Origin of the sequence: Pantoea sp. Pa-EAmG (genome assembly GCF_030024295.1) — a bacterium.
In the GTDB taxonomy this organism is placed as follows: Bacteria; Pseudomonadota; Gammaproteobacteria; order Enterobacterales; family Enterobacteriaceae; genus Pantoea; species Pantoea dispersa.
Genome location: NZ_JASEWO010000001.1, coordinates 1 through 57,671, shown reverse-complemented (window position 1 = coordinate 57,671; position 57,671 = coordinate 1). Strand labels below are relative to the sequence as shown.

The following is a 57,671-nucleotide window of genomic DNA, read 5'->3' as shown; positions in this document are numbered from 1 at the left end:
TCTGGCGTATCAGCGCCGCACAGTAGGGTCATCGCAGGCAATAAAAAAGGATTTGGCCAGGTCGCCAAATCCTTTTTTTATGTTCGTCACCCGGCTGGTAACCGCGCTCGGAACGGGGTGCTCAGCACTCCTCACAAAAGGAATGATAAAATGTGCAGCGAAAGATTTCAAGTTTCGCTAAAATACTGTATGGTTATACAGGTGTTGAGCGCGGCGGATGCTTATTGTTTTCTGATGACTCCAGGGGCGCGGATAGTCAAACCCCGGCAGGTTTCAGGTGGTGCTGGCCTGTGGCTTTCACAATGAGTGCCGCTCAGCGCTCCTCACAGATGTGCTTAGGCGGTCGGCGGGTAGAGTCAGGGCCCCGAAAGCTGAACAGCGCGCTCCTGTCAGAGGAGAAGGAAAGTGATGGAACTTGTTCGATTACTCCTGGACCTGGTCCGGGTGATCCTGCAAATCATCGTTGCCCTTTTGCAACTGACCGGTCAGGCGCACTGACCGGAACTTGAAACAAGGCGGAGCTCACCCCTCCGCCTTTTTTCGTACGCCCGCGTCACGCGCCGGGCCGGCTTTGCTGTTGCATCGCCTGTCTGAGCGCCGCAACAAACACGCTGACGCGCGCCGGCAGGTGGCGCGTGGTGGGAAACAGCGCCCACACGCCCAGCATCTGCGGCTGCGCGTCCTCCAGTTCCAGCGCCACCAGTTCGCCGGATGCCAGCTCTTCCCGCACATCCCACTCAGAAAGCTGCGCGATGCCGCTGCCGGCCACGCACAGCGCACGCACCCCTTCGACATTGCTGCCGCTGAAGCGTCCGTCAACGCTCAGGCTGGAGAGATGACCGTCCACCATAAAACTCCACTGCACCACATTCGACAGGCGCAGACAGTGGTGTTGATGCAGATCCGCCAGATGACGCGGCGTGCCGAAGCGTTGCAGATAGCCCGGAGCCGCACACAGCCGGCGCGGGTTGTCGGCCAGACGGTGTGCCACCAGGCGGGAATCGCGCAGCGGGGCAATGCGAATCGCGACATCAAAGCCCAGCCCGACAATGTCCGTGACATCGTCGCTGAGCTGAAACTCAACGCGCAGCCCGGGGTTTTGCTCCATCAGTGACGGCAGCAGTGGAATGATGGTGCGGCGGCCAAACCCCGTAGGCGCGGTGATGCGTAGCTGGCCGGTGGCCCCCTGTTTATCGGGCGCGAACAGGTTGCGTGCGCTCTGTTCGGTCTCGGCCAGCGTTCTGGCATAGGGAAGAAACTCTTCGCCTTCATCGGTAAGGGCAATGGCGCGCGTGGTGCGATGCAGCAGCCGTACGCCGAGATCCTCCTCCAGTGAGGCCAGCCGGCGCGACACGGTCATAGTAGTGGTGCCGAGCCGCCGCGCCGCCTGCGTCAGGCTGCGGGTTTGCGACACCATCAGAAAAACATCAATATCCCGGGAGTTCATTGTAACGGTTTCCGTTAAGCAGACGTATCATAATCGGTCATTTTTGCCACAATGGCGACTCACTATAATGGCTCCTGATGATAATTTATTTCAGAGCGCCAAATGTCCGACAAACACCTGTTTCAGAGCAGTACGCTTAACCACCTCGATTTAACCAATCGCCTGATGGTGGCACCGATGACGCGCATCTCCGCCAGTGTGGATGGAGTCCCGGGCGAGCGTATGCAGCAGTACTACACGCGTTTCGCCCGCGGTGGCTTTGGCGCAGTAATCACCGAAGGTCTCTACATCGATGAAGCCTGGTCACAGACTTACGCTTTTCAGGCCGGGCTGGTCAATCGCCAGCAGATCGCCGGCTGGCGGGCCATCACCAACAGCGTGCACCAGCACGGCAGCAAAATCATTGCACAGCTGATGCACGCCGGTGCGATATCGCAGGGCAATATTTACCGGCGCGATACGCTGGCGCCTTCGGCGATCCCGCCACGTGGCGAACAACTGCGGTTTTATCATGGTCACGGCGCTTATCCGTTGCCGCGCGCCATGAGTGATGCGCAAATTGAGCAGGTGATTGACGCCTTTGCTGACAGCGCGGCGCGCGCCATTGAGGCAGCCGGTTTTGACGGCATTGAAATTCACGCGGCCAACGGTTATCTGCTCGATCAGTTCTTTACCGATTACACCAACCAGCGCAGCGACCGCTGGGGCGGCGATATTATCGCAAGACTGACGCTGACGCGGGAGGTGATTGCCGCGGTGCGACAGCGCATCGGTGCCAACGTCACGCTGGGCGTGCGGATTTCTCAGGGGAAAGTGAATGATTTTACGCATAAATGGCAGGAGGGCGCTGCCGGAGCGCGCCAGGTGTTTGCGCTGCTGGCTGACTCAGGTATCGATTATCTGCACCTGACCGAGCACGATGCGTTGCAGCCGGCGTTTGCGGACGCGACGGAGTCGCTGCTACAGCTGGCGCGCCAGGCTGCGCCACAGTTGCCGGTGGTGATCAACGGATCGCTGTCAGATGCCGAACGCGCCGGCATGGCGTTGTATCAGGGCGCAGATTATGTGGCGCTGGGCAAAAGCGCGCTGGCCAATCCGGACTGGCCACAGCGCGTTCGCCACGGCCAGCCGCTGCGCGCCTTCGATCAAAACCTGCTGGCACCGTCCGCGGATGTTAAAAACAGCGAGCTGGTATAACCGCCGTTTTCGGTTGCCATCCATAGCGACCCTGCCACAACGGTGAAAAACGCATGCCCGCGCACCAGCAACAATGGTGTGGGGTTTTGTCGGGTGGGTATTGCTGCGCATCAGCAGCAATAGTGTGTAATTTTGTAGGGTGCGCATTGATGCGCACCTGGATAAACCCAACACTACCCAGCCCGCTTAACGTTTAAACGCCCAGCTCAGCTTACCGTTATCGGCGCTTAACTTGTTCAGCGCCTTCTGGTTCACCGCGTCTCTGGCACCGAGCGCCTGCGCCGTCAGCGGACCGCTATCACTCTGCGCAATCACCGTATCCTTCGGCACGCTCACCATCTTCTCCGCCACCTTTTTCACCGCTGCGGCGTAGCCGTCGCGGTCACGCAGGTTGAACGCTTTCAGCGGCAGTTCCCGGCTCAGCCACTGTCCCCAGAAGAATTCCAGGAACGGCGGCGGGTTGTCTGGCTTATCGAAGCCGATATCGCGCACAAAGTAGATCAGCGAACGATACTCATCATCCTGCATATGCTGGCGACCCAGCTCCTGCGGCAGCGCTTCAGGGGCGATTTTACCGTTTGGCGTCTCCAGCCACACCAGATGTGCCGCCGCCATTTTCTGCCAGAAAGCAGCCTGGCTTTTCAGCGGGCGGAAATCATCGGTAATGCGCACCTGCACCGGCGTTGACAGGCCGGCCATGTCAGCAAAGTTGCTGAACGTGTGGTGGCCATCAGTCAGGTACAGTTGATTATCCGGGCCGATCACCGCGGTTTTCATCGGGCCGGGTTCGCTGCCGACCGGCGCCTTACAGCTGAAACTGGCCGGATCGCGCAGGGTGGAGCGCGGCGTGAAACTTTTCACCCCTTTTTGTCCCATGCTTTCGCAATAGTCATCGAACAGCTTTTCCGGATCGGCCTGATAACGATGCTGCTTGTAATCCAGCTGGCGATAACCAATGGCGGCCTGAGTGGGATGCAGCTGCGCCAGTTCGACCTGCACAATTTCTCCGGCTTTGATGTCGGGCGGCAGGGCGGCAAAGGCGGGGGCGGTACTGAATAGCAAGGCTAATAACGGCAGGGACGCTTTCATTCCATTTTCTCCTGAAGATCTCCCGGTGGAGCAACACGATAGCATTCCTGTCATCTTCCCGCTCTAGTGTTGTGGCTCGCGGTTGCGTTGAGGCAACCACTTATCCAGACATCTGACCACAACGGAGCACCTGCTTTATGATTTCTGCCACACAGCATCCCGCTAAACTGCAACACACCGCGATCGATCCCAGCGTCCGTCTGCGCGACACGCAGATTGGCCAGCAGTGTGAAATTCTGGCGCACAGTTATCTGGAATACAGCGAACTGGGTAATTTTTCCTACCTTGGGGAACACTGCTGCGTGGCGGATGCGCAGATTGGCCGCTTCACGGCCATCGCCAATCAGGTGCGTATCGGGGCACCGAATCATCCGATGGATCGCGCCTCACAGCATCGCTTCACCTACTGCCCGGAGTATTACGACAGCCGCGCGCAGCGCGATGCCGGTTTCTTCACCGGACGCCGCGCCGATCGGGTGATCATTGGTCACGATGTGTGGATCGGTCACGGCGTGATTGTCCTGCCTGGCGTGACGGTCGGTAACGGCGCCGTGCTGGCGGCCGGGGCGGTGGTGAGTAAAGATGTGCCGCCTTACACCATCGTCGGAGGTGTGCCGGCGAAACCGATTCGCGCCCGTTTCAGTGCCGACATCGCGGCGCAGCTGCAGGCGATTGCCTGGTGGAACTGGCCGCTGGAGAAGCTGATGGCACACCTGGCGGATTTTCAGTCGCCGGATATCGCCGCCTTCTGCCAGCGGCACGGGCGATAACGCTTACACAGCCTGCTGCGCGGCGGCTGGCGGCGCATCGGGTTGCAGGCGTTTCTCCGGCTGCAGCAGCGTCATGGCCAGCATGCTGCCAAAGGCGATACAGGCGGTGACGGTAAACATGGCGTTATAACCGTAGTACTGCGCCAGCCAGCCGCACAGCATCGGTGAAATGATCGACGCGAGGTTGGCGATGGCCAGCGTCATGCCGCTGAAGGTACCAACCGATGCCTTTGGCGTCACGTCAATCACGACCGACCAGTAGACGTTATTCACCAGCGCATTGAGCGCGTTGCCAAGCGTCATCAGCGCGATAATGCCGGCAGCAGATCCGACCCAGGGAAAAGCCATAAAGCAGCAGGCGGTGGCGCACAGCGTCACGGCGGCAAACAGGTTGCGCGCCAGCCGCAGATTGTTAAAGCGTGCCAGCAGGCGATCGGCGATGCGTCCGCCCAGCAGCACCGTCAGGCAGGCACCGCTCCACGGGATCATCGCCACATACCACAGCGAGTGCAGGTCATAGTGGAAATTATCCTGCAGATATTTCGGCAGCCAGGTCACCAGGGTAAAGGTGATGTAGAGGAAACTGAAATAGCCCAGCGCGTTGCACACCAGCGTGCGGCTGGTGAAGAAGCGCCACCACGGCAGCGCGCCTTCGTCCTGCGGCTGCTGGCGTTGCCCGGCAATGATCAGCTGACGCTCGACGGCATTGGCACGCGGATGCTGCTGTGGCGTATCAGTAAAGTGGCGGGCAAACAGCAGCATCGCCAGCAGTGAAAACGCGCCGAGCAGCATAAACATCATGCGCCAGTCGTTGGTGAGCAGCAGCAGTCCGACGGCAATCGGTGCGGTCAGCAGCGAGCCCACCTGGGTGCTCAGCAGGCCAATTCCCAGCGCGAAACCGCGTTCGTTATCCGGCGCCCAGTGGGCGATGGTTTTGTTCATCAACGCGTAGGCCGGCCCTTCGCTGAAGCCAAACAGCACGCGCAGTGCAGCAAACCCCATGATCGCCGAGCCGCCAAACAGCGCCATACCCAGCTCTCCGGCCCAGGCGGTGGCGATCTCCAGCAGCGACCACAGAATGCCAGCCATCAGCCAGACCTTTTTGGTGCCCAGCCGATCGGCAAGGAAGCCGCCGCACAGCGACCCGAACAGATAGCCAAAGCCAAAGTAGCCCAGCACGGCACCGAGCTGCACTTTACTGAAGTGAAATTCCTGCGAGATGGCGTTGGCGGCGAACGACAGCGCACCGCGGTCGATGTAGTTAATCAGTGCGATGAGAAACAGCAGCGAGAAAATGGTGTAGCGGGTTGAGGACGCTTTCATCATGCGACTCCTGAAAATGAACACAGGAATCATTAAGCAAAGGTAATGCCAGATTGCTAAGGCTGCTAACTAATTAGTGTCCGCTATGCCATAGTGCCCGCGCCGCCGCAGTGGGAACCATCGCGCTGGCTAATAAATAGTCGCTATCTGAGTGTGCTGCACCAAACCGATCGCCGGCACGATCGGTTACGGTGCGCTGCATCACACTGTCGGCTGCGTGACCACCGCGGCACTGCGCAGTGGCTCCTGACCTAAACCGACGTGCAGCAGAATCTGGCTGCGGTAATGCGCATCCGCTTCCTGCTGTTCGTCACTCTGTAATAAACCGACCTCATTCACATTTTTCCCCGCGACCTGCACCTTAGTGCGTGCCGCGCTGCGCATCCACTCATACTCAATATCGATATGGCCGGTATCAATGCAGCGAATGCCGTGCTGACTGAGGTCGTAAGCCAGCACGGTTGCCGTCGGGCCAAGGGAGATCAATACCATGTCGAACTCGCGCGCGTGCGCCAGCACATTACTGTATAGCTCGTTATAAACCGAAAACGCGTTACGGTTGAGGGTGGTAATGCGCCGGATCTGCCGTGCGCCATCCAGCAGATCGTTACCGAGACCAAGGCGCGTGCCGCTACCCTCAACAATCAGAATTTTTTTATCATGAAACAGCTGTTTAAATTTGGCAAAAATACGTGCCGCCGGCTGTTTATCTTTATAATCATGATAAGGTCGCGTTACCGACGTATTACCATAGCGATAGCCTTTCTTTAATAAATGCTCATAGTGGCGAAAGAAAAACGCTTTATGAAAAAACCAGAAAAGCGCTGAGCCAAAACGCATATTCCCGGTGCCGCGAAAGGCATCAGGCATACACAACAGACAGCGATTATCGCTCTGCGTGCCACGGCGCATGATCTCTTTCAGGCGAATGGAGAGGCGTTCATCAAAAGACTGAAAGCCAATATTCTTAAATAGCGTCATTTCCAGTTCCCCATCCCCATAGCGGCACACAGAGAGCCGGTCATTGCTGAGCAGCAGGTCGATGGTCTGTTCTGCTGACAGGACCTGATATTGCCGGGCGTGCGCATTGGCCACGGGAAATTTAATGGCAGCATGTGTGAGTTTAAATGGAAAACGTAATTTGCGATAAAAAGCGTCTGCGCTGATCATAATAACCTTCTTTTTATAAGCGGCTTTGCCGCAGAGCAGTCAGATAATATATATCACCGATTAATTTGGCAGACAGGCTAAGGAAACTCTCAAAATAATAAATACGCTATTTCATTTATCAATGTCACCGCGCCGGAAAGACGCTATTTTTAGGGCAAAGCGCAGCGTTGCCTGCTTTTTTACCATCAGGTTCTGACATGACCAGGACAAATCGCATTTGTACGCCACTAATCAATTAAATAATTTCACCAGAAATACATGCGCCGACAAATTGCAGGCTGCCCGGCAGCACGCCTGTCGCGCCTTTAGTCATATCGCCCGCTGCGTTATCAAAAAATGCGGATTTTCCTGATGATTGATTAATTTCCTCCAACAAAATTGAAACGTGATTTCACTCACACTACGAGCGAAGCGGGGCGCAGCATGAAGGAGCAGAGCTACATTGATAAGCGGCACTAACGACACGCCGCCAGGCAGATTTTTAACTAACGGTTACGTAAGTTAAGATTTTGTTGAGTTTATGTGTCTTTAGTTTGGGGTGGTTAATAATGATGAGCGTTGAGGGATTCGCATGATAAACAAACTGACCAGTCTCGTGCTGGCGATTCTGGGTGTTGCGCTGCTCTATATGGGCGGCAAGCTGCTGATGATGGGCGGCAGCGCATTTTACGCATTGATGGCGGTGGGATTACTGATCACCGCCATTTTACTGTTCCGCAATCAGCGCAGCGCGCTGAGCCTGTATGCGGTGCTGATGTGGATCACGCTGGCATGGATGATCTGGGAAGTCGGCTTCGACAAGTGGCAGTGGATCCCGCGCGGCGATCTGTTTGGCGTAATCGGCCTGTGGCTGGCGATGCCGTGGGTGGTCAAACCGCTGTATCAGGGACAGCGTCGCTTCCACGGCCTGCTCGGCAGCACGGTGGCCATCATGATTGTACTGGTGATTGGATTGTGCTTTTACGATCCGCTGCCGCAGGCCGGCACCATCACCAATGCGCGTGAACAAAACAGCGAGCAGGGCGCGAGCGCTGACTGGACCGCCTACGGCGGCACCGCCGACGGCCTGCGTTTCTCCGCCCTGAATCAGATCACCAAAGAGAACGTGCGCAATCTCGAAGTGGCCTGGACCTATCACACCGGCGATCTGCGTCAGGATAACGATGCCACGGAATACACCTTCGAAGCCACGCCGCTGAAAGCCAACGGCATGCTCTATTTCTGTACGCCGCACAATGAGGTCCACGCGCTCGATCCGCAGAGTGGTGCGGTGAAGTGGAAATACACGCCGGCGAAAGATCGTTCTTATCTGCAGCAGCATCAGACCTGCCGTGGCGTCAGCTATTACGCGGGCGCACCGGCTGCCGCACAGGACACGGCGGCGACGCCGGCGATGTGCCGCAAGCGCATCTTTAACGCCACCACTGACGCCCGGCTGATTGCGCTGGATGCCGACAGCGGCAAACCGTGCGCCGATTTTGGCAACAACGGAGTGGTGGATCTGCATGCCAATATGGGTGAGGTTCGTCCACACGCGTTGATGCAGACCGCCGCGCCGCTGGTCGCGGGCAATCTGGTGATTGTCGGCGGCTCGGTTATGGATAACGGCTTCAACAGCGGTAACCCCTCTGGCGTAATTCGCGCCTATGATGTGCAAAGTGGTCGTCTGGTGTGGAACTTTGATCCGGGTAATCCGCAAAATACCGCGCCGATAGCTGCTGGCCAGACCTATCCGCAGGATACGCCGGTGGCCTGGGGTACGTTGAGCGCCGACCTGAAAAACGGCCTGGTGTATGTGCCGTTTGGCAACGCCTCGCCGGATGAACTGGGCATCGAGCGCGATGCCAATAGCAATACAGAGAAATTCCGTGATGCGTTAGTGGCGCTCGATCTGCAGACCGGTGCATTCAAATGGCGCTATCAGAGCTCCCATCACGATCTGTGGGACCGCGATAACCCGTCACAGCCGTCGCTGGTCGATATCGATTATCAGGGCCAGAAACAGCCGGTGGTGATCCTGCCGACCAAAACCGGCAACCTGTTTGTGCTCAATCGCCTGACCGGCCAGCCGGTTTATCCGGTTAACGACGTGAAGGTTTCGACGGAAGGCGGCGTGCCGGGCGAGAAATTCGCCGCCACCCAGCCGGTATCCAGTCTGAACTTTATTCCGCAGCCGCTGACTGAGAAGTCAATGTGGGGCATCACGCCGTTTGATCAAATGGCCTGCCGTATGGATTTCCGCAGCCTGCGCTATGACGGCAATCCGTGGACGCCAGCCACAGAAGGCGGCTCGCTAGTGTTCCCGGGCAATATCGGGGTGTTTAACTGGGGATCGGTGGCGGTTGATCCGCAACGTCAGATGCTGATTGCCGCACCGGTGCGCCTCGCCTACAAATACAACCTGATCAAGCGTACGCCCGCCACGGCGACGGAGCGCCTGTTCACCAAAGATGGCCAGCCTTACTGGAACGAAAACTTCCACGGTGATTACGCCATCCACATCCAGCAGCTGGCCTCCGGTCTCGGCATTCCGTGCATTGCACCGCCGTGGGGCCGCATGGTCGGCGTAGATTTGAAAACCGGCAAAACCGAATGGCTGCGTCGCGTTGGCACCACGAAAAACCTGAAAACCAGCTTCCTGCCGGGCCGCTTCCCGATTGGCTTCCCGATGGGCATGGTGGCGCACGGCGGGCCACTGCTGACGGCCGGCGATCTGGTGTTCCACGGTGCGACCGCAGATAACTTCATTCGCGCCTATGACAGCACCACCGGCGAACTGCTGTGGCAGCAGGAGCTTAGCGCCGGCGCGCAGGCGACACCATCCACTTACATGGGCAGCGACGGTAAGCAGTACGTGGTGATTGCCGCAGGCGGTCACGGTTCGCTCGGCACCAAAGCCGGCGACAGCGTGGTGGCGTTCCGTCTGAAATAATCCTGTCGATGCAAAAAAGGCGCCCGCGGGCGCCTTTTTTATATTTATAAATCAGCTCATTAACGCTTGGCGCGCTCGGTTTGTACCCGCTGGGCAATGCGATCGCCAATCGTCTGGTCGATGTTGCGCCAGTACTCAAACGCGCGCGACAGCACCGGCTCCTCCACGCCGTTGAGCAGATGACCGCTGACGTTATTCACCAGACGATCACGTGCCGCCTCATCCAGCACTTTATTGACCAGCGTATTGGCCTGGCCAAAGTCATCATCATCCTGACGCAGCGTGTAGGGCGCGCGCACCATGTTGCCGTGCGCTTCCCAGGTGGAATCCGTCGGGTAGCGCTCGCCGTCCGCCGCCGGACCGCCTTTTGAGTTCGGCGCGTAGACCGGATCGCTAACCGGATTGATGCGCATCGCGCCATCCTTGCTGTAGCTGTGCACCGGTGCCTGCGGGGCGTTGACCGGAATCTGCTTGTAGTTAACGCCAAGACGGGCGCGGTGGGCATCGGCATAGGCAAACACCCGGCCAATCAGCATCTTATCCGGGCTCAGGCCGATGCCGGGCACCAGGTTGTTTGGTTCAAACGCCGCCTGTTCAATCTGCGCGTGGTTGTCGGTCGGATTGCGGTTGAGCATCAGTTTGCCGACTTTAATCAGCGGATAATCGCTGTGTGGCCAGACCTTAGTCAGATCAAACGGGTTGAAGCGGTAGGTTTCCGCCTCGGCGAACGGCATGATCTGCATGTATAGCGTCCAGCTGGGGAAATCACCATTTTTGATGGCGGTAAACAGATCGCGCGTATGGTAATCGCCGTCCTGGCCGGCCAGCAGATCGGCGTTATCCTGCGTCAGGAACTCCACACCCTGATCGGTTTTGAAGTGGTATTTAACCCAAAATTTCTCCCCGGCGGCGTTAACCCACATATAGGTGTGACTGGAGTAACCGTTCATGTGGCGCCAGCTTTTCGGAATGCCGCGGTCGCCCATCAGCCAGGTCACCTGGTGCGCCGACTCTGGCGACAGCGTCCAGAAATCCCACTGCATATCGTTATCACGCAGATTGTTGTCGGCACGGCGCTTCTGCGAGCGGATAAAGTGCTGGAACTTCATCGGGTCACGGATAAAGAACACCGGCGTGTTATTGCCCACCATGTCGTAGTTGCCTTCGCTGGTGTAAAACTTGATCGCGAAGCCGCGCGGATCGCGCCAGGTGTCCGGGCTGCCACGCTCGCCGGCCACGGTGGAGAAACGCATTACCACATCAGTTTTGGTGCCGGGCTGAAAAACCGCCGCTTTGGTGTAACGGCTGACATCTTCTGTCACCTGAAAATAGCCAAACGCACCGCTGCCTTTGGCGTGCGGTTGACGCTCTGGAATACGTTCGCGGTTGAAGTTAGCCATCTGCTCAATCAGGTAGTGATCGTGCAGCATCAGCGGGCCGTCAGGACCGACGGACAAAGAGTGTTCGTCGCTGGCTACCGGAATGCCAGCATCCGTGGTGGTCGGCTTGCGATCGTCATTGCTCATAATATCTCCAGCTTTTGTAAGGATAATCCAACCACTAAGCGTAGCAGCGAGGCGCAGGCTTGCCCGAATAATTGCGCCGTCTCATCTGGTTGCCGCATTAAGCGATGCGGCACAGCTCGCAAATTTGCTTTTTATTTCTGCTGCTGGCTAAGCAGATTTTCCGGGCCGGAAAAAGCGCCATTCTGCGAATGGGATCGGAAAAGAAAAATTAATTCACCCGTCTTTTAAGACAGGTCGCAAAGGATTTTCCCGTTTAAGTAAAAAAAGACCTTGAATTAATCAATCATTTTATAAGTTCATGTAAAATATCACTTTTTAATTTAATGATATTGATCAAAAAGAACCGCAATCCGCTTATTTATGCTCTCGCTGCGTCAAAGGCAATCCCGTTGTAATTAATGAATGGACATAATAAGAGAGATAAATATGGTGATGCATAAGGCTAAAACCGCGCGCCTGGCGCTGGCTATCGCGGGGATGATGGTGGGTGGCAGTGCAGCGGCACAGTCATTAACGCTGGAGCAGCGTCTGGCCCAGCTGGAAGAGAAAATCGCGCGCGATGAGCAGCAGCAAAAGGAGGCGAGCGCCGGAACAACCAACACGTTCCGCTTTTCCGGGTACGCCCGTTCCGGCCTGCTGGTTAATGATAAAGGGCGCGGCGGACGTGCCGGACCTGCTATTTCGCCTGCCAGTTCGATCGGCGGCGATGCGCATATTGGCCGGTTAGGTAATGAAAAAGATCACTACATCGAGCTGGGCTTTCATAACCAAACCCGGTTCAGTAATGGTTCGTGGGCCAATTTCAAAGCGCTGCTGGCAGATGGCTCATCCAGTCCGGACCCGTGGGTGCAGAATAACGACAATAATCTGAATATCCGCCAGGTGTATGTCGAAATGGGGGATCTGCCCAGCTTTGGGGGCGCCGCGCAACATGCCTCGCTGTGGGCGGGCAAACGCTTTGACGGCGACAATTTTGATCTGCACTTCACCGATACCGATATCGTCTTTCTTGGCGGCACCGGCGGCGGCATCAGCAACCTGCAATGGAACGAGCAATGGCGCAGCGATTTCTCCATTTATGGCCGCAGTTTTGGCGACCTGGGCAGCAGCCGCTACGACGATAACAACGTGCAAAACCTGCTGCTGACCTCGAACCAGTTTTACGGTAACTGGCAGTGGATGCTGACCGGCATGAGCGCAAACGGCAACGACGAGCTGAAAGGGCGCGCATCGACCACCGGCAGCTATGCGCTGCGCAGTGACGATACGGCAAAGCACGGCGTGTTTACCATGCTGGCCTGGCACGATAAAAACCGCTTCTACGGACTGGCACCGGGCAGCAGCACTCACGCCATTCAATGGGGGAAAGGGCTGGGCGCAGAAACCCGGCAGATCGGTGGCGACGGCGACTTAACGCGCAACGCCAGCGCGCTGCGACTGGCCACTTTTGGCGTGATGCCACTGAGCGATCGCTGGTCAGTCGCCCCGTCGCTACTGGCGCAGCACAGCGAGGATCGCTACCGTAAAGGCGATCGCTATGACTGGGCAACCATCAACCTGCGCGCCTCCCAGGCGATTACGGAAAACTTTGCGCTGCAATATGAAGCGTCGTGGCTGTATATGGACCTCAAACCCAATGGCCGCAGCTATCAGGATGGCGGCAGCATCGCGACGTACAACGCGGTGAAGGGCGATGTGTATAAGCTGACCTTTGCGCCAACGTTTAAAGTCGGCAACATCAACGATATGCTGGTGCGGCCGGAGATTCGGCTGTTCGCGACCTGGATGAACTGGTCTAAAGCGCTGGACAACTATGCGCTGAACGATGATTTCGGCAGCGCGGGCTTTACCGCTGGCGGTAGCTGGAACTTTGGCGTACAGGCAGAAGTGTGGTTCTGAGTTCGCCTTTCGCGCTGACCGGCTGAAGGAAGGTTGCACGGTGCGAGGCGTTGAAAAATGCCTCGCACCGCATCCGACGAAGCCTGCCAGCCAGCGGTAAAGCTGCATTCAGTCACCGATTGCGGCTATAGTGCAACGTACTGAACCTGAAGCGATAAGGAATCGTTGTGACCATTGCCTGCCTGCATACCGCCGCCAGTAATATTGCTATTTTTGATGACGCCGCGCAGTCGCTCGGCATTCCGCCTCAGCAAATCAGCCATCTGGTGATGCCACATCTACTGGCAGAAGCAGAACTCAGCGGTGGCATGACGCTGGCCCAGCAGCAGCGTCTGGAGCAGCTGTTACTCAGCCTGACGCCGTGGTTCGACGCGATACTGATTACCTGCTCTACCTTAGGTGCCGCCGCGGACAGCCTGCGCGATCCACAACAGCGCTGTGCGGTTTATCGCACTGACCGTATGCTGGCGGACGAAGTGCATCGCCGTGGCACACCCGCGCTGGTGCTGTGTGCCGCGGAGTCTACGCTGCACAGTACGCGCCAGCTGTTTTGCCCGGAGAGTCTGGCACCTGACCAGCGTCCGCAAGTCAGGCTTATCCCGGATGCCTGGGCCGCATTCAAAGCTGGCCGGCTGGACGACTATTACACGCTGATCGCCGATGCGGTCGCTCAGGGACAGCAGCAGGGCGCGGTTCAGGTGGCGTTAGCGCAGGTGTCGATGGCCGGGGCCGCGTCGCGTTTTCCTGCGCCACAGCGGCCACTTACCAGCCCGCACCTGGCGCTCAGCTTCGTACTGCAGCAGGCTAAAGGCGCGGACGAAGGTCATTCAAAACCACTGATTTAAGCCAACAAAAAGCCCTACTGTTACGCAATTTTGCAGCCTTTATGATGGTCATCAGAACCTGATTTTTGAGGAAGCCACTGATGAACGTGATTAAAGCGCAGCGCGACCAGCTGTTTGAATACGGTCCCTTTACCATTCGCCGGCAGCGGCCGGGAGAACCACTGGGCACGCTGGCGATTGTCGACCAGATGACGCTGAAGCCCGGCGCGGTAGTACCGATGCGCCGCCATCAGGATGATGAGATTTTCAGCTATGTCTGGCGCGGCTCGGTGCAGTACCGGCGTGAGGAGGGAGAGACTCTCGCCCTCAACGGCAAACGTGCACTGCTGGTGAACGCGGGCAGTGGGGTACGTCATGAAGAGTCAGCACCGCTGATTGAAAGCGAAATGCTGCAGGCGTACATCCGCCCGGCATCCGGCGGCGGTGAAGGGCAGGTGCAGAGTGTGTACCGGGCAGAAGGGGCGGCACTTAACCAGTGGACGCTGCTGGCCGGTCCGCAGCACAGCGCGGCACCTTTGACGCTGCGTCAGGCCGTTTACATCTATGACGTCAGGCTGGATCGTGGCGCACAGATCGAGGTGCCGCATTTGCCGGGTTATGCCAGCTGGGTCACGGTGCTGGAGGGCATTGCACGCACCGGGGATGTGCGGCTGCAAAAAGGCGATGCGGTGAGCGATAGCGCTGCCTTGCCGGCTATCCACGGTGAACGCGACGCCCTGCTGGTCGCCTTTCTGGTGCAGCAGGATGCGCCTGCGGTGCTGAGCGGTACGCTAAGCGGCAGTTAAAACACCGGCTATGACACGGCTGGCACGCACCAAAGTGGCCAGTCGTGTCAGCGTGCCGCTGGCGATGTCACGCACTCAGGCGCTGCCGGCTCTGCAACTCAGCGCCCGATGACCCATTATTTCGCGTGTGACACCTGTTCGTAGTAACCGATCTTCTCCACTTTGGCGGTCGAACCGCCACCTTCAAACTCGGATGCCAGCCAGGCGTTAACGATGTTTTTCGCCAGCTCCGGCCCAATTACGCGTGAGCCCATGGTCATGATCTGCGCATTGTTACTTTTGCGCGCGCGCTCGGCGGAGAAGGTGTCATGGCACTGCGCGGCGCGCACGCCTTCCACTTTATTGGCAACAATCGCGACGCCAATGCCGGTGCCACACAGCAAAATGCCGCGCTCAAACTGCTTTTGCTGCACCGCCGTAGCGAGCGCAAACGCCACGTCCGGATACATCGGGCGGTCATTTTGCGCGTCGTTACTGTAATCAGTTACCTGATAATCCTGCTCTTCCAGCAGCTTTTTAATGATGTTTTTCAAATCGATAGCCGCATCATCGGCACCAATAGCGATAGTTTTCATCACGTCTCTCCAGTGATACAGGGTCTGACACCTGCACATATGTTCGTCAGGTGATTAGATGTTCACTGACAGCCTGCCACAAAAACAAACACATGTTCAATACATGTTCATATGATTTAGCGATCGATTGCGCAAAATCTCGTGCCAACCCCTGCCAGTATGATCGCGCAGCGCCGCTCTGCTGCGAAAAATCCTGAAAATGTCGCTGAAATCAAATCTCATGCGCACTGTCACACTTTCGCCAACTGCGCTTGAGGAGTGAGCAAATATCCGTGTAGTGTTCATTTGTTCGCATGACCCTATCCATGTACAAGAAGACCCATTGAGGACTCGAACATGTGTCATTTGCTTCTTACCTCGCATTTTGTCTGTCGCCAGCGCCGGTTTTGCGCCTGGCCAACACCGTCTCACTGCGCACGTTTCGGAGGTGCGTTATGAATCAGTCTGCTGTCAGCGCGGTTGAGCAGACCGCAATCCGCAAAATCTCCTGGCGCCTGGTACCGTTTGTGGCGCTGATGTTCTTTATCAACTTCCTCGATCGCACCGCCATTTCCTTTGCCGGCCCAAACGGCATGACGCAGGACCTCGGCCTCAGTGCGCTGCAGTTTGGTCTCGCCTCCGGCATCTTCTTTATTGGTTACATCCTGCTGGAAGTGCCCAGCAACCTGGCGCTGCATAAGTTCGGCGCGCGGCGCTGGCTGGCGCGCATCATGATCAGCTGGGGCATCGTCTCGCTGCTGTTTACCTGGGTCAGCAGTGTCGAAGGGCTGTACACGCTGCGCCTGCTGCTGGGGATTGCCGAGGCCGGTTTCTTCCCGGGCGCCATCCTTTATCTCAGCCTGTGGGTGCCGGCGCGCCACCGCAGCAAAATTCTCTCGCTGTTCTACCTGGCACAACCGCTGACGGTGGTATTTGGCGCACCGCTGGCTGCCTCGCTGATTGAGCAGCACGGCCTGTTTGGCCTGGAGGGCTGGCGCGTAATGTTTATGGGCGTATCGCTGCCGGCGATCCTCATCGGGATTGTGGCGCTGTTCTGGCTGGTGGACTCGCCGCGTCAGGCGAAGTGGCTGAATGACGACGAGAAAAACTGGTTGATAGCCGAACTGGAAGCGGAACATCAGCACAAGCAGGGACAGCACCCGCACAGCGTGCGTTCGGTGATGGGCAACAGCCGCGTGTGGATGCTGTGCCTGATCTACTTCGGCTTTATTTACGGCCTGTACGCGCTGGCGTTCTTCCTGCCAACCATTATCGCCGGCTTCCAGCAGCAGTTTGGCACCACCTTCAACGTGATGCAGAAAGGGCTGATCACCGGCGTGCCGTACCTGATCGCCGCCGTCGTGATGTTTTTCTGGTCGCGGGATGCCGCGCGGCGTGGCTGTAAAACCTGGCACATCGCGATTCCTGCGGTCGCGGGTGGCGTCAGCGTACCGCTGGCGCTCTACATGGATTCACCGTTTACCACCATCCTGGTGATCGCCGTAACGGCCAGCGCCATCTTCGCCGCATTGCCCAATTTCTGGACGCTGCCAACGCAGTTCCTGACCGGCGCATCGGCAGCGGCGGCGATTGCGCTGATTAACACCCTGGGCAACGTGGCGGGTTTTTCCGCCGGTTACATCACCGGCGCACTGCATGATGCCACTCACAGTTATGTGTTACCGATGTTCGTGGTCGGCGGTTTTATGCTGCTCTCCGCTGTATTGATGCTGTTTCTCAATCGCCGTCGCGCGCAGCCTCTGCCAGCCTCATTTGTACAGGAGCAATAACATGACGTACCTGTTTAACCAGCCATCCGCGTTTGCCGCGGAACTGATCGAAGGCTTTGTGGCCGCCAACGCCGATAAAGTACGCCAGGTGAGCGGTGGTGTGGTGCGCAGCACGCGCAGCCAGCCGGATACCGTGGCGGTGATTGTCGGTGGCGGTTCCGGTCACTATCCCGCCTTTGCCGGATTGGTCGGCCAGGGCCTGGCGCACGGGGCGGCAATGGGCAATCTGTTCGCTTCGCCGTCGGCGCAGCAAATCTATAACGTCGCGCGCGCGGCGCATAACGGCGCGGGTGTGCTGTTGCTGTTTGGAAACTATGCCGGTGACGTGCTGCATTTTGGTCAGGCGTGCGAGCGGCTGCGCGCTGAAGGTATTGCCTGTGAGGTGCTGGCGGTAACGGATGATGTGTCCAGCGCCAGCCACGATGAGCGTATGAAGCGACGCGGCGTCGCCGGCGATCTGTGTGTGTTTAAAGTGGCTGCGGCCGCGGCAGAAGCGGGAGACGATCTGGCTACGGTGCTGAAAAAAGCGCAGCACGCCAACGATCGCACCCGCACCTTCGGCGTGGCATTTTCCGGCTGTACGCTGCCGGGCGCTGCGCATCCGCTGTTTGAGGTAGAGAAAGGGCGCATGGCGCTCGGGCTGGGCATCCACGGTGAGCCGGGCATCAGCGAAACGGCGGTGCCGCGCGCCGACGAGCTGGCAGAAATCTTTGTCGACCGGCTGCTGAGTGAGCGGCCAGCGGATGTGGCGCAGGTGGCGGGACAGCGCGTGGCGGTAATCCTCAACGGTCTCGGTTCAGTCAAGTATGAAGAGCTGTTTGTGGTGTATCGCCGCATCGCCCAGCTGCTGTCGGCGGCGCAGTTGCAGGTGGTGGAGCCGGATGTCGGCGAATTCGTCACCAGTTTTAACATGGCAGGCGTCTCGCTGACGCTGATGTGGCTCGATGATGAACTGGAAACGCTGTGGCGCGCGCCGGCCAATACGCCGGCCTACCGCAAAGGCAGCGTCCTGATTGCCGAACCGCTCAGCGCCGCCGAGTGCGAAGAGATCCGTGAAGAGGCGTTACCGCAGGCCAGCACCACATCACAACACAGCGCCCGGCGCGTTCTTGAACTGCTGGAAGCGGTGGCGGTGATGATTCAGCGTCATGCCGGCCAGCTGGGCGACATTGATGCGGTAGCGGGCGACGGCGATCACGGCATTGGTATGGAGCGCGGCGTACTCGGCGCGGTAGAAAAGGCGCGTAAGGTGGCCGCGCGTGGCGCCGGCGCTGGCAGTCTGCTGTGTCGCGCCGCCGATGCCTGGGCGGATAAAGCGGGCGGCACGTCCGGGGCACTGTGGGGCGTGGCACTGACCGCGCTCGGCACCGCGCTGGGCGACAGCGCGGCAGCGGATGCACCACGCGTCGCTGCCGGCGTCCGGGATGCCAAAGAGGGCATTATGCACTTCGGCAAAGCGCGCGTCGGTGATAAAACCATGGTTGACGTGCTGGTTCCGTTTAGCGACACGCTGAGCGCTGCGGTCGCGCAGGGCGCATCACTCACCGAAGCCTGGTTACGTGCGGCAGCGGTGGCGGAGCAGGCCGCGCAGGCCACCGCACAGCTGGTACCGAAAGTGGGGCGTGCGCGGCCGCTGGCTGAAAAAAGCGTTGGCACGCCGGACGCCGGTGCGGTTTCACTGGCGATGATCGTCAACACCGTTGGCAATCTGTTAAAAGAACACAGTGCATCTGAACAGGGAGCGTAATTATGGCTCAGCCTAAAATCTGGCTTGGCGTCAGCCTGAAAATGTATTTCGGCTATCAGCAAACGCTGGCGTGGTGTCGCGAGGTTGCGACGCTGGCGCAGCATCCGGCAGTGCAGCGCGGTGATGTCGGGCTGTTTGTGCTGCCCGCTTATCCGGCCATCCCGGCGGTAACGGAGATCTTTGCCGGCACGCCGGTGCGCGTCGGCGCGCAGGACGTGTGTCAGGCGGAAAACGGCGCCTGGACCGGTGAGGTCAGCGCCAGCATGCTGCAGGAGCTGGGGTGCTCACTGGCGGAGATCGGTCACGCCGAACGCCGTCGCCATTTTCATGAAGATAAAACGCAGATTGCCGCCAAAGTGGCGATGGCGCTGCGTTATCGCCTGACCCCGGTGCTGTGCATCGGTGAACCGCAGCAGGGCACGCCTGAGCAGGCGATTGCGCTGTGCCAGCAGCAGCTGCAGGAGGCGCTGGCGGAGGCAGTACAGCACAATCTGCACGGAGAAGTGTTGTTTGCTTACGAACCGCAGTGGGCCATTGGCGCACCGCAGCCGGCGCCGGACAGCTACATCCGCGCGGTGTGCAGCGGGCTACAGCAGCTGACGACGCCAGACGGCATCAAGCTGCGGGTGATTTACGGCGGCAGCGCCGGGCCGGGTCTGATTCAGCGCCTCGGCGACGACGTCAACGGCCTGTTCCTCGGCCGCTTTGCCCACGATCCGCAGGCGCTGGCGCAAATCGTGCAGGAAGCCAGTGCGCTGGCTGAGGAGCTGCCGTCATGAGCCGCATCGGACTCAGTACCTATGCGTTTTTCTGGCGCATGTCGCCCCAGGTGCCACAGCCGCTCACGCTGGCGCAGATGCTGCAGCACACCGCCGATCTCGACGTGTCGGTATTTCAGATTTGCGACTACCCGGCGATTGAGCAGTGGTCAGATGAACAGCTGCTGGCGCTGCGTCAGCAGGCGGATGCGCTTGGCATCACGCTGGAGCTGGGCACGCGTGGTCTCGGCAGCGCGCATCTGCGCCGCTATCTGCATATCGCCGCTATTCTCGACGCGCGCGTGGTGCGCTCAATGTTCAACACCGCCGATCACCGGCCATCGCTGGATGAAGCGGCCAATCTGATCGCTGCCGTGCTGCCGGATTTTGCCCGCCAGCAGGTGCGGCTGTGCCTGGAAACCTACGAGCAGGTCAGCAGCGCGGCGATGATGTCGGTGATCAACCGCTTTCTCTCGCCGTGGCTGTGCGTCTGTCTCGATCCGGCCAACTGCGTCGCCGGACTGGAACTGCAGGAGCAGGTGATCGCCAATACCGCTGCGCGCGTCGGCAATCTGCACATCAAAGATTACGCCTTTACCCGCCGTGCCGGCTGGGTCGGTTTTACCCTGGCCGGCTGTCCGATGGGCGAAGGGAAGCTGGATTATGACCGGCTGATCGCCAGCGTGCGGCCGGCCGATCGCGACATCAACCAAATCATCGAACACTGGTTGCCGTGGCAGGACGATGCCGCGCAGACCTGCGCGCGGGAAGCCGAATGGACCCGCCGCGCCGTTGAATTCCTACGCAGTAAACAAGATCAGGAGTCGTTAACATGAGCAAGGCATTGAAAACCATCACCGTGATCGGCGCAGGCGGCAAAATGGGCATGCGTATTTCCGCTAATTTGCAGCACAGCGCTTATCAGGTGTTTTACTGCGAGAATTCACCGCAGGCGCAGCAGCAGGTGATTGCACAGGGACGCGAGCTGTCGGATGCCGCGTCGGTGGTGCCGCTGAGTGACGTGGTGATCCTCGCCGTGCCGGATATCGTACTGGGCAAAGTCTCGCAAAGCGTGGTGCCACAGATGCAAAGCGGTGCGGTGCTGCTGACGCTCGATCCGGCCGCGGCCTACGCCAACCTGATCGCCCAACGTGACGGCATCGAATACGCAGTCGCGCACCCGTGCCATCCGTCGGTATTTCTTGCCCGTTACACCAAAGAGGAGCACGCCGATGCGTTTGGTGGCGTCGCTGCCGTTCAGCACGTCGCGGCAGCCTGGGAAAGCGGCAGCGCTGAACAGAAGGCAGAGCTGAGTAAGGTGATTAGCGTGATGTACGGCCCGGTTGATCAGGTGCACTGGGTCACGGTGACGCAACTGGCGTATCTGGAGCCGACGCTGGTCGAAACCGTCGCCTGCATGGTCGGTGCCTTCATGAAAGAGGCGCTGGATGAAACGGTGAAACACAGCGGCGTCCCGGAAGAGGCAGCGAAGGCCATGCTGTACGGCCATATTCAGATTGCGCTGGCGGTGGCTTTCCGCGCCACCAACCCGTTCTCGGATGCCTGCATGATCGCCATGGAGTATGGCCGCGAGAAGATCATCAAACCGGACTGGAAACAGATCTTCGACCAGCAAGAGCTGGATAAGGTTATTGCCCGCATGCTGAAAATTGACGCCATTCAGCGTTAAGCGTGACAGCAGCGGCGACTCGCTGCGTTGCTGGCTGGCGAAGCGAGTCGCATCAATGATATAACTCCCTGCTGAGCACTCCGCACGACGATACAAGACAGGTAACGGATGGAAAAAAACACGCTTTCTCAGGACTCCGAGCTGCTGACAGAAATTGCAGTGGCTTACTATCAGGACGAAATCACCCAGGAGGAGATTGCGCGTAAGTTTGGGATTTCCCGTATCAAGGTGGGGCGACTGCTGAAACGCGCGCGTGAAGAGGGCATCGTCGAGATTAATGTGCGCTACCATCCGGTGTTCAGTACGCGGCTGGAACAGCAGTTGCAGACGCGCTTTCCCCATTTGCAGCGCGCGCTGATTGCCCTCGATTCGCCAGACAGCGACGAGCAGCGGCGTCAGGTGGCGGCGCTGGTGTCGGCGCATCTCGCGCAGTCGCTGAAAGACAACGCCATTGTCGCCGTGGGCCAGGGGCGCAACGTGGCGGCCGTCGCTGATTATCCCGGTCAGGTGCCGACGCGCAACTGCCTGTTTATCAGCGGCATCGGCGGCACCCATCGTCCGGGGGATGCCATCAACGCGGACCACATCAGTCGCCGGCTGGCCAAAAAGTTTGGCGGCATCAGCGAAACCCTGTACGCCCCGGCTTACGTCGAAAACCGGGCGCTGCGTGACGCTTTCATGCAAAACGGCACCATCAAAGAGACGCTCGACCGCGCGCGCAAAGCGGATGTGGCACTGGTGGGCATCGGCGACATGAACGAAAACAGCTATATGGTGAAGCTCGGCTGGTTCACACCGCATGAGATCATTGATGCCAGCGTCAATCAGGGCGTGACCGGTGATGTGGCCGGCTATGATTTTTTTAATGCTCAGGGCCAGCACGTGGATACGGTGATGAACGACCGGGTAATTGGCCTGAGTATCGACGAGCTGCGTAAAATTCCCTGCGTGATTGCCATTGCCGCTGAAAACACCAAAGCCATGGCGATCCTCGGCGCGCTGCGTACCGGCGCTATCGACATCATTGCCACCACGGCGCAGAACATCCGCACCATTCTGAGCATGTCGCAGTAACGCATAAACGCCTGCCCGGCGCGGCCTGCGGGCGTGCCGGGTGAGGGGGATGCTGCGCCAGGTCGCCGTCCATCACCCAACCGTCACGTCAGCGCCATAAATCTTTCATCCGCCTCAGCTAGCTTACCGCCATTCTGATTTCAGGACTGCGGATGCATGAGCCATCTCTCGCTGCAACACATCACCAAAACCTGGGGCGATAAAATCGCGCTGCAGGATATCAGCTTCGACGTGGCGCAAGGCAGTTTCGTCGCACTGCTGGGGCCTTCCGGCTGCGGTAAATCGACGCTGTTGCGCACCCTCGCCGGGCTGGAAACGGCCGACAGCGGCCGCATTTATTTCAATCACACCGACGTCACGCCTCTGCCACCGGCGCAGCGCAAGCTGTCGATGGTGTTTCAGTCTTACGCGCTGTTTCCTCACCTGAGCGTGCGGGAGAACCTGCTGTTTGGCCTGAAGGCGCGCGGTGAAGATAAGCAACAGTTTGCCGCCCGGCTGGCGCAGGTCAGCGCACTGCTTGAGCTGGAACCGCTGCTGGCGCGCCTGCCTTCACAGCTCTCCGGCGGCCAGCAGCAGCGCGTGGCGCTGGGCAGGGCGGTGATCGCCAACAATACGCTGTGCCTGATGGATGAGCCGTTATCCAACCTGGATGCCAAATTGCGTCAGAGCATGCGGCGCGAAATCCGCGCGCTACAAAAGCAGCTCGGGCTGACCATGCTGTACGTCACCCACGATCAGACCGAAGCGATGAGCATGGCCGATCACATCATTCTGCTCAACGATGGCCGCATTGAGCAACACGGCACGCCAGACCAGCTCTACAACCAGCCGGCGAGCTGTTTTGCCGCGCAGTTTATTGGCGCACCGCCAATGAATATCCTGCCACTGCACAGCAAAGGCGCGCATCACTACCTCAGCCATCTCAGCACACCGCTGCTGAGCTATGCCGGCGAAACGGCGCTGAGCCTGGGCCTGCGCGCGGAGGATATCCAGCTGGTCGCCCCACAGCAGGCCGCGCTGAGTGCGCGGGTAGTGAGCTACGAATACATGGGCGCGGATACGCTGCTGGTCTGTCGGGTGCCCGGCATCACGGAATCACTGACCGTCAAAGTGCCCGGCCTGCAGCGCTTCACGGATGACAGCCTGGTCGGCCTGCAGTGGTCCACCAGCCGGCAATACCTGTTTTCCACCACCAGCGGTCAGCGCTGTGTCGCTGCTGAACACCCGATGTTGCTGGCTGAGAAAAAATACGCTGTTTAACCGTTGTCGTTTATTCAAGGGAAAATCATGTCTGCGATCCGTTTCTCGCCTCTGGCTTGTGTCGTTATGCTGTGTGCCTCCGCGTCAGTGTTTGCTGCTGAGCCGGTGAAGTTACAGATGTACTATCCGATTGCGGTCGGCGGTAAAGTCAGCCACACCGTGGAAGCCCTGGTGGCGGATTTTGAAAAACAGCACCCTGAGATCAGCATTCAGCCGGTCTACACCGGCGATTACGCCACCACCGTGACCAAAGCGCTGACGGCGTTTCGCGGCGGTAACGCACCGCAACTGGCGGTGATGGGCGATATTGAAGCCTGGTCGCTGATGGATGCCGGTGCCATCGTCGCCGCCAGCGATTTAGCCCCGGGTGAAGAGGGCAAACAGTGGATCGACAGCTTTTATCCGACCTTTCTGCGTCGCATTGAGGGCAAAGTGTGGGGCGTGCCTTTTCAGCGCTCAACCGTGGTGATGTACTGGAACAAACAGGCCTTTGAGAAAGCCGGTCTCGATCCGAATACACCGCCCGCCACCTGGCAGCAGGTGGTGGCATTCAGCAAAAAACTAACGCTGAAACAGGCCAGCGGCGTCAGCCAGTGGGGCATTGAAATCCCTTCCACGCCGAACGGCTACTGGAATTTCCAGGGGCTGGCTGCCACCAATGGCGGACGGCTGGATAACGGCAAGGGCAACGCCGTGTATTTCAACACGCCGGGCAACGTGGAAACCCTGCAGTGGCTGACCGATCTCGGCCAGAAAGAGGAAGTCTCGCCGAAGGGTGCGATTGCCTGGGGCACCACGCCGCAGGATTTCATCAGCGGCAAAACGGCCATGATGGTCACCACCACCGGCAACCTGACCAACGTGCACGACAACGCGACCTTCCCGTTTGGCGTCGCCATGCTGCCGGAGAAAACCCAGCGCGGCAGCCCGACCGGTGGCGGCAACCTGTACGTGTTTAAAAGCGCCTCACCGGCGCAGCAGGCGGCGGCAATGCGCTTCATCCGCTGGGTCACCGCACCGGAACAGGCCGCGCGCTGGAGTATCGCTACCGGCTATGTCGCCACCTCGCCGGCAGCGTGGGACACGGCGGCAATGAAAGCCTATGTGCAGCAGGTGCCTCAGGCACTGGTGGCGCGTGAGCAGCTGAAATATGCTCAGCCGGAACTCTCGACCTACAACAGCGTGCAGATTCAGGACGCGCTCAATCACGCCATTGAAGCAGCCGTGACGCAGAGCAAAACCCCGGCCCAGGCGCTGGCCGATGCGCAGAAACAGGCTGACCGCCTGCTGAAAAATTATCAGTGACGGCCGCGTGATGAGCTCATTCTCTGGCAGCGCCGCCACGCTGCGCCCGCGCGGGTGGACACTGCAGCTCAGCGGCTATTTGCTGCTGCTGCCCGCGCTCAGCTTCCTGCTGCTGTTTACTCATTATCCGGCGCTGGCCACGCTGTGGCAGAGCCTGTTCAGCGCCGCGCGCGCTTCGCATCCGGCCCATTTTGTCGGGCTGGATAACTATCGCGCGCTGCTGGATGACGACATTTTTATGCAGTCGCTGTGGAATAACCTGCTGTATGCGCTGATCACCATTCCACTGGCGGTGACGCTGGCGCTGCTGATGGCGCTGGCGGTCAATCGTCGGCTGCGCGGCAACGCACTGGTGCGTGCGGCCTTCTTCATTCCGTCGCTGCTGCCGATGATCGCCATCGCCAATCTGTGGCTGTTTTTCTATACGCCGCAGCTTGGCATCCTGAATAGCCTGCTGGCATGGTTTTCGCTACCGGCGGTCAACTGGCTCGGCGAGCCGGATACCACGCTGTACTGTCTGATGGCGGTTTCGGTATGGCGCGAGGCGGGTTTTTTTATGATCTTTTATCTCGCCGCGCTGCAGCAGATCGATCCGCGCCTCAGCGAAGCCGCCGCCATTGAAGGCGCATCGCGCCGTTACTTTTTCCGCCGCGTGCAGTGGCCGCTACTGCTGCCAACCACGCTGTTTGTGCTGATCAACGCCTCGATGAACGCCTTCCGCATTGTCGATCAGGTGATTGCCATGACCAACGGCGGCCCGAACAACAGCAGTAGCCTGCTGCTGTTTTATATCTATCGTACCGCGTTCAGTTTCTGGGACATGCCAGCCGCGTCGGCCATGACGGTGGTGCTGCTGGTGATCCTCGGATCGATTGCGTTGATCAAATTTCATCTGCTGGATAAGCGAGCCCATTATCAATGAAAGCTGCATCCTCTCCGGGCGGTTTTGCACTCAACCTGCTGATTTGGCTGGCCGCGCTGCTGTGGAGCTTGCCGATCCTGGTGGCGCTGTGGATTGCCATTCATCCGGCCGCCGGACAGGGGCACTTTTCGCTGCTGGCACCGCTGACGCTGGAGAACTTCATCAATGCCTGGCACGCGGCACCGTTTGCCCGCTACTTCCTCAATACCACGCTGCTGGTGCTGATGATTGTGGTAGTCCAGCTGGTGCTGGCCACGCTGGCCGCTTATGCACTGGTGCGGTTCCGCCTGAAATTTTCCGGTTTCCTCTTCGCGCTGATTCTGCTGCAGCTGATGATCAGCCCGGATGTGCTGATTCTGAATAATTACCGCACCATTAGCGCGCTTGGGCTGCGCGATACCCTGACCGGCATTGCGCTGCCGTACTTTGCCTCGGCGTTCGCCATCTTTCTGCTGCGGCAGACATTCAAAAGCATTCCGCTGGTACTGGAAGAGGCGGCAACCGTTGAAGGAGCCAGCCGGTTTTACATTCTGCGCCACATCTACATTCCGCTGGCAAAGCCAATCTATGTGGCATTCGCGCTGGTCTCGATCAGCTTCCACTGGAACGATTTTCTCTGGCCGCTGGTGATCACCGACTCGGTTCAGGTGCGTCCGTTAACCGTCGGGCTGCAGCTGTTTTCCGCGCCGGAGCAGGGCGTGCAGTGGGCGCTGATTGGGGCAGCAACGCTGATGACCACCTTGCCGTTGCTGCTGCTGTTTTTGCTGTTCCAGCGGCAGTTTATTCAGTCATTCATGCGTGCCGGTATTCGCTAAGGAGAGCCAGAGATGGGATATGCCTGTGCGCTAACCGCAGCGCAACGCCAGCGGCTGGGTGATGTCGCTGAGCTGTATCAGTTACCGGATTTACGCGCGGCACCGCTCGACGGCACGCTGCGCTTCGGGCTGCTGGCCGATCCGCAATATGCTGACGTTGAGGCGGATGTCGCGGCGAATCTCTACTATCGCCATGCGCTGCATAAGCTGCCGCAGGCAATAACCGCGCTCAATCAGCAGCCGCTGGATTTTGTCGTTACGCTCGGCGATCTGGTGGATCGCCACTGGGACAGCTATGCCACGCTGCTGCCGCTCTACGATCGGCTACTCCATCCGCATGCCGTGGTGCTGGGGAATCACGACGCCCAGACCATCGCGCAGCACCTCGATGACGCGCTGCCGCTGCCAAAAAGTTACTATGCTTTTCAGCTGCCGGGCTGGCGCTTTATTGTCTATGACGGCAACGATATCAGCCTGTACTGCAATCAACACAACGGCGACGATCGCCAGCGCGCGGCCGCACTGCTGGCTGATTTACAGGCGCGCCAGCAACCGCAGGCGCAGCCGTGGAATGGCGCGGTCGGCGCGACGCAGCTGGCGTGGCTGGAAACGCAGCTTGTTGAGGCCCGCGCCTGCGGCCAGCAGGTGGTGGTGTTCGGCCATTATCCGCTGGCACCGGGCTACAGCCACAGTCTGCTCAACGGTGCGCAGCTGGCAGCGCTGTTCTGCCGCTATGGCGTGCGCGCCTGTTTTGCCGGCCACGATCACCGTGGCGGCTATCATCGCCGCGCGGATACCGTGTTTATAACCCTGCAGGGGATGCTGGATGGCCCGTCGCGCGTGCCCTTTGCGGTGGTGGAACTGACGGGCGAGACGTTGCGGCTGCGGGGATGGGGCGGCGAAATCAGCCGCGAAGAGGTATACGGTGCCGCGCCGATTGCTAGCCGGCCAGGTTAAAACTGTTGTCAATGCGCAACAAAACCTCGGCCGTCGGGACTGATCCATCCAGACACAGGGTGACCCAATGCTTTTTGTTCATATGGTAGCCCGGGAAATAAACCTCGCCATCGACCAGCGAAGCGATCGCCTGCGGCGAGACTTTAATGTTGACGATTTCAATCAGACTATCATCCGGTCGGCCCAGCTTGCTGCTGTGAATCGTCAACAGCGCGCCGAACCACTTTTGATTATCTTTGCGGCGAAAGATGGCGTTTTCAGGAAAGCGCGGCCATAAGAATTCCAGCTCAGTCTGATACTGCTGTTTTAAGTGCTGCACGATCGCATCGGCCTGCGCTGTTTTGAAATGCTTCTGCGGGAAACATTTTTCTGCGATATCCAGCAAGATAGCGTCATGTTCTTCACGAACCTGCCCTACAAAGGCACCGGTGGCAGAAGTAATACGGTGAAGAATGTAATCTTCTCCTGTGACTTTATCGATAATGGTGGCGGCAATGTCACCCTGAGTAGTGATGTTTACCTGCAGGGTGAACTGCTTATTCATCACATCACAGCGGTAGCCGTAATCCTGCCCATCCTTGCGAAAACCGTAAGCCAGCAGCTTTTTCACATTCATTTCCCGGCTGACGAAAAGATGATTTACGTTGTACATTTTCATGCCTGGTTAACGGTGAGATGTTCACAATACCCGGAGTTTAATCGGGGCGTGCGGGCTATTTTAACCGACAGGAGGGATTTTTATGTGCCATAAATCGCTATGACACCCGGCACCGCTTTTTCGCCATATCACACCGCAAAGAACAACCGCCACCGGACGCTTAACCCAGCCTTACGCAACGCGCGCACATGCTGTATAGTCCGTTTTTTTTCGGAGGAACCATGCTGCCCAACTCATCCACGCGCCTGAATAAATACATCAGCGAGAGCGGAATCTGCTCGCGCCGTGACGCCGATCGTTACATCGAACAAGGCAACGTTTTCATTAACGGCAAACGCGCCAGCGTCGGTGCGCAGGTGTTCGCCGGGGATGAGGTCAAAGTCAACGGGCGGCTGATTGAACCGCGCAACGAAGACGATCTGGTATTAATCGCCCTCAACAAGCCGGTGGGCATTGTCACCACCATGGAAGAGGGCGAGCGTGACAACATTGGTGACTTCGTTAACCACAGCAAGCGCGTGTTCCCGATTGGCCGGCTGGATAAAGACTCGCAGGGGCTGATTTTCCTCACCAATCACGGCGATCTGGTGAATAAAATCCTGCGCGCCGGTAACAATCACGAAAAAGAGTACGTGGTCACGGTGGATAAGCCGATCACCGATGAGTTTATTGCCGGCATGGCGGCGGGCGTACCGATGCTCGGCACAGTGACGAAAAAATGCAAAGTGAAGCGGGAGTCGACCTTTGTATTTCGTATTATCCTGGTGCAGGGACTGAACCGGCAGATTCGCCGCATGGCCAAACACTTTGGCTATGAAGTGACGAAGCTGGAGCGCACGCGGATCATGAACGTGAGCCTGAAAGGTATCCCGCTCGGTGAGTGGCGCGATCTGACGGACGATGAACTGATCGACCTGTTTAAGCTGATTGAGGATTCGTCGTCAGAAGATCAAAAAACGCAGCGGGCACAGGCGAAGAAGAAAGCGGCGATGCCCGCCGCGAAAAAACCGGCCGTCAGCGCACCGAAACAGAGTGACAAAGCGGGTCAGGGCGCGAACCGCAAGCGCTTTACCCAGCCGGGACGCAAGAAAAAAGGGCGTTAAAATCACACCCGCGGCGCCCGCGACCATCACGTATCTTTAGCGCCGCACGCCTTCATTCCAGCCACATTTTTATTATTTATAACCGGGCGTCAGAATATCTGCGCCCGGTCATGCTTTTTCACGCAATCAATATGCAAATCCGCTGCATATCCAAAGGAGAAAATGGCATTAGGGATAAATAGTGACTGTGATAATTTTCAGCTATACGCCGAATAGCAGGCGTCACTCACCTTATTTAGCTGAACCTTTTCCAGGGATATAAACAATGCATAAACACCGTCTGGCCGGACTATTACTGGCCTCTGCATCGCTGCTCGCCGGCTTGTCGCTGCACGCTCGCGCCGCTGATGCATCCATTCCCTCACTGGCCGGTAAACGTATCGGTATTACCGTGGCCGGTACCGATCACTACTGGGATCTGAAAGCCTATCAGGGACAAATTGATGAAGTAAAGCGGCTGGGTGGCACGCCTATCGCGCTGGATGGCGGACGCAAAGAGTCACAGCAGATCGCGCAAATTCAAACGCTGATTGCACAAAAACCGGATGCCATTATTGAAACGCTGGGCACCGCCTCAGTGCTGGAACCCTGGCTGAAAAAAATTCGCGACGCCGGCATTCCCTTATTTACCGTGGATACCGCCAGCCCATCCAGTATTAACGTCACGACCTCCGATAACTTTTATATTGGCGAGCAGCTGGCATTAAAACTGGTCAATGATCTGCGCGGCGAAGGCAATATTCTGGTGTTTAATGGTTTTTATGGCGTGCCGGTGGTGGCGATGCGCTATGACCAGTTAAAAGCCGTGCTGAAATGGTATCCGAAAATTAAAATCATTCAGCCCGAACTGCGCGACGTAATTCCCAATACCGTGCAGGATGCCTATGCGCAGATTAGTCAGCTGCTTAACAAGTATCCGCAAGGGTCAGTACAGGCTATTTGGGCGGCATGGGACGTACCGCAGATTGGTGCCACTCAGGCGGTTGATGCTGCCGGTCGCAGTGAAATCAAAACTTACGCCGTGGACGGCAGCCCGGACGTGGTCTCGCTGGTGAAAGATCCGAAATCCAGCGCGGCGGCGGTGGTGGCGCAGCAACCCTATCTGATCGGACAGACTGCGGTACAAAATGTGGCGAAATACCTTGCCGGCGATCGCTCACTTCCGCCTGCCACCTATGTTCCGGCCATTCTGGTCACCAAAGAGAATGCGGCGCAGGCGCAGCAAACGCTGGGCCAGAGCGATGGTAAATAAAACAGTGAGACTGCAACTGCGCCAGATCAGTAAAGCCTTTGACGGCATTCCCGCGCTGCAGGCGGTATCGCTTGATGTCCACGCCGGCGAAGTGCATGGGCTGATTGGGCATAACGGAGCCGGAAAATCGACGCTGATCAAAGTGCTGGGCGGCATCCACGCCGCCGATGAGGGCAGCGTGACGCTGGAAGGCCGGCTACTGGTGTTGACCAGTCCGGCTCAGGCACAACAGCAGGGCATCGCCATTGTTCATCAGGAGCGGCTATTGCCCGGCACGCTGACGGTGGCGGAAGCGCTGCTGCTCGGTAATGAGCCACGGATTGGCAGCACACCGTTTATCGATCGCCGGCGTATGCGGCAGCAGGCGCGGCAGCTACTGCAACAGCACTTCGATCTGCAGATCGATCCCGATGCGCTGATCGCCGGGTTAAGCGTGGCGGAACAGCAACTGGTGCAGATCTGTCGCGTATTACAGCGCGCGCCGCGCGTGGTGGTGCTGGATGAACCGACCGCCGCGCTGGCGCGCCACGAGGTGCAGGCGCTGTTTCGCGTTATCGAACGTATGCGTCAGCAGGGGATCGCACTGATCTACGTTTCTCACTATCTCGATGAAATACAGGCGCTGTGCCAGCGGGTTACGGTGCTGCGCGATGGTAAAGACGTCGCGCATTTTACCGGCGACGCCCTTTCTCCGCAGGCGCTGATTAATGCCATGATCGGTGAGACGCAGCAGGCGATTGCACCGCGCGGTCTGCCACCTGACGGCGAGCCGGTGCTGACCGTAGACGCCCTGAGCGCGCCGGGTCGCTTTCACAATGTTTGTTTCAGCGCACGACGTGGCGAGATCGTTGGCATTACCGGCCTGCTGGGCTCCGGAGGGAAGGCGTTAATCAGCGCACTGTTTGGTCTGGAACGTGGCGTGAGCGGGACGCTGCGCGTAGGTGAGACGCACGGCGTACCGGCTTCGCCACATGCCGCGGTGAAACGTGGCATCGCGCTGGTGCCGGAAGATCGCCGCGCCAACGGCATCGCGCTCGATGTGAGCCTGCGCGACAATATCACCCTGACGACCGTGCAGCGCCTGCTGCGCTGGGGCGGCGTCTCTGCAACCGCCGAGACCGCGCTGGTGGCGGACAACATCTGCCAGCTGGCGATCCGCACACCGGGCCAGCTGGCACCGCTGCGTCAGCTATCCGGCGGAAATCAGCAAAAAGCGGTGCTGGCGAAATGGCTCAACACCCACGCCACGCTCTATCTGCTGGATGAGCCCACGGTTGGCGTCGACATTGCCGCCAAGGCCGCCATTTATCAAACCCTGCAGCAGCTGGCGGCTGCCGGGGCGGTGATTATCCTTTTTTCCACCGATCTGCTGGAACTGAAAACGCTCGCCGACCGCATTATTGTGCTGGCGCGCGGCGAGCAGGTCGCCACGCTGTCCGCCCGGCACACCAGTCATCAGGAGATTCTGTCCCTGGCTTCCGGCACGGGCGCATTGACGGAGCAAATCCTATGAGTGAACTGAGCCAACCGGCGGTGGTGACGGCGGCAGGCAAACCGCAGGGGCAGCCGTGGCTGCAGCACGTCGCGCTGCTGATTATTGTACTGGTGCTGGCGGTATTTGCCTGGCTGTCGCCTATTTTCCTCAGCGTGATCAACCTCGGTAACGTATTGCAGCAAACGGCGGTGGTGGGAACGCTGGCGCTGGGTCTGACGCTGGTGCTAAGCGGTGGCGGTGTTCAGGGGATTAGCGGCGGCATTGATTTATCCATTGCCGCTAATATGGGGTTGTGTGCCGCGGTATTCGCGGCGCAGATTGCTGAGCAACACTCTGTCACTTATGCGCTGCTGCTCACGCTGCTCACCGGCATCGCCGTGGGGATATTCAATGCCCTGGCGATTGTCTGGCTTGGTATTTTGCCCCTGCTGGCGACGCTGACCAGCATGAACATCGCCATGGGACTGGAGATGGTACTGAGCGGAAACGCGTCGATTTCCGCCAGCAGCGCGCTGCAAAACCTGCTGATAGCCAGCGGACCGCTGGGCGTTTCCTGGCTCGGCTGGGGATTTCTGCTGCTGGCGTTGAGTGCACTCGGGCTCAGTCGTTTCACCGCGTTTGGCCTGCGCCTGCAGGCGGTGGGTAGCCATCCGCAGGCCGCCAACGCGGCGGGCATTAGCGTGGCGCGCTATCAAAGTCTGAGTTATGTGCTGTGCGGCTTCAGCGCTGCACTGGCAGCCATTGCCTCGGTGGCGCTGCTCAGCGGCAGTTCGCCGGGCGCTAACGACAATCTGCTGATGGTGATTGCCGCCGCGCTGCTCGGCGTGGTGTTTTCGCGTCGCCTGGTGCCGACCCTGGGCGGTGCACTGATCAGCGCGCTGTTTCTGAGTCTGATAGCCAACGGCTTTCAGTTGGTTAACGTCTCAAGTTACTGGATTAACGGCGTCGAGGGTGTGCTCATCCTGCTGGTTGTGGCGCTGACCGCGCTACTGCGGCGCCGTCAGGCGGGGAGGGCATCTCATGTCTGAACTGAGCCTGAGCGGTAAAAAAGTGCCGGGGCTGTTGCGCAGCCTGATGGTGCTGACCTTTGTTGCGCTGCTGCTGTTTTTCATCATCGCCGCGCCCGCGTTTGCCACTGTCGCCAACATTCGTAGCGTGCTGCTGAATAATGTCGCACCGCTGGCGATTGTGGCGCTGGCCATGACGCTGGTCACGCGTATCGGCGCGATCGATCTGTCCGTCGGTACGGCGATTGATGTCGCCTGCCTGGTGCTGGTGACGCTGGTACTGCATCAGGTCGCGCTGCCGCTGGCGCTGTTGGGTGCGCTGACGGCGGCACTGCTGGTAGGCGTGTTCAACGCTTTTCTGGTGACACAACTCGGCGTTGAGCCGTTTCTCGCCACGCTTGGCACGCTGTTTATTGGTCAGAGCGTACAGCAACTGTCGTCCAACGGTGGGCAGCCGGTCTATCTGCTAAGCCAGACGCTGCCGGCGGGTTTTACCGCTATTGGTCACGGCACGCTACTTGGCGTTCCACTACCGCTCTGGCTGTTGCTGGGCGTGGCGCTGGTGCTGTATCAACTGTTGCACCGCAGCGCCAGCGGTCGCGCACTGCGCATGATGGGTGAACAGCTCAGCGTAGCGCATCATTCTGGCGTGGCGGTCAAACGTCTCACCGCGCTGGCATTCATATTCAGTGCACTGGTCGCCGGTATCGTCGGGTTAATTCTCGCCGCCAATGTCAAAGCCTGGGTACCGTTATCGGGCAATGCCTATCTGCTGAATGCCATCGGTGCCAGCTTTATTGGCGCGACCTTCGCGCCTTCGCGCCGCCCGAATGTGCCGGGTACGCTGCTGGGGGTCGTGCTGCTGAGTTTCATCGCCAACGGACTGTTGCTGGTCGGCTGGAACTTTTACTGGCAGCAGGTGGCAACCGGCGCACTGATCTTTGTGGTACTGGCCGTGGGTGCGCTGCGTGCGCGTCGCCCTGTCTGAGGAGGGTAACGGATGCCTTCACCGTTTTTGCTGTTTGCGTTCATGATGAATGTCCCTGGTCATCTCTCTGCCGGATTGTGGCGACATCCCCAGGATCAGGCGCATCGCTATACCGAGCTGGATTACTGGACGACCCTCGCGCGGCAGCTTGATACCGCAGGTTTTGATGCGCTGTTTATTGCTGATGCGCTGGGACAATTGGATGTATGGCAGGGCAAGCCGGACGCGGCGTTGCGCCTGGCCGCTCAGATGCCGGTGAACGATCCGCTGCTGCTGGTCTCAGCCATGGCAGCCGTCACGCAGCACCTCGGTTTCGGTATTACGGTCTCTGCCACCTACGAACATCCTTATTTGCTGGCGCGCAAGTTCACGACGCTTGATCATCTCACCCGCGGGCGTATCGCCTGGAACGTGGTGACTTCCATGCTTGATTCCGCGGCGCGCAATCTGGGTTTGACCCGGCAGCTGCCGCATGATGAGCGTTACGATCGCGCACAGGAGTTTCTGGATGTGACCGCGAAGCTGTGGGAAGGCTCATGGGAGGAAGATGCGGTTAGCCGCGATAAAGCCAACAGCCTGTATAGCGATCCGCAAAAAGTGCACGCTATTCAGCATTATGGTCGCTGGTATCAGGTGCCGGATGCACATCTCAGTGAGCCCAGCCCACAGCGCACCCCGGTGCTGTTTCAGGCTGGCACTTCGGCACGCAGTGCGCAGTTTGCTGCCCGTAACGCAGAAGTCATTTTCCTCGGTGGCGTCACCGCGCAGGCGATTGCCAGCGATATTCAGCGCATTCGTCAGCTGGCCGTGGCAGAAGGGCGCGATCCGGCGTCGCTGCGTTTTGTCACAGCCATCACGGTGATCACGGCCGAAGATGATGCCGCCGCCCGGGCCAAACTTGAGGATTATCAGCAATACATCAGTGAAGAGGCTGCGCTGGCGCTCTTCTCGGCGTGGACTGGTATCGACTGGTCGCAGGAGGATCCGGACATGCCGCTGGCCTTTCGCGAAACCGACGCCTGCCGTTCGGCGCTGGCCAGCCTGACGCGAATTGACGATCAAAAACGCTGGACGCTGCGTGAGGCAGCACGCTACATCGGTATCGGTGGTCTGCATCCGTTGCTGGTGGGCGGCGGCGAAACCATTGCCGATCGGCTGGATCAGTTTGCGGCAGAATCGGGCGTGGACGGCTTTAATCTGGGCTGGGCTATTAGCCCGGGCAGCTTCAACGATTTCATTGCCTGGGTCATGCCGGTGCTGCGCCAGCGCGGGCGGGTGCGTCCTCAGCCAGCACAGCCGTTAACCTTGCGTGAACGTCTCACGGGTCAGCCGCGCCTGGCAGCTGACCATCCGGCAACGCGCTTCCGCCGCCCTTAGCTCCACGCATGGCGCGGCGGCGGCGTGCCGTTGAGATAATAATTACCCACGTGGTAATACTTCCAGCGCACCGGATCGTGCAGCGTATGGGTGCGCGCGTTGCGCCAGTGGCGGTCCAGATTAAACTCCTGCAGCGTGGCGCGGGTGCCAGCCAGCTCAAACAGTTTGTTACCGGCAAGCAGAGCGATCTCCGTCGTCAGCACTTTGGCCTCGGCGGTGGCCACGGTCGCGCGTGCCACGCTGGTCTCATCGGGCTGCGTCAGCGCGGCGTCAATCGCTGCACCGGCCTGCCACAGCAGCGCTTCGGCAGCGTGCAGGCGGATTTTCAAATCACCGACTGCCGCCAGCGTGAAGTGGTCATCGGCAGCGCGCGCCTGGCCACTGTCAATCCACGGCCGCGAGCGTTCGCGAACAAATTGCAGGGTGTCTTCAATGGTACCGCGCGCAATACCGACATCCACCGCCGCCTGAATGATCTGTGAAATCGGCCCGGCAGCGGTTGGCCGCTCAAACGCCTGCCAGGTTGGAATAACGCGCGACAGCGGGGCGCGGACATTCTCCAGCAGTACGGTACCGGAGGCCGTCGTGCGCTGACCAAAGGCCGACCAGTTATTAATGACGCTGATGCCCGGCGTGTCGCGATCGAGCACAATCAGATGCGCCCGGTCCTGCTCGTCCAGCGCCACGGCATGGATTCGATGCGCCAGCAGCGCGCCAGTGGCATAAAATTTTTCCCCGTTAATCACCACCTCATCACCGTCACGCCGAAAGCGCGTCTGAAAATCGGCGACCGTGCGGCCATGCTTCTCCGAGAAGGCGTTACCCCAGCGCAGCCCGGCCAGTACCTCGCTCAGCAGTACCTGTTTTTGTGCTTCGCTACCGTCTTCCAGCAGATGGGCCACACCGGCCAGATGGTTTTGCGGCAGCTGACCGAGCGCCGGATCGGCAGCTGAAATGATGGCGATCACCCTGGCCACGGTGGTCCACGACACGCCCGCTCCGCCCCAGGCTTTGGGGATGGCCATTACCCACAGGCCGCTTTGCGAGAACGCATCCAGCTCTTTGAGGGGCAGAATGCCCTCACGATCGCGCAGTGCCGCCTCGCGCGCGAAGCTGGCCGCCAGCTGATGGGCTACGGCGATAGCTTCCGCATCGTCGCGAATGATATGCGCGGCGCCAGCCGGTAATGGCACCGGTGCTTCCGCCTGTTGCGTATTGACTTTACGCGGCAGCGCCGCGGAGTCGGCTAAGGTCAGCGACATAAAGACTTCTCCGGTAGAAGAGGATAGAGGAGGGCATCATCGCATGCGCACGCGGAGGGCTTATATCTCAATAGCGGTTAAGCAAAGCGCAAAAAAGCCTTAGTGCTTGCACACTAAGGCCGGATTTACAGTCGGGGAGAGAACCGCTGGCTACGCCACTTTCACCACGGTTTTGCCGAAGTTTTTGCCTTTCAGCATGTCAATAAACGCCTGCGGCGCATGCTCCAGCCCTTCTACCATGTGTTCGCGGTACAACACTTTTTGTTGCTCGACCAGCGGCGTCATCGCCTGCAGGAATTCCGGATAGCGATCGCCATAATCCTGGAAGATGATGAAGCCCTGCATACGGATGCGGCGTTTCAGAATCCCGCCCATGATCAGCGGCGTGCGATCGGGGCCGGGTGGCAGTTCGCGACTGCTGTAGCCCGACACCAGGCCACACACCGGCACGCGCGCGGCGGTGTTGAGCAGCGGGAAGACGGCATCGAATACTTTGCCGCCGACGTTTTCAAAATAGATGTCGATACCGTCCGGGCAGGCGGCCGCCAGCTGTTCTGCGAAATCGTCACGATGATGATCGATACAGGCGGAAAAACCGAGGGTGTCAATCGCGTAGCGGCACTTCTCCTCACCGCCGGCCACGCCGACGACGCGGCAGCCATTCAGCTTACCGAGCTGACCGACCGTGGCACCCACCGGTCCGGTGGCGGCGGCGACAACCAGCGTTTCACCGGCTTTGGGCTGACCGATATCCATCAGGCCCATGTAGGCGGTAAAGCCCGGCATACCCAGAATACCCAGCGCCCAGGACGGATGGGGTAGATGACCGATTTTAGTCACGCCAGTGCCATCGGACAGGGCATAGTTCTGCCAGCCGCTGGCCGCCAGCACCCAGTCGCCGGCGCTGAAGTCCGGATGCTGCGATTCCGCCACCTGGCATACGGTGCCGCCGACCATCGGCTGGTCGAGTTGCGCCGGCGGCGCGTAGGATTTGCTGTCATCCATGCGGCCACGCATATATGGGTCGAGCGACAGATAGTGGGTGCGCAGCAGCATCTGTCCCGCCTGCACCTGCGGCAGCGGTTGTTCGACAAAGCGGAAGTTCTCTTTCACCGGCTCGCCGTCCGGGCGTGACGCCAGCAGCCAGGCGTGATTGAGTGAAGCGTGTTGAGTCATAGCATTTCCTTGTTTCTGCGCGGGTAAAACAGCAAGTGTAGCCAATGATTGGGCAGAGAATGGGTGATTGATGCGGGGCCGGATGTGCTATCGCGCCATAAGAGACTTTCTTCTGAGCGGTTTCTGCGGGTCGCCATGCCCGCTCTTTTGCTGGTAGCCGTGGGTCAAGCAGTGCAAAGTTTTTCTTGCTTTCCTTCCTGAAAGGAAACCGCCCTGTCCTGTGTCCCGGGACGCAGGACAGGGCGAGGTTAATCGAAATGAAAGGTCAAGATGAACAGAGCAGATGAGCCAGCCTAAACCCGCAGGAATTGATGCGGCTTGCGTTTACATCAGAATGATACCAAACCGCTTCAGCAACAGCGCCCAGAGGGCGAACAGCACCACGGTAATCACGCAGGAGAGCAGTAGCGTGAGCCAGAAGCCGACGCGCTGGTAAAAAAACGGAAACAGGATAAACATCGGCAGTGTCGGCACCACATACCAGAACGTATACCATGCGTGAGCAGCAATCTTTTCCTGCGTTTGTCCTTCTATTTTCATCCAGATAAGCACCAGCAAGGTGACCAGCGGTAAAGCGGCGAGCAGGCCGCCCAGACGATCGCTGCGTTTCGCTGCTTCTGAGATCAGTACCACCATAAAGGCGGTTAACGCGTATTTTGAGATTAGCCAGAGCATCGTTATTCCCGATAATTATCATTAAGCCGGCTGCGTGCCTGAGGTTCTATTTCAGGTAAGAACGAATGACCGCCACGATCTCTTCCAGATCCTCACTTCGCGCCTGCGGCGTAGCCTCTGCGTTCATCAGATGTTCGCGTATATGGCCCTCAAGCAATTCGCTCATCAGGCCATTAATAGCGCCGCGCACTGCCGCGACCTGCTGCAGTACCTTGAGGCACTCTTCACCCGATTCGACGGCGGTTTCCAGCGACGCCGCCTGACCTTTTATACGTCGAATGCGGGTGAGCAAGCTTTTCTGATTTCTCAGGGTATGGGCCATTACTGCCTCCGGTTGATCATGTTCTATACTGGGGTATAGTATATAACTCACTTTACGGCGCTTTCGGGCCGCCTGCAACTGATTACCCCGACATCGACATCCAAATCCCAGGAGGCTGGATATGGCCGCAAAATCGCCGTGCATCGATCTCTGTGTGTTTGATACGAAAACCGGCTGGTGCGAAGGATGCGGACGCACCCGTGGGGAAACCCAAAGCTGGCGCAAGCTTTCGCCTTACCATCGCAAAGCGACAGAGCGGGCGCTTCCGGCGCGCCTGAAAGTGCTTAAAACCCGAGAAGCTTAGTCTTGTTCGTCAGGTCGAGGCGACACACATTGAGGGTGACGCTGCTGCCGGGGAATGAAACCTGAGGGTGTAGCAGGACATTTGTGATTAACATCTTACTTACATCATTAACATCCCCTTTTTGCTGGCTATCGGTTATGCGGTGAATCTATAGTCAATTTACTATGTAAAACTGTGTTTTATCTGGTGCAACTCATTGCTTCACCGATGAGGCACGCCAGCAGCGTTTCAGACCTGATTTAAATCAGGCAGTTAAGAGGGGATACTATGGAGATTGTTAACGCACCGCATCTGCCAGTCAGAGAGCACTGGCTGGCACTGCATCATGAACCCGCTTTGATGCCCGACCTGCCGATGGTCGATGCGCATCATCACTTATGGGACCGCCAGTCAGGGCGTTATCTGGCGCCTGAATTCAGCCACGATATCGAAACGTCCGGCCACCGGATACTCTCCACCGTCTACATTCAATGCCGTTCAATGCTGCGCCGTAACGGACCGGAGGCCTTCAAACCCGTCGGTGAGGTGGAGTTTGCCAGCGGCGTCGCGGCAATGTTTGACAGCGGCCATTACGGCGCGGCGGCAGGCTGTGAAGCGATTGTCGGCGGTGCCAGCCTGCTGGCTGGCGATGACCTGCTGCCGGTGATTGAAAGCATGACGGAACGTTCAGGCGGACGATTACGCGGGATGCGTAATCCGCTGGCCTGGCACGATGACCCACGCGTGGTATCCAGTCCCGCGACGCCGCCCGCCGGTCTGGCGGCCAGTGCCGCATTCCGGCGCGGTGCCGCATGCCTGGCCCGTAAAGGACTGTCGCTGGATGTCTGGGTTTATCACACCCAACTCGATGAAATCGCTGAGCTGGCACGGGCGCTACCCGAACTGCACATTATTGTGGACCATTGCGGCGGGCCGATCGGCAGCGGACCGTATGCCGGCAAACGGGATGCAACCTTCCAGGAATGGAAAAAGGCCATCATTGCGCTGGCGACGTTGCCAAACGTGAGCATCAAAATCAGCGGTTTCGGCATGACCGTCATGGGCTACTCCTTCGCTCAGCACGCCACGCCACCGGACTCCCTGACGCTTTCGCAGGCCTGGCGGCCGCAGTTTGAAACCCTGGTTGACGCGTTTGGCGTCGGGCGCTGTATGTTTGCCAGCAACTTCCCTGTCGACAAAGGGATGTTCAGCTACGGCGTATTCTGGAATGCCTGTAAAAGGCTGGCTGAGCACGCTTCGCCGACCGAAAGAGAACAGCTGTTCTGGCGCACCGCGGCTGCATGCTATCGCTTATCCTCCCTGGAGAATATGGATGAATATCAAATCAAGACTGCATGAAGCGCCTCCCCTGGCGCAGGATGAGTCCGCTGCAGCGATCTCGTATACATCGGCAGAAAAAAGGACGCTGGCGCTGGGCGGGTTAGGGTGGACGTTTGAAAGCTATGACTCGTTTTTGCTCTCGCTGTTACTACCGGTACTGGGCGTGGTATTTGATGTCAGCAAAACGGAACTTGGCGTGTTTATCAGCACCACAGCAGGCGGGCAGATTATTGGTGGCATTCTGTTTGGGCTGGTTGCCGATAAGATCGGACGCGTCAGAACCGCCTTTATCTGTATCGCCATCTATTCACTTTTCTCTGGACTGCTGGCGTTCTCCCACAATCCTCAGGCGTTTGCTGCGCTGCGATTCTGCGGTGCGCTGGGTATGGGCGGCATGTGGACGTCAGGAGCGGCACTGATCGCCGAAACATGGCGTCCGGAACGTCGTGCACGCGGTGGCGCGCTGATGCAGATGGGGTTACCGGTGGGGGCGATTCTGGCGATTGGCCTGACGGCGCTGGTGACGGCACTGACCGGCGGGCTGGAAAACGGCGGCTGGCGCTACCTTTTCATGATTGGCGCACTGCCGGTGTTTATCATGATGGTCATTGCTTATATCACGCCTGAATCACCTGTCTGGCTGGCGCGCCAGCAGGAACGCGCTCACCGCCAGAGCAAAACAGCAGGTACCGGCAAAATCAATCTTAAAGGATTGCTGCTGGCATTTACCTTTATCTTTTTCATTCAGTACCTGTTCTGGGGCGTATTCACCTGGACGCCAACCTATCTTCGTGAAGTTAAGCATCTCGATTTTCTTCACAGCCTGAAATTTGTGCTGGCACTGCAAACCGGTGCCATTGCTGGCTTCCTGGTGTTCTCACTGCTGGCCGATAAGTGGGGGCGCAGGCCGATGTTTCTGCTCTACCTGTTTATTGGTGCGGTGGCGGTCGGCATGTATCTGGCGACCACTCAGCCGCTGATTCTGATGGTCGCGATCTTTATGGCAGGTTTTGGCGTAAACGGTATTTTTGCCGGCTCCGGTCCTTTCCTCGCCGAGATCATTGGCGACACGCAGTCACGCGGCTTTTTAATGGGGCTGGCGTATAACGGCGGGCGCCTGGGCGGCTTTATCGCGCCGCTGCTGATTGGCTTTGTGGCCAGCGTTGGAGGATTCACCGCCGGGCTGGCCACCACGGTGATCGCCTTTCTTGCCGCGATGGTGGTGGTCTGGTTAGCGCCAGAAACCAAAGGCGTGAAGTTGCAGTAAGCTGTGCACCTGTCGCGCAATCGGCAGGTTAAAACCTGTGACACGGTTGAACACCTGACGCGCTGTCAGGTGTTCAGCCAGTTGTGTGGTATACCCACCGTAGCCAGAATCATCACCGCAAAATCCTGCACCACATCGCGGCCACGCCAGGTGAGCCCGCGCACAAACCTGGACAAAACATCAGGTTCGCCGGCGCGCTAACTGCCTGATTAGCCTGGCTTGCTGGAGAAGTGCCCAGGTGACGTCGGGCAATCTCACATAACAGGCGCGTGCTTTACTGCGTATAACCGGGTCTGATTACCCTCATCAAGGAGAACACCATGATAAACAGCCTGCGCACCGTTACGCTGCTGGCGGCAATGACGGTGAGCGCGCCACTGCTGGCGCAGACCTTTGTGTACGTATCCGCCGCCGACGACGGCACCATCGCGCGCTATACGCTGGACGCGCGCAGCGGCGCTTTGCAGCTGCTTGGCCACACTGAGGCCGGGGGAAAAGTGATGCCGATGGCGCTCAGTGCGGATCACAAAACGCTGTACGCGGCGATTCGCAGTAAACCGCTGCAACTGGCGAGCTGGCAGATTGACTCGCAGAGCGGCGAGCTGAACAACCGGCACACCGTGCCGGCTGCGGCCAGTTACCCCTACATCAGCACTGACCGTCAGGGACGCTTTCTGCTGGGGGCCTCATATGATGGCGACGTGGTGCAGGTTTACCGCCTGACGGCCAGCGGCACCATCGCTACGCCGCCGGTCGGCAGCTATAAAACTGGTCATGCGGCGCATTCAGTGATTGTCGATGCCAGCGGTCGTCACGCTTATGTGGGTAATCTTGGCACCGATCGCGTGCTGCAGCTCAGGCTGGGCGCAGACGGTACGTTGAGCGCCCTCGGCAAGGGGGAGGTAGCAACCGCCGCCGATAACGGTCCGCGCCATTCTGTGTTGTCGCCGGATAATCGCTATCTGTACAACATTGGTGAAATGGGCGGCATCATTACCCAGTTCCGGCGCGAAACCAGCGGCGAGCTGGTGAAAGTGGCGGAAACGCCTAACGCGGTGGCGGCGCAGTATCATCTGCAACATGGGCGTGAACGGCCGCCGGGTTACAGCGACAGCACGCCGCGCATCTGGTCAGCGGATATCCAGCTGACGCCGGACGGGCGTTTTCTGTATGTCAGCGAGCGCACCAGCAGTACCGTGAGCGGTTATCGTGTTAACCAGCAGGATGGCAAACTGACGCTGATCGGCAGCTGGCCGGTGGAGAAACAGCCGCGCGGCATGGCGATCAGCCCCGATAGCCGCTGGCTGGTGGTGAGCGGTGAGAAGAGTGCGGTTATTGGCAGCTACGCGATTGAGGCGCGCAGCGGAGTGTTGCAGCGGGTCGGCGAGGCGCCAGCCGGCCGGGATGCGAACTGGGTGACCATCGTCAGCTATTAAAATGATCGGGCGCAGGAAACTGCGCCTTATTGCGCGAAATTATTTTATGGATAGCATCGTCTGGCAGTAAAGTGTGATCTGCGACACATTTCTGCCGCTGAAGGCAGATTGCTGCTTTCTGCGGCAGTGACAGCGCAGATATCCCGCCGGCGACCCGCCGATCGCTGCGTTCGATTAGTTTCCTTAAAGCATTCTGAGCCTCATGTCAGGCGCGTATGAACACCGTTTTCGATTACGAAACAATTTGTCGTAGTTATCGGGATGAGCGCCCGCCAGATTCTGGCAGGATACGCCGCACTTAGCGCCTTCTGGTCTCCGTGACATGCAGTGGTTTTCGAAAAACGCCGTTTTTTTTGCTGTAAAAACCTGTCTGGCCGCCTTTCTGGCATTGTATCTGGCTCTTGAACTGAATGTTGATCGTCCCGCCTGGGCGCTGACCACGGTATTTGTGGCATCGCAGCTTTATTCGGCCTCCACCATCTCCAAATCGCTGTTCCGCCTGCTTGGCACGCTGCTCGGTGGCGTCTTCATCTTTTTTATCTTTCCGCTCACTGTGGCGCATCCGCTGCTGTTCAGCCTGTGTATCTCACTGTGGGTGAGCCTGTGTCTCTATCTGTCGCTGCACGACCGCACGCCGAAAAGCTATGTTTTTATGCTGGCGGGCTACAGCGCCGCGATTATGGGTTTCCCGGAAGTGACAACGCCGCTCGGTATCACCAGCACCGTGCTGTCGCGCATTGAGGAAATTACTTTAGGTATTGTCTGCAGCAGCCTGGTGCACGCGCTGTTGTTTCCGGTCTCGATGCGCAGTCTGCTGGAGCAGAGCGTCAGCCAGTGGTATCTCAACGGGCGCAAGCTGTGCCGCGATTTACTCTCTGGCATTTCCGCTGACCGATCGCCAGAACGCGACGAAATCCTGACCCGTATGGCCACTAATCCGCAGCAGGTCGAGATCCTGATTACCCATTGCGTGTACGAGGGCGACGCGGCCCGGCGGCTGATTCGCCTGGTCAGCACGCAGTATCAGCATCTTTCATACTTAATCCCCACGCTGACGGCGATTGAGATGCGGCTGCAGCGGCTGGCGGCGCGCCAGATTGCCTTTCCTGCCTGGGTTGAGCAGACCCTGCAGCAGTTCCTGCTGTGGCTGAATGACGGCGAAGCGGTGGGCGATGTCATTGGCATTCAGCTGGAACTGAGCCTTTGTCAGGATCGGCTGAATGCGGCGTGGCGCAACGGCGAATTGTCTACCGAACACTGTCTGCTGTTTACCGGCCTGCTGGAGCGGCTGGTGGATTTTGTGCGTATCGCCGGGGCTTACCAGAGCGTGGGCGGGCTGGTAAGCGATCTGTCAGGCGACACCACGCTGGCGCGCGGTAAACGCACGCATCGCTTTTTCGACAAAGGACTGATTCGGCTCTCGGCGCTGACGGCATTTTGCGCCACCTTTGGCTCCTGTCTGTTGTGGATGGCGACCGGCTGGCGCGACGGAGCATCAGCGCCAGTAATGGCCGCGATTCTCAGCTCCTTCTTCGCCAGCCTCGATACGCCGCTGACCTCAATGAAGCTGTTTATTCGTGGGGTGATCGTGGCGATCTTTATCAGCGTGATTTATGTCGCGCTGCTGCTGCCGCAGGCAACCTCGTTCGAGGCGCTGATCCTCTGTCTGGCTCCGGGTTTGCTGCTACTCGGGCTGATGATTGCGCGACCGGCCAGCAACATGATCGGTCTGAGCGTGGCGATTCAGATCCCCGGCTTTATCGGGCTCGGACATCATCTGAAACCCGATCTGGTGCTGCTGGTGAATAACGCGATTGCTTCGATGGCCGGCGTGCTGTTTGCGGTGATCCTGACCGCGCTGATGCGCAATAAGCGGCCATCGTGGACTGCGCGCCGCGCCGTGCGTCACGGCCTGCGTGAACTGCTGCGCTTTATTAAGGAGATTGAGCGCAACGGCTCATCGCTGCTGGGACGCCAGCGTTTTATTGGCCTGATGCTGGATAAGGTCAACGTGGTGCTGCCACGCCTGCACCTTGATCCGCAGTCCGATATGGCGCCGGCGGGAATGCTGCTGACCGAAGTGTGGCTGGGGGTCAATAGCTTTGACTACTACGCGCGCCATCAGGCGCTGCTGAGCCGTTATCAGCTGGACAGCGGGCAGATGTTTCACGAGCTGGGACTGTTTCTCAAGCGCAGGCTGAAGTCGCTGCAGACGCCACCGCATGAGGATTTGCAGGAGGAGCTCGATGTGCTGCTGATGCAGCTGGAACAGCTGGCGCAGCGTGACGAGGCGCTGCTGCTGCCGCTGTTTCATCTGTTCAGCATCCGGTTATACCTGTTTCCGCAACTTAGCTGGCCGGTGGCCACGCCGCGTCAGGCCGAACGCCTGCAGCAGCATCGTTACCGCCTGCAGGTTTAGCCATACCAGCTGTAACCTTTCGGCACGCGGGAAAAGCCAATGGCTTTCAGGGCCGGTAGCAGCGATGACTGGCTGGCCGGCTGATCGTCCACCCGTTCGAGGATGAAGCTGTGGGTTTTCTCCCGGCGTAAGGCCTGGCCCAGCGCCACGATGGCGGCCTGGCGTTGCTCCTCACTAATGTCGCCAAAAGTTAACAGCTCTTTACCACCCGGCGGCAGCCACAGCATAACGCGCCCATTGCCAATCACCACCAGTGCGCCGCTACGGCGGGTAGGCCGCACGCCACCGACGCTGAGCGGCCACGCCAGCTGCACGCCAAAGGGATTGGCGGGATCCAGCACTGCCAGCGCCACCGGCGGATGCGTGGCCTGCGCACTGCCGAGCTGGCGCAGCCGATCGATGGCCGGATTTTCAGCAAACTGCGCGCCACCCATGCCAGCAACAAAGCGGCCGCGCAGCAGCCGTCCGGCATCCTCCATACCGCGCAAGAGCGGCTGCAGCGCCGGAAAGCCACCGGGAATCTGCTCTGCCACGGCGGCACCGCGCGTGATCACGCCAAAGCGGTCGAGCATATTTTCAGTCAGCGCCAGGGCGCGCTCGGTATCGGCCAGCGGCTGCCGCACAATCAGCGACCAGCGTCCGGCCATGCTGTTGAGCGAGGGCTGCGCAGCAGCACTGCGGCTGGCCGCGAAACTGGCCCGACTGTGGCGACTGCGCGCAGGACGGGCCGGGCGTGGACGTGTCGTGTGGCTGGTGGTGCTGAGCTGGCGCAGCGCGGCCCAGGTATCCATAGTCAGATAGCCGCGCCATACCAGCTCCCACATCGCGGCAAAGACTTCGCTGGGGTCGACAGATTGTTCAGGCTGCGTCAAGACGCGCGGCAGCAGCTCGCGGGCGAACCAGCCGCCGCCATCCTGTAACTGCGCCACATCGCCTGCTGTAAAGGTGACAATGTCACATTATTACCTTCATCAGGCACCGGTAACGTTTCACTGGCAAACTCACTCAGGTGCAGGGAGACCAGTCCGTCCTGCGCGCCAGGTGCCCGCTGGCCACTCCAGATGACTTCACCGGAAGAGAGCAGCTCATCCAGCATCGCAGGCTGATAGTCACGCACCCGCGCCGGCAAAATCTGGCTTTCCCACAGCGAAACCGGCAGCGCCACGCCAGCCAGCTGTTCGATCACCCGCACCACGCCGTTGATACCGGCAAAGGCGCCCTGTGCCGCGGATGCTGCGACGTCGCTCAGTAATCCCTGACGCTCAAGCAGAAAAGCCACGTACGCCGGCGCTTCGACCGGTCGGGTGGCCTCACGCGCCGCCTGCAGCGATCGCACGCGCAAACGACGAAATACGCTTTCCGCTACCCACTGCGTTGACGCATCGACCGCAGGCGAGAGGAAATCGCCTTTCAGTACGCGTTGCTGCTGACGCAGCTCTTCCAGCGTGTCGTCGACCACGACCCGGCCCAGGCCAAAGCGGGCGGCGATTTGCAGACTGGTGGCGACAGCGTGGGTGCGCAGATAGCGATTAAGTAAGTCATGCAGCGGACGGGCCACCGGCGCGAGCAGCCCGGCGGGCAGATCAGCTGGCAGCGCCGTGCCCAGCGCGTCGCGCAGCCGCACGCCATCTTCGGCGACAGCCCAGCGCGCCTCTGCCGCAATCGTAACCTGAATGATGCGTTGCGCCTGTTGCAGCGTGGTTAGCAGCGGCATCAGCGCCGCCTCGCCGTTGTAGCGCGCCGTGATTTCCGGCACAGTGAGCGGCCCCAGCTCGCGCAGCAGATCAACCACGGCTTCCTGAGTGCTGGCCTGATAATCGGAAACGGTGCGCTGAAGCTCCTGCTCAACGCGTACCACCACCTCGGGCGCCAGCAGCTCGTGCATCTCAACCTGGCCCAGCAGATCGCTCAGCAGCGTGCTGTCGAGCGCCAGCATTGAGGCGCGCCGTTCCGCCTGCGGCGCATCGCTGGCATACATGAATTCGGCGACATAGCCAAACAGCAGCGGCGCAGCAAACGGCGAGGGCGTATCGGTGGTAACTTCAGTCAGCTTAACCTCGCCCTGTTGTATCCGCGCCATCAGCTGATGCAGTGCCGGCAGGTCATACACGTCCTGCAGACATTCACGCGCGGTTTCGATCAAAATCGGGAAATCGTCGAACTGCCGCGCCACCTCCAGCAGTTGCCCGGCGCGCAGCCGCTGCTGCCACAGCGGAGAACGTTTACCGGGATTGCGGCGCGGCAGCAGCAGGGCGCGCGCGGCGCATTCGCGGAAGCGGGCGGCAAAAAGCGCAGAATGTCCCACCGCAGCCGTCACCTGTCGCTGGAGTTCGTCCGGCGCAAACAAAAACAGTTCAGCGCCTGGCACCCGGCCTTCGCTGTCAGGGAAGCGCGCGACAATCCCATCATCGCTGGCGACCACGGCCGGATCGAGCCCCATCTGGCGGCCAATCCGCTCAGCGATGGCCAGCGCCCACGGCGCATGCACGCGCTGACCATAAGGGGAATGCAAAATCACGCGCCAGTCGCCGGTTTCATCGCGACAACGCTCAATCAGCAAATTGCGATCGTCAGGCACCAGGCCTGTGGCGGCAATCTGTTCGTCGATGAGCGCACGAATGTTGTGTCGGGCATTGGCGTCAAGGTTGTCGCTGCCGGGCAACACCCCGCTGGCGGCATGTCGCAAATAGCGGCCAATGGCTTCGCCGAGTGTCGCCGAACGCCCGAGACTGTCGCCGTGCCAGAAGGGCAGGCGCGCCGAGCGACCGGGTGCCGGCACCACCACCACCTGATCGTGCGTAATTTGCTGGATGCGCCACGAGGTGGCGCCAAGCGTGATGATGTCGTTAATCCGCGACTCATACACCATCTCCTCATCCAGTTCGCCGACCCGGCGCGCACCAGACTGTTCTTCGCCCTCCGGCAGCATCACGCTGAACATGCCACGATCCGGAATGGTGCCACCGCTGGTGACGGCCAGATGCTGCGCGCCCGGGCGACCGCTTAAGGTTTGCTGTTGTCGATCCCAGATAATGCGCGGGCGCAGGTTAGCAAACTCGTCCGAAGGGTAGCGGCCAGACAGCATATCCAGCACCGCATCGAAGGCGTTACGCGGTAACGTTTTGAACGGATCGGCACGGCGTACCTGTTGATACCACGCTTCGACTGACAGGGTGTCCATGGCCGCCGCCGCCACCGTATGCTGGGCGAGAATATCGAGCGGATTGTGTGGCAAAGCGATAGCATCCAGTTCGCCTGCCAGCATCGCGTCCACCGTCACGGCCGCATCAACCAGATCGCGGCGCGTGCGTGGCCAGATAATGCCTTTCGGCGTACCCCCCACCTGGTGACCGGCCCGGCCAATACGCTGCAGCGCGCTGGCCACCGAAGGCGGTGCCCCGACCTGAATCACCAGATCGATATCACCCATGTCAATTCCCAGTTCAAGACTGGATGTCGCCACCACGCAGCGCAGCTCGCCGGCTTTCAGGGCGTTCTCAATCTCCAGCCGCTGCTCTTTCGACACCGAGCCATGATGCGAACGGGCAATATACGCTTCAGCAGGCGTGGCGCGTTTTTCGGTTCCACCGCTAAAAGAGCCATAGGCGAGGGCGGGCTCTGTTACGCCCTGTTCCGGCGCGGCGCGTCGCGCATACAGTTCATTGAGTCGTGCGGTGAGTTTTTCCGTCAGCCCACGCGAATTGGTAAACACCAGAGTCGCGCGATGGCGCAATACCTCATCCAGAATGCCGGCTTCAATATGCGGCCAGATGGAACCGGCGGCGAGGCTGCTCTCCTGCGCGGCGCGCGCATCGGGACGCTGCTGGATGTCCGTCATGTCCTCTACCGGCACAGTAATTGTCAGCTGCAGCGGCCGCTGCGCCGGCGGGTTGACGATACGCGTAGCGCCCGCGCCACCGAGGAAAGCCGCCACCGCTTCTGGCGGTCGCACAGTGGCCGACAGGCCAATGCGCTGAGCAGGCTGCGCCAGCAATACATCGAGCCGTTCCAGGCTGAGCGCCAGATGGGCGCCGCGTTTACTCCCGGCCACCGCGTGTACTTCGTCAATAATGACGGTCGAGATGCCACGCAGCGTTTCGCGGGCTTTTGACGTCAGCAGCAGGAAAAGCGATTCCGGGGTAGTAATCAGGATGTCCGGCGGCCGGCGCTGCAGCTTTGCCCGTTCGGCGCTGAGCGTGTCGCCGGAGCGCATGCCGACCTCCAGCGTGATTTCCGCCTCACCCAATTCCGCGCGCTGAGCGGCAACGCCCGCCAGCGGTAGCGCCAGGTTACGCTGCACGTCAGCCGCAAGCGCTTTAACCGGTGAAATATACAGAATGCGCGTCTTGTGACTGCGCGCTACGGGTTCGTCACGGCTGCGCTCGCGAAACAGCGCGTCGATCGCATGCAGAAATGCCGCCAGCGTTTTGCCGGAGCCGGTCGGCGCAATCACCAGGCAGTGTTGTCCGCTGGCGATGGCGCGCCAGGCTTCCTGTTGTACGGGGGTCGCCGCCGGGAAAGTGCGGCGAAACCACTGTTGCGTGGCCGGGGTGAACAGTGAAAGCGCTGAGGCTGGCATCCATGACTCCTGCATTCTCGAAAGGGCGATCAGCAGTGTAGCGTGCCGCAGCGTTTACGGCATTATCAGGATATTGCCGATGAGGGCGGCGCGAAAACACACGCCGCAGCACGACTATGTGACAACGTCACTGAGGGTAAACAGAGTCGGCCAGTTTCCCGCGGCGATCAAAGCGACGTGCGGCCAGCCACAGCAGCGCGGTAACAAACCAGCCGATGATCCATGACACATCGTTGCCGGCAAAAATCCACGTCAGGGAACCATGATGCAGCGGGTTATCAATGAACGGCAGCTGTACCAGCACCCCAAGGAAGTAAATGATAATGCCTGCCCAGTTCCAGCGACCGTAGCGGCCATCCGGTTGCGACAGCGCGGGCACATCGACTTTCCCTTGGGTAATCAGATAAAAATCCGTCAGGCTGATAGCGCTCCACGGCACAAAAAAGGCCAGCAGGAACAGCAGGAAGTGGGTAAATGATTTGAGAAACGCCGGTTCGCTGAGTAGCGCAATGATGCAGGAGAGCGTGACCATCAGCACCACAAACAGGATACGTCCGCCACGGCTGATCGCGGTTTGCTGGCGAAAACCGGAGACAATGGTGGTCAGCGACATAAAGCTGCCGTAGGCATTGAGCGTGGTGAAGGTGATTTTGCCAAAGCAGATGGCGAAGTAGATAACCATCGCCATGGTGGCGCTGCTGCCCAGCCCAACGATGTAGCCCACTTCATTACCGGAGAACGCTTTACCCGCAATTGCAGCCACAATGACGCCCAGCGTCATGGATGCCTGCGTGCCCAGCACGGTGCCAAAAAACACCGAACTGAACAGCTTTTTCGCGGAGACATCCACCGGCAGATAGCGCGAGTAGTCCGACACATAAGGGCAAAACGCAATCTGCCATGACGAGGAGAGCGATACCGCCAGCAGAAAACTGGCAACGCTGAAGTGCTGATTTTGCCAGACGGCCGCTAAATCGTGGCTGGAGAGTAGGGTGATGAACAGGTAAACAAACGCCAGCACGCCGATGACGCTGGCCACTTTGCCGAGTTTATGAATCACCCGATAGCCGAGCACCGCAATCACGATGATGATGGCGCTGAAGATGATCATGCCGGCTGCATTGCTGACGTTGACCAGCTTCGCCAGCGCCTGGCCGGCCAGTACCGTGCCGCTGGCCGAGAAGCCCACATACATAATGCACACCAGCACCAGCGGGATCACCGCGCCAAACACGCCAAACTGCATACGGCTGGTGATCATCTGCGGCAGGCCAAGGCGCGGGCCCTGAATCGCGTGCAGCGACATGATGGCCGCGCCGACGATCTGTCCCACCAGTAAACCGACAATCGACCACACCACATCGCCGCCCAGCACCACCGCCAGCGCACCGGTAACAATGGCGGTGATCTGCAAATTGCCGCCAAACCACAACGTGAACTGGCTAAACGGATGCCCGTGACGCTCGCTGAGCGGGATGTAATCAATGGAACGTGTTTCTGACAGGCGCTGTTTCTCTGCGCCTGAATAATCTGCGGCAGGTATCTGAGCGGACATAGTTTCCTCGCTGGAACGGCTAAAGGTGGTTAGTCATTGATTTTTCTTGTTAGTCAGTGGTAAATGTCACGAAACATACATGTATATACATGTAGCGATATTGTCACGAGATTGATGAGGTTACAAGCTGACCGGTCATTGGAAATTGTGATGACGCTGGCAATGTTGTCCGTTAATGTCAGGAGCCTGGCCGGTAACGGACGCGCATAAAGGCGATGATGCGCTAACTACAGACCCATTAACTGTGGCGATCAGGACAACCCGGGGAGGGAATCATGCAGGCAGTGATTGAAACAGAACGCTTACGACTGGAACCCTTTGCGCTAAGCCACCTCGCCGGCTTGCGCGCGATGGATGATGACCCGGAAATCATGCGTTATATCAATGAGGGACAGGTGAAGAGCGAGGACGAGACGCTGGCGACCATTGAGCGCGTGCAGCAACGCTGGCAGCGCTATGGTTTTTCCTGGTGGGCACTGCGCGAGAAGAGCAGCGATGACATCGTCGGAGCGGCTTGTCTGCAGCATCTGGCTCATCAGGAACAGGCGCCGCTGGAAATTGGCTGGCGACTGTTGCGCAGCAGTCAGGGGAAAGGGTATGCCACCGAAGCCGCCACGGCGATTGTGCAGTTTGCTACCGGGCAGATTGGCGTGGATTATCTGGTGGCGGTGGCACATCCGGAAAACCTTGCATCCCATCGGGTGATGCAGCGGCTGGGTATGCGCTATCGCGGTATCGAGCAGCATTACGACCAGCCCTGTGTGGTTTATGAACTGGATATGAAGAGTGCCCCAGCGCATTCGTGAGGCAGGGCGCGCACCTCTGGTAGCGGCGCGACTTATCACGCAATAAATTGCGCCGCTATCAAACATGCACCCGGTAAGGGTGCGCTCAATACCCTGGTACGTGCGCGGCTTTCATGATCAGATTTGCCACCGCCTGCGGCTGGGAAATCAGCGACACATGGCTGGCCTTGAGTTCGATGGTCTGCGCATGCATGCGTTTCGCCATAAAGCGCTGCAGATCCGGATTGATAGTGCGATCCTCCGTCGACACCGCATACCAGCTTGGTTTGCTATGCCAGGCCGCCACGCTGGTTTTCGCCTGGGTAATGGCTTTACCCATCGGCTGCTGAACGGCGTAATAAGCCCGCGCTTCGCTTTCCGGCAGATCGCCGGCAAAGTCGTGGATAAACGCCTGTTCACTGAGCGCGCCAAAACCGTCGTCACGCCACTTCAGGCCAGCGGCAACCGGTGCTGCAGGGAACTTTTTGGTGAGCGCCGGATAATCTTCACCGGCCTCAGGCGCGCGCGCCGCGATGTACACCAGCCCCTTCACTTCAGGTTCATCGCCCGCCTGGCTGATAACCATGCCGCCGTAGGAGTGCGCAACCAGAATCACCGGTCCGTTCTGCTGTGCCAGCGCGCGTTTCACCGCCGCCACGTCATCATTCAGCGACGTCGTTGGGTTTTGCACCGCGGTGACGTGCAGACCTTTCGCCTGCAACAGTGGGATGACTTTGCCCCAGCTGGATCCATCAGCGTACAGGCCATGGACCAGCACAATATTTTTTACTTCCTGCGGCGCGGCAGCGCTGTCGGCATGCGCCAGTCCGGCACTCAGGGCAGAGATTACCAGCGCCGTCAGCGCCGTGATTTTGCGTAATGTCATGATCGGTCCTCATAATTAATCGGGGTTCATGCACCACTGTAAGCGCCGGGGACCAACAATCCGCTGACGTGGAAATGACAAAAAAATGACAGCGATACGATGTGGCAGCAGAGGATTTAAAAGTAATAAAAGCAGAGGATTAGCCGTGAGTCGGAGCATAGCCGCTATGCTTGATAAGGATGAGACCCGACCAACCCGAGAATCTCTCAAAGGAGTACTAAATAGATTATGCTGTTGCGCAAGAAGAAAATCCGCTCTCACAGCGAAGACCGCCTGCTGGCGTTAACGCTGGCCACCACGGCCGGTATCCTCAACGCCATGGCGTTTGGCGCATTTGGTTTTTTCCCTTCCCATATGACCGGCAATACCTCGCAAATTTCGGCAGAGGTGAATGGTTCTGACCTGCACGATCTGCTGTTTCTGGCCGTGCTGATTTTTGCTTTTGTCTGTGGTGCCATGCTGGCGCGTTTGACGGTAGCTTACGGCCTGAAGCGGAATCTGCGCACCATTTACTGTCTGGTGCTGCTGGCAGAGGGTATTTTCCTGCTGCTGACTTCCCTGGTAGAAATCATGTGGTATTCCGAACGAAACAACGGCGAAATTCTGGTTACGCTGAGTTTGCTGATGGGCATCCATAACTCAACCTCGACTCAGCTTTCCTCCGGTCGCGTTCGCTCCACGCACGTGACCGGCACACTGACCGACGCCGGCATCGCGCTGGGATCCTGGCTACGCGCATCCTTCAGTCAAAGCGAGGCTGCCGATCGCGATGGCCACCGAACTGTACTTTTTACTCACCTGGTTACGATCTTCTCATTTCTGTCCGGCTGCGTTGTCGGTTATCTGCTGTTCAGGCACCTTGGATTTGAAGCGATGGCGGGGTTGGGCATTGTGCTGGCGTTGATCGCCGTTGGTGGCATCGCCAGAACCCTGCATTTAACCGGCATGCGATTTTGGTAACACCGACGGAGAGTTTCCAGATTTGAACCAAGTGGACTAAGTGCACATGAATACTACTTTTTGCTGGTATTCATGTGCACTTGAAAGTGCAGGGCAAATCATGTACACATGAATACTCTATAAATGTGGTTTTCCCGTAGACTTATATGAACAAAATGACGGCAATCGAGCGGCTTAATGCGTTTGACAGGCAGGGGCGCTATGTCTTTGCTGTTCGTGATTTAGCCAAAGTCTTTTATGACGACAGTGACAAGGCTTTCAATGCTGGCCTGAACCGTCTGGTGAAGGACGGCATTCTGCAGCGCGCCAGCCGTGGCGTCTATGTTTACGCCTATGCGAGAAGTAAAGACGCTTACACGCTGGAAAGAATCGTACAGACGTTGCGCAGAGGAGAATACAGCTACCTGAGCCTGGAATCGGCGTTATCGGCTTACGGTGTAATTTCACAAATCCCGATGGGGCGTCTTACCGTTATGACCACGGGCCGTTCTGAAGAACACATTACGCCTTATGGCGTGATCGAATTCACGCATACCAAACGATCGCCTGAACAAATTTTGCAGGACACCATTTTGGGCGAGTCACCTTTGCGCCTGGCAACTAAAAAAGCCGCACTGCGCGATTTACGTCGGGTGGGGCGTAATACGCATCTGATTGATGAGGCGGAAACGAACGATGAATCAGAAAGTCAGTTTCACTGAACTGGTCGCTAAGGCCATGGCTTCAGCGCAACTCGAGGGTATGCGTAACGTAGTGGAAAAAGAGCTTTTACACTACGACATCCTTTACTGTCTGGATAAAGCGGGTCTGCTGCAAAATCTGACGTTTCAGGGCGGTACCTCTTTGCGGCTATGTTATGACGGCAATCGGTTTAGCGAGGACCTGGATTTCGCCGGCGGCATCAACTTTTCCGGTGCAGATTTAAAAAACATGAAGGTCTGTATCGAAGATTATCTCGGCACGCGTTACGGTTTAGAAGTTACGGTCAAAGAGCCGGCAGAACTTCGCCGCCAGCCGGGCTATGAAGAGATCAGGGTCGATAAATGGCAGGTCTCCGTGACGACGGCACCCGAAAAGCGCGATATGCCTAAGCAACGCATCAAGGTCGAAGTTGCTAATATTCCCGCTTACAGTCGCAAACCGTTGCCGCTGAGCCGCAATTATCCGGTGTTGCCGGATGGCTACAGCGATACGCTGGTGATGTGTGAAAGTCTCGACGAGATCATGAGTGACAAGCTCATTTCCCTGGTTGCGACCACCAAATACCTTCGTTACCGCGATGTCTGGGATTTACCCTGGCTGATGCAGCAAGGCGCTGCGTATGATGTGGGCTGGATTCGGCAAAAAATCGAGGATTACCGGATTCCTGACTATGAAAAGTTATTAAAACAGCGACTGGCTGGTATCGAAAACATCGTCAAAGACGGACGTTTTTACAACGAAATGCGCCGTTTTATACCCCAGCAGGTATTTGCCAGAACGCTGGGGCGTGCAGAATTTACCGATTACATCGCCGAACGTTTGACCTCGCTGTTGCAAAGATTGCAGCGAGATTTAGCAGGAAAACGGCCCGATGACGCCTTCAGAATGTAACAGCGACAGTTGGCCCGGCGTGCAGAGGAGATAAAAGAGCAGGGGGACGGGCGCTGTCAAGCCGGCTGCACGCTCAGGAAGCGGATTTTTTTGTTAATTTGCCGTCTGGTTTTCTCACAGGCGCTATAACTTACTATTCCTGCTTCAACAAACTGCTGATGAGGTGAACAATGGATAACACCATGATAACGGATGAATTTTCCAAAGATTTGTCTGCGTTTGTCGGGACGCATTTCGTTTATACCTATGATAATGGCTGGAAATATGAGTGGTACGCGCGCAACGCGACAACCTGTGATTATCGTATCCATCAGGGATTGGTTGGTGGCCGTTGGGTGACCAATCAAAGCATGAATGCGGTGCAGTTCGCACCGGGCATTTATAAAGTCGACTGGCACGAGCCGACCGGCACCTGCGTCAGTCTGCTGTTTGATATCAACCGCAAGGTGATTCACGGCACCATTTTTTTCCCGCAGTGGATTGCCGGCGAAGGACAGCATCCGGAAAAAACCATCTGCTATCAGAATGAATTTATCGAAGATATGCATCGTTTCCGTGATGAAGGGCCAGCGTATCCGTACGTGGTGATTCCTGAGTTTGCCAAAGTGACCTACATGAAGAATGAAGGTCCGGATAATGATGCCGTAATCAATATGCCGCCGGGACAAATGCCGGAAGATTATTTTAAAGATAAATGAGGCTGGCAATTCGCTGACGGCGCCGGGTTCGGTCGCCGTAAACGGCGATCCTACAATTGTGCAGTGCGGAGTGGCATTGCAAGGTGCGCATTGATGCGCACCAAAGTTACTCGTGAGTGGTATCCAGCAAACAGACCGATCGCGCTACGTGAAATCTGACAAAAGCGCTGAGGGATAACCGGGAAGTCTTCGCGTAGCGTTGTCATGCTGGATGAGCTAAAGCCATGATTAAAGCGACGAAGCGCGAAGCTGACCGGGCAGTCAGCTGTAGGGTGCGCATTGATGCGCACCAGGATAACGTCGTAGTGTCGCAAGATTCGTTGTCATTGTGGATGAGCAGATGTTTAAAGCACCGAGGGCGAAGAAGCTAACCGTGCAGTCAGTTGTAGGGTGCGCATTGATGCGCACCAGGATAACGCCGTGGTGTCCATCAAACGGACCGGTGGGATACGTTTTCACATAGTGTCGCCGTGGTGAATGAGTTGTGAGCCTGGTAAGAGGCGTGAAGGGCGAAACTGAAGGATTGAAATACGCGATTAGATATCTTATTTAACATAATATACATTATGCGCCATTTGATTATAGAGTCAAAGCTGACCTGGCCGCTTAGGCTACCTGCTGAAAATCCTGAAATACCTGAATAATTTCTGCATGCATTTCCGTGAATACCTTTTAGACAAAAAGCCTGGCATCCAGCCG

At 58.5% G+C, this 57,671-nt stretch carries 48 protein-coding genes and 1 pseudogene (1 of these 49 running past the window's edge); 34 read left to right on the top strand and 15 right to left on the bottom strand.

The features are described from left to right. On the top strand, positions 1-26 hold the 3' portion of the coding sequence (locus QMM04_RS00245; protein WP_260642120.1) for a sorbosone dehydrogenase family protein. 1,270 nt of this gene lie to the left of the window's left edge; 26 of the gene's 1,296 nt are visible here — the last part of the coding sequence; its start codon lies off the left edge, out of view; its stop codon occupies positions 24-26. Positions 27-553: 527 nt separating this feature from the next. Here QMM04_RS00245 and QMM04_RS00240 read toward each other — a convergent pair. Next, a complete protein-coding gene (locus QMM04_RS00240; protein ID WP_058758595.1) occupies positions 554-1,447 on the bottom strand; it encodes a LysR family transcriptional regulator in 894 nt (297 codons plus the stop codon). A 102-nt stretch (positions 1,448-1,549) separates the two neighbouring features. Here QMM04_RS00240 and QMM04_RS00235 point away from each other — a divergent pair, with 102 nt between their 5' ends. Next, the gene (locus QMM04_RS00235) at positions 1,550-2,644 is read left to right on the top strand and encodes an NADH:flavin oxidoreductase (protein WP_282995440.1); all 1,095 of its coding nucleotides are present in this window, start codon (positions 1,550-1,552) and stop codon (positions 2,642-2,644) included. A 186-nt stretch (positions 2,645-2,830) separates the two neighbouring features. On the opposite strand, the gene QMM04_RS00230 is transcribed toward QMM04_RS00235, so the two are convergent. Beyond that, entirely contained in the window at positions 2,831-3,733 is a 903-nt protein-coding gene (locus QMM04_RS00230; protein ID WP_021505991.1) for a ParB/Srx family N-terminal domain-containing protein, read from the bottom strand. Positions 3,734-3,870: 137 nt separating this feature from the next. Between QMM04_RS00230 and QMM04_RS00225 the strand changes: the two genes are divergently transcribed. After that, positions 3,871-4,503 (top strand): DapH/DapD/GlmU-related protein, encoded by a 633-nt coding sequence (locus QMM04_RS00225; RefSeq protein WP_136547634.1) that lies wholly within the window; start codon positions 3,871-3,873, stop codon positions 4,501-4,503. Between the two features lie 3 nt (positions 4,504-4,506). On the opposite strand, the gene QMM04_RS00220 is transcribed toward QMM04_RS00225, so the two are convergent. The 3 genes from QMM04_RS00220 to QMM04_RS00210 all read right to left on the bottom strand — a co-directional run bounded on the left by QMM04_RS00220 (position 4,507) and on the right by QMM04_RS00210 (position 7,372). Next, positions 4,507-5,826 carry an MFS transporter gene (locus QMM04_RS00220; RefSeq protein ID WP_282995449.1) on the bottom strand — a complete coding sequence of 440 codons (1,320 nt, stop codon included), beginning with the start codon at positions 5,824-5,826 and terminating at the stop codon, positions 4,507-4,509. Positions 5,827-6,027: 201 nt separating this feature from the next. Further along, a complete protein-coding gene (locus QMM04_RS00215) occupies positions 6,028-6,996 on the bottom strand; it encodes a GT-D fold domain-containing glycosyltransferase (RefSeq protein ID WP_282995439.1) in 969 nt (322 codons plus the stop codon). A gap of 235 nt (positions 6,997-7,231) precedes the next feature. Further along, positions 7,232-7,372, bottom strand: a complete 141-nt coding sequence (locus QMM04_RS00210; RefSeq protein ID WP_282995438.1) for a hypothetical protein — start codon at positions 7,370-7,372, stop codon at positions 7,232-7,234. A 195-nt stretch (positions 7,373-7,567) separates the two neighbouring features. On the opposite strand from QMM04_RS00210, the gene QMM04_RS00205 reads away from it, so the two are divergent. Beyond that, the gene (locus QMM04_RS00205) at positions 7,568-9,928 is read left to right on the top strand and encodes a membrane-bound PQQ-dependent dehydrogenase, glucose/quinate/shikimate family (protein ID WP_282995437.1); all 2,361 of its coding nucleotides are present in this window, start codon (positions 7,568-7,570) and stop codon (positions 9,926-9,928) included. Positions 9,929-9,987: 59 nt separating this feature from the next. Here the strand turns inward: QMM04_RS00205 and QMM04_RS00200 are convergent, their stop codons facing one another. Continuing rightward, on the bottom strand, positions 9,988-11,454 hold the full coding sequence (locus tag QMM04_RS00200) for a catalase (protein WP_021505996.1): 1,467 nt from the start codon (positions 11,452-11,454) through the stop codon (positions 9,988-9,990). 432 nt (positions 11,455-11,886) lie between these two features. Here QMM04_RS00200 and QMM04_RS00195 point away from each other — a divergent pair, with 432 nt between their 5' ends. The 3 genes from QMM04_RS00195 to QMM04_RS00185 all read left to right on the top strand — a co-directional run bounded on the left by QMM04_RS00195 (position 11,887) and on the right by QMM04_RS00185 (position 14,983). Next, a complete protein-coding gene (locus QMM04_RS00195; protein WP_081035964.1) occupies positions 11,887-13,353 on the top strand; it encodes a carbohydrate porin in 1,467 nt (488 codons plus the stop codon). Positions 13,354-13,520: 167 nt separating this feature from the next. Continuing rightward, positions 13,521-14,198 carry a glutamate racemase gene (locus QMM04_RS00190; protein WP_152390991.1) on the top strand — a complete coding sequence of 226 codons (678 nt, stop codon included), beginning with the start codon at positions 13,521-13,523 and terminating at the stop codon, positions 14,196-14,198. A gap of 80 nt (positions 14,199-14,278) precedes the next feature. Then, positions 14,279-14,983, top strand: a complete 705-nt coding sequence (locus tag QMM04_RS00185) for a pirin family protein (RefSeq protein WP_058769830.1) — start codon at positions 14,279-14,281, stop codon at positions 14,981-14,983. 116 nt (positions 14,984-15,099) lie between these two features. Here the strand turns inward: QMM04_RS00185 and QMM04_RS00180 are convergent, their stop codons facing one another. Further along, on the bottom strand, positions 15,100-15,558 hold the full coding sequence (locus QMM04_RS00180; protein ID WP_021506001.1) for an RpiB/LacA/LacB family sugar-phosphate isomerase: 459 nt from the start codon (positions 15,556-15,558) through the stop codon (positions 15,100-15,102). Between the two features lie 434 nt (positions 15,559-15,992). Between QMM04_RS00180 and QMM04_RS00175 the strand changes: the two genes are divergently transcribed. From QMM04_RS00175 to QMM04_RS00125, 11 genes are all read left to right on the top strand, one after another. Next, positions 15,993-17,327, top strand: coding sequence for an MFS transporter (locus QMM04_RS00175; protein WP_058769829.1), 1,335 nt, complete (start codon positions 15,993-15,995; stop codon positions 17,325-17,327). A gap of 1 nt (position 17,328) precedes the next feature. Further along, positions 17,329-19,074, top strand: a complete 1,746-nt coding sequence (locus QMM04_RS00170; protein WP_104092963.1) for a dihydroxyacetone kinase family protein — start codon at positions 17,329-17,331, stop codon at positions 19,072-19,074. 2 nt (positions 19,075-19,076) lie between these two features. Continuing rightward, on the top strand, positions 19,077-19,853 hold the full coding sequence (locus tag QMM04_RS00165; RefSeq protein WP_282995436.1) for a triose-phosphate isomerase: 777 nt from the start codon (positions 19,077-19,079) through the stop codon (positions 19,851-19,853). Next, the gene (locus tag QMM04_RS00160) at positions 19,850-20,668 is read left to right on the top strand and encodes a TIM barrel protein (protein WP_282995435.1); all 819 of its coding nucleotides are present in this window, start codon (positions 19,850-19,852) and stop codon (positions 20,666-20,668) included. The genes QMM04_RS00165 and QMM04_RS00160 overlap by 4 nt, the downstream gene beginning before the upstream one ends. Beyond that, positions 20,665-21,522: a phosphogluconate dehydrogenase C-terminal domain-containing protein gene (locus QMM04_RS00155; protein WP_021506006.1), complete on the top strand. Its 858-nt coding sequence runs from the start codon at positions 20,665-20,667 to the stop codon at positions 21,520-21,522. Before QMM04_RS00160 ends, QMM04_RS00155 begins: the two co-directional genes overlap by 4 nt. Positions 21,523-21,630: 108 nt before the next feature. After that, positions 21,631-22,596: a sugar-binding transcriptional regulator gene (locus QMM04_RS00150; RefSeq protein WP_021506007.1), complete on the top strand. Its 966-nt coding sequence runs from the start codon at positions 21,631-21,633 to the stop codon at positions 22,594-22,596. Between the two features lie 156 nt (positions 22,597-22,752). Then, complete coding sequence (locus QMM04_RS00145; RefSeq protein WP_282995434.1) at positions 22,753-23,856, top strand: ABC transporter ATP-binding protein; 1,104 nt, start codon at positions 22,753-22,755, stop codon at positions 23,854-23,856. Between the two features lie 27 nt (positions 23,857-23,883). Then, positions 23,884-25,161 carry an ABC transporter substrate-binding protein gene (locus tag QMM04_RS00140; protein ID WP_282995433.1) on the top strand — a complete coding sequence of 426 codons (1,278 nt, stop codon included), beginning with the start codon at positions 23,884-23,886 and terminating at the stop codon, positions 25,159-25,161. A 10-nt stretch (positions 25,162-25,171) separates the two neighbouring features. Then, positions 25,172-26,083: a sugar ABC transporter permease gene (locus tag QMM04_RS00135; RefSeq protein ID WP_059008859.1), complete on the top strand. Its 912-nt coding sequence runs from the start codon at positions 25,172-25,174 to the stop codon at positions 26,081-26,083. After that, positions 26,080-26,898 (top strand): carbohydrate ABC transporter permease, encoded by an 819-nt coding sequence (locus QMM04_RS00130; protein ID WP_282995432.1) that lies wholly within the window; start codon positions 26,080-26,082, stop codon positions 26,896-26,898. The genes QMM04_RS00135 and QMM04_RS00130 overlap by 4 nt, the downstream gene beginning before the upstream one ends. Positions 26,899-26,910: 12 nt before the next feature. After that, complete coding sequence (locus QMM04_RS00125) at positions 26,911-27,855, top strand: metallophosphoesterase (protein ID WP_282995431.1); 945 nt, start codon at positions 26,911-26,913, stop codon at positions 27,853-27,855. Here QMM04_RS00125 and QMM04_RS00120 read toward each other — a convergent pair. Next, complete coding sequence (locus QMM04_RS00120; RefSeq protein ID WP_282995448.1) at positions 27,839-28,471, bottom strand: MmcQ/YjbR family DNA-binding protein; 633 nt, start codon at positions 28,469-28,471, stop codon at positions 27,839-27,841. The two genes, QMM04_RS00125 and QMM04_RS00120, sit on opposite strands and share 17 nt — an antisense overlap. Before the next feature lie 263 nt (positions 28,472-28,734). Here QMM04_RS00120 and rluF point away from each other — a divergent pair, with 263 nt between their 5' ends. The 6 genes from rluF (at position 28,735) to QMM04_RS00090 (ending at position 35,735) form a co-directional block, all read left to right on the top strand. Then, positions 28,735-29,616 carry a 23S rRNA pseudouridine(2604) synthase RluF gene (rluF, locus tag QMM04_RS00115; protein ID WP_104092958.1) on the top strand — a complete coding sequence of 294 codons (882 nt, stop codon included), beginning with the start codon at positions 28,735-28,737 and terminating at the stop codon, positions 29,614-29,616. A gap of 265 nt (positions 29,617-29,881) precedes the next feature. Further along, a complete protein-coding gene (locus QMM04_RS00110; protein WP_021506015.1) occupies positions 29,882-30,868 on the top strand; it encodes a sugar ABC transporter substrate-binding protein in 987 nt (328 codons plus the stop codon). 4 nt (positions 30,869-30,872) lie between these two features. Beyond that, entirely contained in the window at positions 30,873-32,381 is a 1,509-nt protein-coding gene (locus tag QMM04_RS00105; protein ID WP_233210685.1) for a sugar ABC transporter ATP-binding protein, read from the top strand. Further along, positions 32,378-33,391 carry an ABC transporter permease gene (locus QMM04_RS00100; RefSeq protein ID WP_058758574.1) on the top strand — a complete coding sequence of 338 codons (1,014 nt, stop codon included), beginning with the start codon at positions 32,378-32,380 and terminating at the stop codon, positions 33,389-33,391. The genes QMM04_RS00105 and QMM04_RS00100 overlap by 4 nt, the downstream gene beginning before the upstream one ends. Further along, positions 33,384-34,358, top strand: coding sequence for an ABC transporter permease (locus QMM04_RS00095; RefSeq protein WP_081315760.1), 975 nt, complete (start codon positions 33,384-33,386; stop codon positions 34,356-34,358). Before QMM04_RS00100 ends, QMM04_RS00095 begins: the two co-directional genes overlap by 8 nt. 12 nt (positions 34,359-34,370) lie before the next feature. Then, a complete protein-coding gene (locus QMM04_RS00090; RefSeq protein WP_282995430.1) occupies positions 34,371-35,735 on the top strand; it encodes an LLM class flavin-dependent oxidoreductase in 1,365 nt (454 codons plus the stop codon). Here QMM04_RS00090 and QMM04_RS00085 read toward each other — a convergent pair. The 4 genes from QMM04_RS00085 to QMM04_RS00070 all read right to left on the bottom strand — a co-directional run bounded on the left by QMM04_RS00085 (position 35,732) and on the right by QMM04_RS00070 (position 39,170). Then, positions 35,732-36,997, bottom strand: a complete 1,266-nt coding sequence (locus QMM04_RS00085) for an SfnB family sulfur acquisition oxidoreductase (protein WP_282995429.1) — start codon at positions 36,995-36,997, stop codon at positions 35,732-35,734. The two genes, QMM04_RS00090 and QMM04_RS00085, sit on opposite strands and share 4 nt — an antisense overlap. 150 nt (positions 36,998-37,147) lie before the next feature. Then, positions 37,148-38,173, bottom strand: coding sequence for an NADP-dependent oxidoreductase (locus QMM04_RS00080; protein ID WP_264443526.1), 1,026 nt, complete (start codon positions 38,171-38,173; stop codon positions 37,148-37,150). A gap of 324 nt (positions 38,174-38,497) precedes the next feature. Then, the gene (locus QMM04_RS00075) at positions 38,498-38,848 is read right to left on the bottom strand and encodes a DUF3147 family protein (RefSeq protein WP_132462501.1); all 351 of its coding nucleotides are present in this window, start codon (positions 38,846-38,848) and stop codon (positions 38,498-38,500) included. A 46-nt stretch (positions 38,849-38,894) separates the two neighbouring features. Further along, positions 38,895-39,170, bottom strand: a complete 276-nt coding sequence (locus tag QMM04_RS00070) for a metal/formaldehyde-sensitive transcriptional repressor (RefSeq protein ID WP_058769814.1) — start codon at positions 39,168-39,170, stop codon at positions 38,895-38,897. Positions 39,171-39,291: 121 nt separating this feature from the next. On the opposite strand from QMM04_RS00070, the gene QMM04_RS00065 reads away from it, so the two are divergent. From QMM04_RS00065 to QMM04_RS00045, 5 genes are all read left to right on the top strand, one after another. Continuing rightward, positions 39,292-39,474 carry a DUF1289 domain-containing protein gene (locus tag QMM04_RS00065; protein WP_241797926.1) on the top strand — a complete coding sequence of 61 codons (183 nt, stop codon included), beginning with the start codon at positions 39,292-39,294 and terminating at the stop codon, positions 39,472-39,474. Between the two features lie 267 nt (positions 39,475-39,741). Continuing rightward, the gene (locus QMM04_RS00060) at positions 39,742-40,812 is read left to right on the top strand and encodes an amidohydrolase family protein (RefSeq protein ID WP_282995428.1); all 1,071 of its coding nucleotides are present in this window, start codon (positions 39,742-39,744) and stop codon (positions 40,810-40,812) included. Further along, the gene (locus QMM04_RS00055) at positions 40,787-42,061 is read left to right on the top strand and encodes an MFS transporter (RefSeq protein ID WP_132462505.1); all 1,275 of its coding nucleotides are present in this window, start codon (positions 40,787-40,789) and stop codon (positions 42,059-42,061) included. Before QMM04_RS00060 ends, QMM04_RS00055 begins: the two co-directional genes overlap by 26 nt. Positions 42,062-42,381: 320 nt before the next feature. Next, complete coding sequence (locus tag QMM04_RS00050; protein WP_241797923.1) at positions 42,382-43,497, top strand: beta-propeller fold lactonase family protein; 1,116 nt, start codon at positions 42,382-42,384, stop codon at positions 43,495-43,497. A 322-nt stretch (positions 43,498-43,819) separates the two neighbouring features. After that, the gene (locus QMM04_RS00045) at positions 43,820-45,916 is read left to right on the top strand and encodes an FUSC family protein (RefSeq protein WP_088515768.1); all 2,097 of its coding nucleotides are present in this window, start codon (positions 43,820-43,822) and stop codon (positions 45,914-45,916) included. Here the strand turns inward: QMM04_RS00045 and QMM04_RS00040 are convergent. Both QMM04_RS00040 and QMM04_RS00035 read right to left on the bottom strand, forming a co-directional pair. After that, positions 45,913-50,510, bottom strand: a pseudogene (locus QMM04_RS00040) (ATP-dependent helicase). The gene QMM04_RS00045 and the pseudogene QMM04_RS00040 overlap by 4 nt on opposite strands. Before the next feature lie 112 nt (positions 50,511-50,622). Beyond that, positions 50,623-52,050 carry a cytosine permease gene (locus tag QMM04_RS00035; RefSeq protein WP_127834095.1) on the bottom strand — a complete coding sequence of 476 codons (1,428 nt, stop codon included), beginning with the start codon at positions 52,048-52,050 and terminating at the stop codon, positions 50,623-50,625. Between the two features lie 275 nt (positions 52,051-52,325). Here QMM04_RS00035 and QMM04_RS00030 point away from each other — a divergent pair, with 275 nt between their 5' ends. Beyond that, a complete protein-coding gene (locus tag QMM04_RS00030) occupies positions 52,326-52,856 on the top strand; it encodes a GNAT family N-acetyltransferase (protein WP_058769804.1) in 531 nt (176 codons plus the stop codon). Between the two features lie 85 nt (positions 52,857-52,941). Here QMM04_RS00030 and QMM04_RS00025 read toward each other — a convergent pair whose 3' ends face one another. Then, positions 52,942-53,721, bottom strand: a complete 780-nt coding sequence (locus QMM04_RS00025; protein ID WP_058758558.1) for an alpha/beta hydrolase — start codon at positions 53,719-53,721, stop codon at positions 52,942-52,944. Between the two features lie 228 nt (positions 53,722-53,949). Between QMM04_RS00025 and QMM04_RS00020 the strand changes: the two genes are divergently transcribed. From QMM04_RS00020 to QMM04_RS00005, 4 genes are all read left to right on the top strand, one after another. Beyond that, positions 53,950-54,681: a YoaK family protein gene (locus QMM04_RS00020; protein WP_282995426.1), complete on the top strand. Its 732-nt coding sequence runs from the start codon at positions 53,950-53,952 to the stop codon at positions 54,679-54,681. A 146-nt stretch (positions 54,682-54,827) separates the two neighbouring features. Beyond that, the gene (locus tag QMM04_RS00015) at positions 54,828-55,382 is read left to right on the top strand and encodes a hypothetical protein (protein WP_021506034.1); all 555 of its coding nucleotides are present in this window, start codon (positions 54,828-54,830) and stop codon (positions 55,380-55,382) included. Next, positions 55,357-56,274 (top strand): nucleotidyl transferase AbiEii/AbiGii toxin family protein, encoded by a 918-nt coding sequence (locus QMM04_RS00010; protein ID WP_058780563.1) that lies wholly within the window; start codon positions 55,357-55,359, stop codon positions 56,272-56,274. The genes QMM04_RS00015 and QMM04_RS00010 overlap by 26 nt, the downstream gene beginning before the upstream one ends. A gap of 182 nt (positions 56,275-56,456) precedes the next feature. Continuing rightward, on the top strand, positions 56,457-56,972 hold the full coding sequence (locus QMM04_RS00005; protein WP_058758650.1) for a phenolic acid decarboxylase: 516 nt from the start codon (positions 56,457-56,459) through the stop codon (positions 56,970-56,972). Positions 56,973-57,671 lie beyond the last annotated feature (699 nt).

Coding starts and splice junctions, on each gene's coding strand:
- QMM04_RS00240 (WP_058758595.1), bottom strand. CDS start 1,447: ATGAACTCCCGGGATATTGATGTTTTTCTGATGGTGTCGCAAACCCGC.
- QMM04_RS00235 (WP_282995440.1), top strand. CDS start 1,550: ATGTCCGACAAACACCTGTTTCAGAGCAGTACGCTTAACCACCTCGAT.
- QMM04_RS00230 (WP_021505991.1), bottom strand. CDS start 3,733: ATGAAAGCGTCCCTGCCGTTATTAGCCTTGCTATTCAGTACCGCCCCC.
- QMM04_RS00225 (WP_136547634.1), top strand. CDS start 3,871: ATGATTTCTGCCACACAGCATCCCGCTAAACTGCAACACACCGCGATC.
- QMM04_RS00220 (WP_282995449.1), bottom strand. CDS start 5,826: ATGAAAGCGTCCTCAACCCGCTACACCATTTTCTCGCTGCTGTTTCTC.
- QMM04_RS00215 (WP_282995439.1), bottom strand. CDS start 6,996: ATGATCAGCGCAGACGCTTTTTATCGCAAATTACGTTTTCCATTTAAA.
- QMM04_RS00205 (WP_282995437.1), top strand. CDS start 7,568: ATGATAAACAAACTGACCAGTCTCGTGCTGGCGATTCTGGGTGTTGCG.
- QMM04_RS00200 (WP_021505996.1), bottom strand. CDS start 11,454: ATGAGCAATGACGATCGCAAGCCGACCACCACGGATGCTGGCATTCCG.
- QMM04_RS00195 (WP_081035964.1), top strand. CDS start 11,887: ATGCATAAGGCTAAAACCGCGCGCCTGGCGCTGGCTATCGCGGGGATG.
- QMM04_RS00185 (WP_058769830.1), top strand. CDS start 14,279: ATGAACGTGATTAAAGCGCAGCGCGACCAGCTGTTTGAATACGGTCCC.
- QMM04_RS00180 (WP_021506001.1), bottom strand. CDS start 15,558: ATGAAAACTATCGCTATTGGTGCCGATGATGCGGCTATCGATTTGAAA.
- QMM04_RS00175 (WP_058769829.1), top strand. CDS start 15,993: ATGAATCAGTCTGCTGTCAGCGCGGTTGAGCAGACCGCAATCCGCAAA.
- QMM04_RS00170 (WP_104092963.1), top strand. CDS start 17,329: ATGACGTACCTGTTTAACCAGCCATCCGCGTTTGCCGCGGAACTGATC.
- QMM04_RS00165 (WP_282995436.1), top strand. CDS start 19,077: ATGGCTCAGCCTAAAATCTGGCTTGGCGTCAGCCTGAAAATGTATTTC.
- QMM04_RS00160 (WP_282995435.1), top strand. CDS start 19,850: ATGAGCCGCATCGGACTCAGTACCTATGCGTTTTTCTGGCGCATGTCG.
- QMM04_RS00155 (WP_021506006.1), top strand. CDS start 20,665: ATGAGCAAGGCATTGAAAACCATCACCGTGATCGGCGCAGGCGGCAAA.
- QMM04_RS00150 (WP_021506007.1), top strand. CDS start 21,631: ATGGAAAAAAACACGCTTTCTCAGGACTCCGAGCTGCTGACAGAAATT.
- QMM04_RS00145 (WP_282995434.1), top strand. CDS start 22,753: ATGAGCCATCTCTCGCTGCAACACATCACCAAAACCTGGGGCGATAAA.
- QMM04_RS00140 (WP_282995433.1), top strand. CDS start 23,884: ATGTCTGCGATCCGTTTCTCGCCTCTGGCTTGTGTCGTTATGCTGTGT.
- QMM04_RS00135 (WP_059008859.1), top strand. CDS start 25,172: ATGAGCTCATTCTCTGGCAGCGCCGCCACGCTGCGCCCGCGCGGGTGG.
- QMM04_RS00130 (WP_282995432.1), top strand. CDS start 26,080: ATGAAAGCTGCATCCTCTCCGGGCGGTTTTGCACTCAACCTGCTGATT.
- QMM04_RS00125 (WP_282995431.1), top strand. CDS start 26,911: ATGGGATATGCCTGTGCGCTAACCGCAGCGCAACGCCAGCGGCTGGGT.
- QMM04_RS00120 (WP_282995448.1), bottom strand. CDS start 28,471: ATGAATGTGAAAAAGCTGCTGGCTTACGGTTTTCGCAAGGATGGGCAG.
- rluF (WP_104092958.1), top strand. CDS start 28,735: ATGCTGCCCAACTCATCCACGCGCCTGAATAAATACATCAGCGAGAGC.
- QMM04_RS00110 (WP_021506015.1), top strand. CDS start 29,882: ATGCATAAACACCGTCTGGCCGGACTATTACTGGCCTCTGCATCGCTG.
- QMM04_RS00100 (WP_058758574.1), top strand. CDS start 32,378: ATGAGTGAACTGAGCCAACCGGCGGTGGTGACGGCGGCAGGCAAACCG.
- QMM04_RS00095 (WP_081315760.1), top strand. CDS start 33,384: ATGTCTGAACTGAGCCTGAGCGGTAAAAAAGTGCCGGGGCTGTTGCGC.
- QMM04_RS00090 (WP_282995430.1), top strand. CDS start 34,371: ATGCCTTCACCGTTTTTGCTGTTTGCGTTCATGATGAATGTCCCTGGT.
- QMM04_RS00085 (WP_282995429.1), bottom strand. CDS start 36,997: ATGTCGCTGACCTTAGCCGACTCCGCGGCGCTGCCGCGTAAAGTCAAT.
- QMM04_RS00080 (WP_264443526.1), bottom strand. CDS start 38,173: ATGACTCAACACGCTTCACTCAATCACGCCTGGCTGCTGGCGTCACGC.
- QMM04_RS00075 (WP_132462501.1), bottom strand. CDS start 38,848: ATGCTCTGGCTAATCTCAAAATACGCGTTAACCGCCTTTATGGTGGTA.
- QMM04_RS00070 (WP_058769814.1), bottom strand. CDS start 39,170: ATGGCCCATACCCTGAGAAATCAGAAAAGCTTGCTCACCCGCATTCGA.
- QMM04_RS00065 (WP_241797926.1), top strand. CDS start 39,292: ATGGCCGCAAAATCGCCGTGCATCGATCTCTGTGTGTTTGATACGAAA.
- QMM04_RS00060 (WP_282995428.1), top strand. CDS start 39,742: ATGGAGATTGTTAACGCACCGCATCTGCCAGTCAGAGAGCACTGGCTG.
- QMM04_RS00055 (WP_132462505.1), top strand. CDS start 40,787: ATGAATATCAAATCAAGACTGCATGAAGCGCCTCCCCTGGCGCAGGAT.
- QMM04_RS00050 (WP_241797923.1), top strand. CDS start 42,382: ATGATAAACAGCCTGCGCACCGTTACGCTGCTGGCGGCAATGACGGTG.
- QMM04_RS00045 (WP_088515768.1), top strand. CDS start 43,820: ATGCAGTGGTTTTCGAAAAACGCCGTTTTTTTTGCTGTAAAAACCTGT.
- QMM04_RS00035 (WP_127834095.1), bottom strand. CDS start 52,050: ATGTCCGCTCAGATACCTGCCGCAGATTATTCAGGCGCAGAGAAACAG.
- QMM04_RS00030 (WP_058769804.1), top strand. CDS start 52,326: ATGCAGGCAGTGATTGAAACAGAACGCTTACGACTGGAACCCTTTGCG.
- QMM04_RS00025 (WP_058758558.1), bottom strand. CDS start 53,721: ATGACATTACGCAAAATCACGGCGCTGACGGCGCTGGTAATCTCTGCC.
- QMM04_RS00020 (WP_282995426.1), top strand. CDS start 53,950: ATGCTGTTGCGCAAGAAGAAAATCCGCTCTCACAGCGAAGACCGCCTG.
- QMM04_RS00015 (WP_021506034.1), top strand. CDS start 54,828: ATGAACAAAATGACGGCAATCGAGCGGCTTAATGCGTTTGACAGGCAG.
- QMM04_RS00010 (WP_058780563.1), top strand. CDS start 55,357: ATGAATCAGAAAGTCAGTTTCACTGAACTGGTCGCTAAGGCCATGGCT.
- QMM04_RS00005 (WP_058758650.1), top strand. CDS start 56,457: ATGATAACGGATGAATTTTCCAAAGATTTGTCTGCGTTTGTCGGGACG.